This is a genomic window from Mastigocoleus sp. MO_188.B34, from assembly GCF_030065675.1.
Classification (GTDB): domain Bacteria; phylum Cyanobacteriota; class Cyanobacteriia; order Cyanobacteriales; family Nostocaceae; genus Mastigocoleus.
The window spans coordinates 1-57671 of record NZ_JASJDK010000013.1 but is presented as its reverse complement, the minus strand read 5'-3'; the positions used below and the strand labels follow the sequence as shown (position 1 = coordinate 57671).

At 39.0% G+C, this 57671-nt stretch carries 40 protein-coding genes and 1 CRISPR repeat array; of the genes, 23 read left to right on the top strand and 17 right to left on the bottom strand.

What is annotated here, in order from left to right; translation table 11 throughout:
* Nucleotides 1-647: 647 nt before the first annotated feature.
* Nucleotides 648-2279 carry a cyclic peptide export ABC transporter gene (locus tag QNJ50_RS04940; RefSeq protein WP_300632750.1) on the bottom strand — a complete coding sequence of 544 codons (1632 nt, stop codon included), beginning with the start codon at nucleotides 2277-2279 and terminating at the stop codon, nucleotides 648-650.
* Between the two features lie 1323 nt (nucleotides 2280-3602).
* Between QNJ50_RS04940 and QNJ50_RS04935 the strand changes: the two genes are divergently transcribed.
* Entirely contained in the window at nucleotides 3603-5012 is a 1410-nt protein-coding gene (locus QNJ50_RS04935) for a mechanosensitive ion channel domain-containing protein (protein ID WP_300632747.1), read from the top strand.
* Between the two features lie 78 nt (nucleotides 5013-5090).
* Here QNJ50_RS04935 and pdxA read toward each other — a convergent pair whose 3' ends face one another.
* Nucleotides 5091-6179: a 4-hydroxythreonine-4-phosphate dehydrogenase PdxA gene (gene pdxA / locus QNJ50_RS04930; RefSeq protein ID WP_300632744.1), complete on the bottom strand. Its 1089-nt coding sequence runs from the start codon at nucleotides 6177-6179 to the stop codon at nucleotides 5091-5093.
* 229 nt (nucleotides 6180-6408) lie between these two features.
* Between pdxA and QNJ50_RS04925 the strand changes: the two genes are divergently transcribed.
* From QNJ50_RS04925 to QNJ50_RS04900, 6 genes are all read left to right on the top strand, one after another.
* Complete coding sequence (locus QNJ50_RS04925) at nucleotides 6409-6516, top strand: PetM family cytochrome b6-f complex subunit 7 (RefSeq protein ID WP_027846593.1); 108 nt, start codon at nucleotides 6409-6411, stop codon at nucleotides 6514-6516.
* Nucleotides 6517-6669: 153 nt separating this feature from the next.
* Nucleotides 6670-7659 (top strand): SDR family oxidoreductase, encoded by a 990-nt coding sequence (locus QNJ50_RS04920; protein ID WP_300632740.1) that lies wholly within the window; start codon nucleotides 6670-6672, stop codon nucleotides 7657-7659.
* A 135-nt stretch (nucleotides 7660-7794) separates the two neighbouring features.
* On the top strand, nucleotides 7795-8712 hold the full coding sequence (locus tag QNJ50_RS04915) for an NAD(+) kinase (protein WP_300632738.1): 918 nt from the start codon (nucleotides 7795-7797) through the stop codon (nucleotides 8710-8712).
* A 639-nt stretch (nucleotides 8713-9351) separates the two neighbouring features.
* Nucleotides 9352-10038, top strand: coding sequence for a response regulator transcription factor NblR (gene nblR, locus QNJ50_RS04910; protein WP_027846550.1), 687 nt, complete (start codon nucleotides 9352-9354; stop codon nucleotides 10036-10038).
* A gap of 146 nt (nucleotides 10039-10184) precedes the next feature.
* On the top strand, nucleotides 10185-10715 hold the full coding sequence (locus QNJ50_RS04905) for a DUF192 domain-containing protein (RefSeq protein ID WP_300632734.1): 531 nt from the start codon (nucleotides 10185-10187) through the stop codon (nucleotides 10713-10715).
* A 603-nt stretch (nucleotides 10716-11318) separates the two neighbouring features.
* Nucleotides 11319-11510 (top strand): DUF2949 domain-containing protein, encoded by a 192-nt coding sequence (locus QNJ50_RS04900; RefSeq protein ID WP_058183594.1) that lies wholly within the window; start codon nucleotides 11319-11321, stop codon nucleotides 11508-11510.
* Nucleotides 11511-12747: 1237 nt separating this feature from the next.
* Here QNJ50_RS04900 and QNJ50_RS04895 read toward each other — a convergent pair.
* The 3 genes from QNJ50_RS04895 to lpdA form a co-directional block, all read right to left on the bottom strand.
* Complete coding sequence (locus QNJ50_RS04895) at nucleotides 12748-12984, bottom strand: DUF5340 domain-containing protein (RefSeq protein ID WP_058183593.1); 237 nt, start codon at nucleotides 12982-12984, stop codon at nucleotides 12748-12750.
* 218 nt (nucleotides 12985-13202) lie between these two features.
* Nucleotides 13203-14084: an indole-3-glycerol phosphate synthase TrpC gene (gene trpC / locus QNJ50_RS04890; protein WP_300632730.1), complete on the bottom strand. Its 882-nt coding sequence runs from the start codon at nucleotides 14082-14084 to the stop codon at nucleotides 13203-13205.
* A 202-nt stretch (nucleotides 14085-14286) separates the two neighbouring features.
* Nucleotides 14287-15717 (bottom strand): dihydrolipoyl dehydrogenase, encoded by a 1431-nt coding sequence (gene lpdA, locus QNJ50_RS04885; protein ID WP_300632728.1) that lies wholly within the window; start codon nucleotides 15715-15717, stop codon nucleotides 14287-14289.
* Nucleotides 15718-16072: 355 nt separating this feature from the next.
* Between lpdA and QNJ50_RS04880 the strand changes: the two genes are divergently transcribed.
* A complete protein-coding gene (locus QNJ50_RS04880; protein WP_300632725.1) occupies nucleotides 16073-17851 on the top strand; it encodes an SWIM zinc finger domain-containing protein in 1779 nt (592 codons plus the stop codon).
* Nucleotides 17852-18072: 221 nt separating this feature from the next.
* Nucleotides 18073-19560: a CRISPR direct-repeat array (repeat unit 37 nt; unit sequence GTTTCAATCCCGCAAGCGGGATTAAGTAATTTGAAAG).
* Nucleotides 19561-19878: 318 nt separating this feature from the next.
* Nucleotides 19879-20247 (top strand): DOPA 4,5-dioxygenase family protein, encoded by a 369-nt coding sequence (locus QNJ50_RS04875; protein WP_300632723.1) that lies wholly within the window; start codon nucleotides 19879-19881, stop codon nucleotides 20245-20247.
* A 129-nt stretch (nucleotides 20248-20376) separates the two neighbouring features.
* Here QNJ50_RS04875 and lnt read toward each other — a convergent pair whose 3' ends face one another.
* On the bottom strand, nucleotides 20377-22125 hold the full coding sequence (gene lnt, locus QNJ50_RS04870) for an apolipoprotein N-acyltransferase (protein ID WP_300632722.1): 1749 nt from the start codon (nucleotides 22123-22125) through the stop codon (nucleotides 20377-20379).
* A gap of 24 nt (nucleotides 22126-22149) precedes the next feature.
* Nucleotides 22150-24741, bottom strand: coding sequence for a DNA topoisomerase (ATP-hydrolyzing) subunit A (gene gyrA, locus QNJ50_RS04865; protein WP_300632720.1), 2592 nt, complete (start codon nucleotides 24739-24741; stop codon nucleotides 22150-22152).
* Between the two features lie 941 nt (nucleotides 24742-25682).
* Here gyrA and QNJ50_RS04860 point away from each other — a divergent pair.
* Complete coding sequence (locus QNJ50_RS04860; RefSeq protein ID WP_300632719.1) at nucleotides 25683-26597, top strand: histone deacetylase; 915 nt, start codon at nucleotides 25683-25685, stop codon at nucleotides 26595-26597.
* A gap of 283 nt (nucleotides 26598-26880) precedes the next feature.
* Here the strand turns inward: QNJ50_RS04860 and QNJ50_RS04855 are convergent, their stop codons facing one another.
* Complete coding sequence (locus QNJ50_RS04855) at nucleotides 26881-27669, bottom strand: HAD family phosphatase (RefSeq protein WP_300632717.1); 789 nt, start codon at nucleotides 27667-27669, stop codon at nucleotides 26881-26883.
* A 556-nt stretch (nucleotides 27670-28225) separates the two neighbouring features.
* Here QNJ50_RS04855 and miaB point away from each other — a divergent pair.
* Both miaB and QNJ50_RS04845 read left to right on the top strand, forming a co-directional pair.
* Entirely contained in the window at nucleotides 28226-29569 is a 1344-nt protein-coding gene (gene miaB / locus QNJ50_RS04850) for a tRNA (N6-isopentenyl adenosine(37)-C2)-methylthiotransferase MiaB (RefSeq protein WP_300632715.1), read from the top strand.
* 392 nt (nucleotides 29570-29961) lie between these two features.
* A complete protein-coding gene (locus QNJ50_RS04845; protein ID WP_300632713.1) occupies nucleotides 29962-31830 on the top strand; it encodes a bifunctional serine/threonine-protein kinase/formylglycine-generating enzyme family protein in 1869 nt (622 codons plus the stop codon).
* Between the two features lie 374 nt (nucleotides 31831-32204).
* Here the strand turns inward: QNJ50_RS04845 and QNJ50_RS04840 are convergent, their stop codons facing one another.
* On the bottom strand, nucleotides 32205-32327 hold the full coding sequence (locus tag QNJ50_RS04840) for a hypothetical protein (protein ID WP_300632710.1): 123 nt from the start codon (nucleotides 32325-32327) through the stop codon (nucleotides 32205-32207).
* Between the two features lie 20 nt (nucleotides 32328-32347).
* On the opposite strand from QNJ50_RS04840, the gene egtC reads away from it, so the two are divergent.
* The 3 genes from egtC to egtD all read left to right on the top strand — a co-directional run bounded on the left by egtC (nucleotide 32348) and on the right by egtD (nucleotide 35855).
* Nucleotides 32348-33136, top strand: coding sequence for an ergothioneine biosynthesis protein EgtC (egtC, locus tag QNJ50_RS04835; protein WP_300632708.1), 789 nt, complete (start codon nucleotides 32348-32350; stop codon nucleotides 33134-33136).
* Nucleotides 33111-34418: an ergothioneine biosynthesis protein EgtB gene (locus tag QNJ50_RS04830; protein ID WP_300632706.1), complete on the top strand. Its 1308-nt coding sequence runs from the start codon at nucleotides 33111-33113 to the stop codon at nucleotides 34416-34418. The genes egtC and QNJ50_RS04830 overlap by 26 nt, the downstream gene beginning before the upstream one ends.
* A 405-nt stretch (nucleotides 34419-34823) precedes the next feature.
* The gene (gene egtD / locus QNJ50_RS04825) at nucleotides 34824-35855 is read left to right on the top strand and encodes an L-histidine N(alpha)-methyltransferase (RefSeq protein ID WP_300632703.1); all 1032 of its coding nucleotides are present in this window, start codon (nucleotides 34824-34826) and stop codon (nucleotides 35853-35855) included.
* Nucleotides 35856-36094: 239 nt separating this feature from the next.
* On the opposite strand, the gene QNJ50_RS04820 is transcribed toward egtD, so the two are convergent.
* On the bottom strand, nucleotides 36095-38044 hold the full coding sequence (locus QNJ50_RS04820; RefSeq protein WP_300632700.1) for a heavy metal translocating P-type ATPase: 1950 nt from the start codon (nucleotides 38042-38044) through the stop codon (nucleotides 36095-36097).
* A gap of 378 nt (nucleotides 38045-38422) precedes the next feature.
* Here QNJ50_RS04820 and QNJ50_RS04815 point away from each other — a divergent pair, with 378 nt between their 5' ends.
* Nucleotides 38423-39535 carry a precorrin-8X methylmutase gene (locus QNJ50_RS04815; protein ID WP_300632695.1) on the top strand — a complete coding sequence of 371 codons (1113 nt, stop codon included), beginning with the start codon at nucleotides 38423-38425 and terminating at the stop codon, nucleotides 39533-39535.
* 226 nt (nucleotides 39536-39761) lie between these two features.
* Here QNJ50_RS04815 and coaBC read toward each other — a convergent pair whose 3' ends face one another.
* The 3 genes from coaBC to QNJ50_RS04800 form a co-directional block, all read right to left on the bottom strand.
* Complete coding sequence (gene coaBC, locus QNJ50_RS04810) at nucleotides 39762-40961, bottom strand: bifunctional phosphopantothenoylcysteine decarboxylase/phosphopantothenate--cysteine ligase CoaBC (RefSeq protein ID WP_300632692.1); 1200 nt, start codon at nucleotides 40959-40961, stop codon at nucleotides 39762-39764.
* Between the two features lie 113 nt (nucleotides 40962-41074).
* Entirely contained in the window at nucleotides 41075-41287 is a 213-nt protein-coding gene (locus QNJ50_RS04805) for a DUF2555 domain-containing protein (RefSeq protein ID WP_300632689.1), read from the bottom strand.
* 151 nt (nucleotides 41288-41438) lie between these two features.
* A complete protein-coding gene (locus tag QNJ50_RS04800; protein ID WP_300632686.1) occupies nucleotides 41439-42077 on the bottom strand; it encodes an alpha/beta hydrolase in 639 nt (212 codons plus the stop codon).
* Between the two features lie 243 nt (nucleotides 42078-42320).
* On the opposite strand from QNJ50_RS04800, the gene purH reads away from it, so the two are divergent.
* The gene (gene purH, locus QNJ50_RS04795) at nucleotides 42321-43880 is read left to right on the top strand and encodes a bifunctional phosphoribosylaminoimidazolecarboxamide formyltransferase/IMP cyclohydrolase (protein ID WP_300632683.1); all 1560 of its coding nucleotides are present in this window, start codon (nucleotides 42321-42323) and stop codon (nucleotides 43878-43880) included.
* Nucleotides 43881-45508: 1628 nt separating this feature from the next.
* Here the strand turns inward: purH and QNJ50_RS04790 are convergent.
* Nucleotides 45509-47518 carry an EamA family transporter gene (locus tag QNJ50_RS04790; protein WP_300632681.1) on the bottom strand — a complete coding sequence of 670 codons (2010 nt, stop codon included), beginning with the start codon at nucleotides 47516-47518 and terminating at the stop codon, nucleotides 45509-45511.
* Between the two features lie 803 nt (nucleotides 47519-48321).
* Nucleotides 48322-49584 carry an inorganic phosphate transporter gene (locus tag QNJ50_RS04785; protein ID WP_300632679.1) on the bottom strand — a complete coding sequence of 421 codons (1263 nt, stop codon included), beginning with the start codon at nucleotides 49582-49584 and terminating at the stop codon, nucleotides 48322-48324.
* Nucleotides 49585-49864: 280 nt separating this feature from the next.
* Between QNJ50_RS04785 and QNJ50_RS04780 the strand changes: the two genes are divergently transcribed.
* The 3 genes from QNJ50_RS04780 (at nucleotide 49865) to QNJ50_RS04770 (ending at nucleotide 52558) form a co-directional block, all read left to right on the top strand.
* Nucleotides 49865-50902 (top strand): ArsJ-associated glyceraldehyde-3-phosphate dehydrogenase, encoded by a 1038-nt coding sequence (locus QNJ50_RS04780; RefSeq protein ID WP_300632677.1) that lies wholly within the window; start codon nucleotides 49865-49867, stop codon nucleotides 50900-50902.
* Nucleotides 50903-50916: 14 nt separating this feature from the next.
* Nucleotides 50917-52206 (top strand): organoarsenical effux MFS transporter ArsJ, encoded by a 1290-nt coding sequence (gene arsJ, locus QNJ50_RS04775; RefSeq protein ID WP_300632675.1) that lies wholly within the window; start codon nucleotides 50917-50919, stop codon nucleotides 52204-52206.
* Nucleotides 52207-52387: 181 nt separating this feature from the next.
* On the top strand, nucleotides 52388-52558 hold the full coding sequence (locus QNJ50_RS04770) for a metallothionein (RefSeq protein WP_300632673.1): 171 nt from the start codon (nucleotides 52388-52390) through the stop codon (nucleotides 52556-52558).
* Nucleotides 52559-52799: 241 nt separating this feature from the next.
* Here QNJ50_RS04770 and hemL read toward each other — a convergent pair whose 3' ends face one another.
* Nucleotides 52800-54098, bottom strand: coding sequence for a glutamate-1-semialdehyde 2,1-aminomutase (gene hemL, locus QNJ50_RS04765; RefSeq protein ID WP_300632671.1), 1299 nt, complete (start codon nucleotides 54096-54098; stop codon nucleotides 52800-52802).
* A 115-nt stretch (nucleotides 54099-54213) separates the two neighbouring features.
* Between hemL and QNJ50_RS04760 the strand changes: the two genes are divergently transcribed.
* Nucleotides 54214-54402, top strand: coding sequence for a ChaB family protein (locus QNJ50_RS04760; protein ID WP_300632668.1), 189 nt, complete (start codon nucleotides 54214-54216; stop codon nucleotides 54400-54402).
* A gap of 112 nt (nucleotides 54403-54514) precedes the next feature.
* Complete coding sequence (gene hisIE / locus QNJ50_RS04755) at nucleotides 54515-55180, top strand: bifunctional phosphoribosyl-AMP cyclohydrolase/phosphoribosyl-ATP diphosphatase HisIE (protein ID WP_300632665.1); 666 nt, start codon at nucleotides 54515-54517, stop codon at nucleotides 55178-55180.
* Between the two features lie 309 nt (nucleotides 55181-55489).
* Here hisIE and QNJ50_RS04750 read toward each other — a convergent pair whose 3' ends face one another.
* Nucleotides 55490-56767, bottom strand: a complete 1278-nt coding sequence (locus QNJ50_RS04750) for an MFS transporter (RefSeq protein ID WP_300632661.1) — start codon at nucleotides 56765-56767, stop codon at nucleotides 55490-55492.
* 478 nt (nucleotides 56768-57245) lie between these two features.
* Between QNJ50_RS04750 and QNJ50_RS04745 the strand changes: the two genes are divergently transcribed.
* Nucleotides 57246-57443 (top strand): DUF2811 domain-containing protein, encoded by a 198-nt coding sequence (locus QNJ50_RS04745; RefSeq protein ID WP_058183586.1) that lies wholly within the window; start codon nucleotides 57246-57248, stop codon nucleotides 57441-57443.
* Nucleotides 57444-57671 lie beyond the last annotated feature (228 nt).

Below are 57671 nucleotides of genomic sequence, written 5' to 3'. Positions count from 1 at the left end.
TTTCTAAATCTCTAGATAAGTAATTTCTATGGTATGCGGAATAATTCCTCGCAACTATCACTTTCTTAAGGATAGAATACAAAATCAAATCATTAAATTTTTATCTGAAAAAATATTATTATTTAATAAGCCTGGAGCCAATCGCAGCTAATTCCAGTACAAGTTCAAAAATTAAATTAATATGTAAGGGACTTCTAAAAATCATTAATCCTATTACTTATTGACAGTAATGGCGCACTGACGTACGCCTCAATGAATGGTATCTTTTTTTCGGAAGTCACCAAACCCCATCTCTTAGTTTATAGCTGTCGCCATTATTTTTAGGACGTTTTTCTGTTCCCTGTTCCCTTTAAACCAAAATTATGATGTCCTAAATGAGGTGTTTATTGCTACAACTGTTAACTGTAGCCCGTAAGGGCGTGGCGTTAGCCATAAACTGTTAGCAAAGCGTGCGCAGTCTAGCGGTTAGCGGCGAAAGACGCACCTACGGTGTTTGCACGCATCCTGCGGATGTTCGCCCTTTGGGCGCGTCCAAACACGTAGTGCGTCCAAACGTGTAAGCGCGCCCTGCGTGACGTTAATCAGAGGCTTTGCTGACGCCGCAGGCTAAGGGCGTACTGTAAGTATTGCGCATTGACTGATAAGTGTTAATTTCGTCTGTCATATTCAATTTTGCCGTAATCTAACTTAATGATTCTGTCAGCAAGATTGAAATAACGATCGTCATGACTAATAACTAAAACAGTTTTATTTCTTTGTTTAAGATTTTGTAAGATTTGTCTATAAAAAATATCTCTGAATGTTGGATCCTGATCGGAAGCCCATTCATCAAATAAGTATATTGGACGATCTTCTAAATAAGCGGTTAATAAAGCTAGGCGTTTGCGTTGTCCTTGGGATAGTTGTGTAGTCGATAATTTAGCATTTTCAATTCGTACTTTACGTTCCAAATTTAATTGCTGCAAATATTCCCGTGCTTGCACATCCAAATTGGGATTTCCCATACCCAAGAAACTATCGAACAAAAAGTAGTCAGAAAAAACTACCGAAAAATACTGACGGTAAATTTCCCGGTTATCATCATTAACAAAATTTCCATTTATCTTGACTGAACCCGATTCGGGAATATATAAACCGGTAATTAGTTTGGCTAATGTGGATTTACCACTACCATTACCACCAACAATAAATACAACTTCCCCTGCTTGAAGATTTATATTCACAGGACCCAGGGTAAATTTAGTATCCCCTTGATCGCTAGGATAAGCGTGGGTAACTTGTTCTAGCTGTAATGTTGAGAATCTGTTTCTTGTAATATTTGCAAAATCTTTTGTACTTTCTTTATTCCCAGCTAAGGTTAAACCCATTCTTTCTATTTTTTGTAAAGCAACACTAGCTCTGGATAAAGCCTGAAGTTTGTCTAGGATGCTTTGCATTGGAAGCATCATATAGGTCAGGGTGAGGATATAGCTAGATATGATGTTGCTAGGAATTACTAAAAGTCTGGGTAAACCAAACATTAGGGATCCAACAAGAAGAAAGAATAAAAGATTTCCCCATCCTGTAGAAATAGAAAAGGTAAATAATGCAGCCGCATTTTGATCTCGCGAAGAAGCTGCACTCTTCTGCAATTCCTCAGAGAAAAACTCTTGACGTCGAGAAGCATGCAACTTTAACTCTTTTATTCCGTTAGTAATTGCATTGAAATGCTTAAATAGCCGATCTTGTTCTTCTCGCGCCAAATTCAGGAAATATCCAGCCCTGTTAATTAGCAATTGAATACTACCGATCGCCACCATCATAAATCCGATGGTACAAGCAAACACAGCACCAGAAAGAAATCCCAAGTAAATCAAGCAACCACCAATCACTGCAATATCAACGCATATGAAGGGAATTGCATAAACTGTATTAGATAAAGTTGCTACATCATCAGTAAGAGTCGCTAATAAACGTGGAGTCCCAAGCTGTTCTAAATGTCGCAGTTCTGACGATAAAATACCTTTACTCAACTGCAATCGCAGACGGTAAACAGCATTCTGGGATATTTTGATAAGTAAAACCTGAGAAATTATGCTGCTGATTAAAATGATACTTGCTAATGCAATAAAAAACCAAACTGAGTTAGCTGTAACTTGATTTGATGATACTCCTTGGGACAAAGTTGTATTAATAAGTGCAATTAAACGGGCGGTAGTTGCACCGCTAATTAAACCTGTTAAAACAGCTATAACAACTTGTACTCCGGAAGCGCGTAATAAAAGCCAGATTAAATTCATTCGCTCTCACCACAAATTTTGGGTGCATTTTGAACATTAGGTTATTTGGTAGATTTCTCAGACAAGTCATGCTAGGGAAAATATGTATGTATAAAAATAATCTCAATATTTTGCAATCTACTTGCTGTTACTGAAATTACCCCAACGGAAAGTGCTGATGTGACTTTTGCTTAGTATCCGTCATTTTACGCATTAATAATCATTACTTGCATTTTTAATGCACTAATTTTTACGTAATTTTTCACTTGTCAGCAGTTACCGTTTTCTATTCTGTCAGTTGTAACCCAACTCACAAGGAAACTTACCATTATTTTCAGTAATTATAAATATCAGCAATTTCCATGTTGTGTTGACCGTTTAAACATATTATTCCCTCCTCAGGACAACTTGAACTGGTTTTATCTTTTTCAAATATTGCAATTCAAACGTAAAAATACTTGCGATTGCGGACACAATAATTTATGAGTGCGAGCGAGCAGAACCAATATATTACAGTCAAGATATTACAAAGATATTTATTTCATTTGCACGTAACAACTACTATAGTCACATCCTCCACATAATTATATTTAACTAGTTTGCCTCTGTTGACTCAGAAGTCAATAGTAATACTACTAGTTCAAAAAATTAATTCTTAGTAGCTCTCCCAAACAAGCATCTGTTAGCTCCCAAAGCAAGAATTTCTGTGATTATATTCGGGATGTACTCTAACATTATTTTTCTCTATGCGCCAGTAAATTATTTGATAGACTCCTAACAAATACTTAATCCTATAGTATTCAAAACATCAAAAATCACTCACATAAATTGCAAGTATATTTCTGCTTGATCGCATTTTTTAAATGCATAAAAAAGATCTTAAGAATTTCATATATCTAAGTGAAATTATCATCAATTGTCTAATTTCGTACAATCAAGCTTTTAAAATTTTTATAGGTTTGAAAAAATACATCGATAATAATAATTCACTTATTCTATGTCAGTATAAAAATAAGCACTGTATTCATAATAACCATTAGTTTTGATTTGTTTTGCTAATCTAGCTTATGTTTTTCTTGATGGATAACTGAGCCGCGTCAAAAGCTACAAGCAGTAGGGATACTTGATATATTAGCCTATGATATTTTTTACATTACATCAATCAAATAGTTATTATTTTTACTAGATATGGAAATACTTCATCAACCTTTTACATTAACTGTATTAATTTACTGTTTTTTTTATTTTTTATTGTTTGTTTCTTTAACTTATTTATTCCCTCCACTACTTCGTAGATATAATAATTCTTTGGGTTTGCTAGTTTTAGGGGTGTCAAGAAAGCCTTTGATAATAGTTGCAGCTTTATTTAGTCTCAAATTTATTTCTACCCGATTAAATTTATCTCCAGCGATTTATTGGAGCCAAAGGGGCTTAAATGCAGCGATCGTCATAACTTTAACTTATTGGCTCGCTCAATTATTTACTCAGGTTATTTCTTATTATTTGAGGGATTATGCTAAGCAAACAGAGGCTTTGTGGGATAATGTCTTAGTTCCAATCTTAGAAAGATTGCTCCCTGCTTTAACTTATATCTTAGGGACATTTTTATTTTTAGAGTCACTAGGAATTGATTTAACGGGAATTTGGGTAGCTTTTGGTGGTTTAACTTTTGTTTTAGGATTTGCGCTTCGAGATATATTAGCTAATTTTTTTAGTGGTTTGGTTTTATTAATCGATACTCCTTTTCAATTTGGAGATGTAATTGCAATGCCGGATAATTCTGTAGCTGTAATTAAGAATATCGGTTTGCGCGTAACCAAATTATATTTAGTAGAAACCGACTGTGAAGTTTACATTCCCAACGCAGCTTTAGGAAGTAAAGATATTGTTAATTTAAGTCGTCCAACTCCCCATGTGGCTAAGACGATTGAAATTAACGTCAAAGCTGGTACAGACCAAGATGCAGCGAAGCAGATTTTAAGCAGTACTGTTCTGGGTCATCCCGATACCTTGGGTAAAATTACGGACAAACTAGAGAATTTAGATGTATTTGCAGGTTTGAAGTCAGCAACCGAAGAGCAACTTTCTAAGCAAGATGCAGGTAGAAAACGTTTGTTGGCTGAAGAAAAAGTTAATCTCCAATTACAGCGTATTGAAACTAAGTTTAAATACTTAATTCGTGCAATTAAGATTTTGGAAAAAGGAGGATTAAACGAAGCGCAATTAAAAATAGTTCAAAAATATTATCAAGAAATCATTGAATTAACTGGTTTGCAATTGGAAACTGATGAGAAAGGTGAGATTAAAGCTTCATCACTTACAGAAAATACCCAAGAAGAAGATAATTTAATTAATTTAATTAGGAGTTGGTATCAAGCTTGGCTTGAAGATCCAGATTTACGAATTGAAGATGAACAGACCCTAGAGGAAGAATGGGAAACTAAAATCAGTATCCTCAAAGGTAAAATCAATCGACTTTTACAGCGTATCCTCAAGCCAGGAAGTTATGAAACCCGTTTGGATGACAATGCATTGAGTTTACTTGAATGGCTGCAAAACGAATTTAAAGCTGCAACCACTCTTTGGAAAGAACCAGCAATTCGTCTTTCCGATGTCACCCCTGAAATCATGAAATTTACGATTAAGTTTTACGTAGATCACATCAAGTTAGAACATTGGGAAAGAAGCAATCGCGTCGCAAATGAAGTAAGACAAGAAATGCTACGACGTTTAACGGAAGAGGGTTTTAATTGAGTAATGAGTAATAAGTGATGAGTAATGAGATAAGAATTCTGACTTCTGACTCCTGTAGAGACGTAGCATGCTACGTCTCTACGACTCCTGACTCCTTACTCCTAATTTTCTATGAGAAACTAATTCTGCAGCTAGCTGTATTGCAGTTTTCATACTTGTCGCATCAGCAATTCCTTTCCCCGCAATATCAAAAGCTGTACCGTGATCCGGTGAAGTTCTTACGAAAGGTAAACCAATAGATGTATTCACTGCGCGATCAAAAGCCATTAATTTGACTGGAATTAAACCTTGATCGTGATAAAGTGCCAAATAACCATCAGCAGGAGTAACTTTTCCTTGACCATACCAAGCTTGACCTGGTTTTACCCACATAGTATCGGGGGGGATTGGACCATCGATTTGTAAAGATGGGTATTTTTGACGTTGCTGCTCTAACCAAGGAATTAACCATTCCTGTTCTTCGCTTCCTAGTTGTCCCCCTTCACCACTATGGGGATTCAAACCAGCGATCGCGATTTTTGGTTTCTCGATCCCAAAATCCTGTTTAAGACACTTTAATAACAGGTCTAACTTTTGGGTCATTAATTCTGGTGTCAAAACCTGAGGAACTTTTTCTAAGGGAATATGTGTGGTAGCAAGTAAAGTTACAAGGGTCCAATTGGTATGGGGCGATCGCGCAACGAATAACATTCCAAATTTTTCCACACCGGATTTTTGTGCGAGTAATTCTGTTTGACCAGGATAATGATGACCTGCTGCTTTCCAAGCCGACTTAGCGATCGGACCCGTAACAATCCCATCAAATTCACCTTGAAGAGCACAGTTAATTGCTGTTTCCATATAAGCAAAACTCGCCGCACCACTCGCTGCGTTTCCCTCACCAATGATAATTTTGTTTGAATTATTCGATTCAGAACTATTTAAATTGTGTAAATCTTCATTACCCAAATCAACATCGAGAATTGATAGTTTTTCTGGATCTGCCAAAGGGGAACAATTATGAACTAAATTAAGCTTGGTGTAGATTTCTAAAAGTAAACTTCTACTACCCACTACCGTTAACTCGCAATTCTCATAAACTTTTGGGTCAGCTAAAGCTTTTAAAATAACTTCCCCACCAATACCAGCAGGGTCACCTAAGGTTATCGCTAAACGTGAGTTTGTCATTTTTGTCTTTATATTATTAGTTGTTTTTCACCGGTCGAAAAAGGCATTAATATATTGTCTACCTTTGAGAAATATGAGAGGAAGACAAAATTTCCTTGCATCCCAGATTAAGAATTAACTTCCCAATCCCCATATGACGCTGTCGCGTCACGCTGCGCTAACCCCAGTCACCAATCCCCTCTGGTAGACTGAAGTAGACTCAACAATTTGTAATGGAGAATTTTAATCTATGAGTAGCGAAATTCTTACTGCTGCTATCTTACCTTTTAGCTTGATTTTTGTAGGCTGGGGCGTTGGACGCTTGTTACTCAAGGTTCAAGGTGCAGAAGAGGAGTAAAGCAACTAGCTGAGCTGCTCCTAAAAATGAGAGACTTTTTTTCAGTCTCTCAATATCGTATACTTTTTAAAATAAATGTAAATTTTTGTTGATTTAGGTTAATCTAATAACATCCTGGTTAAAAAAGTTTCCGACTTTAATTAAAAAATACTCATGAAAATATTAATAACTGGTGCCACTGGTACCTTGGGAAGACAAGTTGCTCGTCATGCTCTCGACCAGGGACACGAGGTACGCTGTCTTGTTCGAAGCTCGAAGAAATCCGGTTTCTTAAAGGAATGGGGTGCCGAATTAGTGGGGGGAGATTTTTGTTACCCCGAAAGTCTTACAAGCGCTCTCGAAGGTGTTGACGCAGTTATAGACGCTGCAACTGCTCGCCCTACAGACTCCCTAAGTATTAAGCAGGTAGACTGGGATGGAAAAGTAGCTTTAATTCAAGCAGCAAAAGCTGCAAATGTACAACGTTTTATATTTTTCTCCATTCTAGATGCTGATAAGTATCCAGAAGTACCCTTAATGGAAATAAAACGTTGCACGGAACTATTTCTGGCTGAATCAGGTGTAAATTATACAATCTTGCGTTTAGCTGGTTTCATGCAAGGATTGATTGGTCAATATGGTATCCCTATTTTGGAAGGTCAGCCAGTGTGGGTAACAGGGGATTCTTCACCGATCGCTTACATGGATACCCAAGATATAGCGAAGTTTGCTATTCTTGCTTTAGAAATACCAGAAACACAAAATCAAGCATTTCCAGTGGTTGGAACCCGTGCTTGGAGTGCTGAGGAAATTATCAGCTTATGCGAACGCCTATCTGGTAAAGACGCAAAAATTACCCGGATGCCAATTAATCTACTACGTACCGTGCGTAATGTAATGCGATTTTTCCAGTGGGGATGGAATGTTGCAGATAGACTCGCATTCACCGAAGTAATTGCAAGTGGTAAACCCCTTAATGCTTCTATGGATGAGGTTTATAAAGTTTTTGGTCTCGATCAAAGTCAAACAACAACCGTAGAAACTTATTTACAAGAATACTTCAGCCGAATTATGAAAAAGCTGAAAGAATTAGATTACGAGAAAAATAAAGGCAAGAAACAAAAGACTAAAAGAAGCCCATTTAAGAACGTGAATAGTCAATAATTGATCGCGACATTACAACAGAAAGTTAATAGATGTTTTTCCTATTGACAGGTAATTAACGATCTGAATGACAAAAATTGTGTAAAGATTAACAATAATAAGAAATATTGCTTACATAGATTTGGATATTTGAGCGTGCCCAAAGCAGGCGTTATTTACAATGACGTTAAGCCGATAGCGCAAAAAGTTGCTATCGACATCAAAGAAACCTTAACCAATAAGGGTTGGGATGTTTATGTCGCCACCGGAGTTGGTGGAATATTGGGTTATTCTACTCCCCAAAGCCCTGTTTGTCATACACCGATTGATGGTTTGATACCTCCTGGTTTTGACGAGCAAATGAAATTTGTTGTCGTATTGGGTGGAGACGGCACAGTATTAGCTGCTTCCCGTCAAGTAGCTCCCTGTGGTATACCTATACTAGCGGTGAACACCGGACATATGGGATTTTTAACCGAAGGTTATCTCAATCAATTACCACAAGCTTTAGAAAAAGCGATCGCGGGTGACTATGAGATTGAAGAACGAGCAATGCTCGCGGTTCAAGTCTTTCGGAAAGATCGGGTACTTTGGGAAGCTCTCTGCTTAAACGAAATGGTATTGCATCGAGAACCATTAACCTCGATGTGTCATTTTGAAATTGCGATCGGCGGTCATGCTGCTGTGGATATTGCTGCAGATGGAGTAATGATTTCTACTCCAACCGGCTCTACAGGTTATTGCTTGAGTGCTGGTGGTCCGGTAGTAACGCCAAATGTACCGGTATTACAGTTAATACCTCTTTGTCCCCATTCTTTGGCTTCGAGAGCACTAATATTTGCAGATACTGAACCAGTCAATATTTATCCAGTAAATACATCAAGGCTGGTAATGGTGGTTGACGGTAATGGTGGATGTTATGTGCTTCCTGAGGATAGAGTTTATATGGAGCGATCGCAATACACCACAAAATTTATTCGTTTACAATCACCCGAGTTTTTCCGTATTCTACGGGAAAAATTGGGTTGGGGTTTACCACATATTGCTAAACCAAACTCGGTAGAGTTACCTTAAGTGTTCTATCGGATTGCTTTTTGGTATTTGGTAATTGGTGAGGGTTAATTAACAGAAAAAACTAATTGGCTGTCCTGATGCACGTATCATCAAATGGGTTAGCTTACACTGTGTAATTTCTAGTGAAGTATTTTCTCGGAAATTTCCTAACCCTGAGAGTTTGTCGAAATATATGCATACAAAATATATTTTCGTAAAAGATATATTTATTAAATATTAGATATTCAATATCAGATATATAGCAATCTGGTTATCTTATTAAAATTATTCTTGGGGATAAGGAACAAGGAATGCAGAAGAGAGAACAAAAACTTTGTAAACCCCGACTCTTGATTTAAAACTCATTACTCATTACTCATTACTCATTACTCATTACTCATTACTCATTACTTACTGCTCCTGACTCCGTGTTTTTACAAATCAAACACGATGCCGATATGCAGTTAAAATCAGAGTTGTAAGGGCAATTTATTCCGGGTAGTTCGTCACTTCATTGAAATTATACAAGCAGGTAATGTAAGCTTCTAAATGCCTAAAGTTACACAGGTATATATACAAATGTAAAGAATGTACTGATGTGTAACTTCCCCGTAGGTAAACAAACAAGATGAGTTAAAAACTCCTAATAATCAAATTGATATGACTCTTGCTCAAAACCCCTGTGTATTAGTAATAGAAAGCGATGAGGGATTAGCAAATCAACTTTCTTACGATTTAAAGGAAGCTGGTTATGAACCTGATATAGTTCGCGATGCTAGTAATGGTTTGCAAATAAGTCGTAATCTTCAACCTGCTTTGATAGTTGTTGATCGCATGCTCTCAGGGGAGTCAGGACTTTCTGTATGTAAAAATCTTCGTACAGAAGGGGTATGTTCCCCAGTATTGATTTTAATGGCTCGAGACAGTGTTGAAGATCGAGTTGCTTGCTTGGAAGCAGGAGCGGATGATTATTTTCTCAAACCTTACCGTTCTGAAGATTTTTTAAGCTTGGTTCGTCTTTATTTACAACCTGAAGTTGATAGCACAGAACAACTACGTTTTGGCGATCTAGTTCTGGATATCGCCACTCGTCGCGTGCTAATCAATTCCAGAACCATTGATTTAACAATGAAGGAGTTTGAATTACTCAAATACTTGATGGAACATCCCCGTGAAGTCTTAACTCGGGAACAAATTTTAGAAAATGTCTGGGGTTACGATTTTATGGGTGAATCAAATGTAATAGAAGTGTACATTCGCTACCTACGCTTAAAAATCGAAGAAGAAGGTCAAAAGCGTTTAATTCAAACCGTACGAGGTGTTGGTTATGTTTTAAGAGAGTCTTAGAAAATTCGGAACCGAGGAAGGTTGAATTGTAAATTTATAGGTTAACCTTGGTATAATCTCTGGCTAAACAGTTTTGGCTAAATAGTTTTTAGTTAAAAAAAGCCAAAGATGTTTGTTTTGCTTTTTGGTTACCCATTCAAATTATTATGTTTCCTTACCTCAGTATACTTTTAATAGTGCTGAACATATTGTTAATTGGTTGTTCGAACTTAACGGTAGCCGAAAATTCTCAACCTTTATCAACACCAGCACTGAAATCCAATGTTCCGATTACCAAAAAATTAGGTCAGCAATTACCAATCTCTGCTGTTGCTATTACTCCTGATGGTGCAGAAATTCAGTTGGAAGTAGCGCGAACGCCCGAAGAAAAAGCAATGGGTTTGATGTATCGCCCCACACTTCCGGATAAAAGGGGTATGCTTTTTGTGTTTCCTTCTCCCCAACCAGCAAGATTTTGGATGAAGAACGTACCCGTACCTTTAGATATGGTCTTCATGCGGAAAGGAGTAGTACGTTATATTGCTGCTGATGTACCTCCTTGTAAGAGTACTCCTTGTCCAACTTATGGGCCAAGAGAATTAATAGATGAGGTTATTGAATTAAGAGCGGGACATGCCACAGAATTAAATGTAAAACCAGGCGATCGCATCACCATTCGCCATATCAACAAAAAATAAATTCGTATTTTTTTATTTACACTATGTAAGTATTTTTACTGCCAACATTTTTTGTATATCTTACTGCACAATCTTTTGAGTTGTTGGTAAAATAAAGCAAAAAAAATAAAGTGTAAAAAAAAACCTGGTATCATGGCAAAATACTAGGCAAGCGAGCTAAGATGTGATTTAGTGCCAACATTGCAGAAAACCTACTGTATCTGTAGTTGGATAAAAGTTTTAGTACTTGGTTACAAAAATCTTCCTTTGGGTTGAGCCATGCTAGGCTAACGACATTAGTGTAGCTAAACGCTAATGAAGGAAGATAATTTCAATTAACCTTGTTAGCTATAAGTGTAATAAAATAAAACTTAAGGCCAGGGAAGATGAAATTTATTTGACCAAATACACTTGTTCCTCCAGATTAAGTAGGCGAATCGCTCTGAACACTAACAATTCTCCAAAGGCCTTCTACAGAGCGCTTTCATACCGGTTCATCAGTTTAATTTGTCGTATTTTTTCTCTTTTTGCGACAAAGAAACAGATGAAATACTAATTACCTACTACTTAATCATGGTTGATTTTTATAAGACAACACACACTAAGCACAGGGGTGAGATACATATGTCACCGTCCACTTATTCCAGACTAATTAACTTTTTACAAGAGGAATTAGCGATTTCTCCTGCTTGTATTGGCGTTGCTCTACGCCATAGCGAGCAAGATCCTGGTCCTCTACCAATGATTCTTTGGCAGTATGGTTTAATTACTCTCGAGCAATTAGATCTAGTTTTTGATTGGTTGGAAACAGCATAAGCATAGATACCTTATTCAAGACAACCAATAGTAGCCAATAAAATCTGTTTGCCGAAAAAGTTAATACTGCACGTAGCATTAACTGCAATTTCACCCGATTGAGAGTTAAATCTAGTTAGCACTAGCAACTCGATTTTTTTACTCTCTGTGTTAGCTCGAATTTTATTCGAGAAAGAAAAGTCAATTTCCCATTTAAAAGCTACTGTTTACCGTGTTTTACAAGCTTTCCAACGGTGTAATTTGACAATTATCAAAAAAATATTTAATATGGTTTGCCACGTTATTTAGAAGATAGTGACGGCAGAGTGAATTTGCTCACTTCACTTGAGTTACTGTTTGATTAAATCCAGGCGAACTAACAGTTCTTGCAGTACTTATTATGGATTGATTTGTCCATATTGTGGCTGCAAACAATTTGTGTTGATTCAAATTCAGGATTCTAAGCCGGAATTCCAAGTAATTTCGCTTAATTTTTTTGATGTTTGAATTTTCAATTTTGAATTTTCAATTTTGAAATTTCGATGTCTGAAATTTCGATTTTTAAAACTTCAATTTTGAATTTGTCCCGACACTAATATAATTTTTGACACTGTATGAAGCAGCGTCTGTTTTGTCATTTCCGTACATATTTAATCTTGTAAATACTATTGGTCCTGTAAACAAAAAATTATTTTGCGTTTTTAGTGCTACAGGTACTAGGTTTTGCGTATTCACTTCAAAGTACGCCTCATTCTACAAATATGGTTTGTCTTGTGTAATATCATGTCCGGTAAAACACTTTTGATAAGCTTCGTAGTAGCGCTTTAGCGCCAATATTTCTCTATGGCGCTAAAGCGCTACTACAAACAAACATATTTTTTCATCAGTAATTAAGCGGACATGATATAAGAACTATTTTTTGGTGTTAGTTTGAATAATTTATTTTGATTTATACATAAATCAAACATATTGCAAATTAAACTTGTTGCGATAAACGCCTTTTAGGTGTTCCGCGTGAGTAGCAGCTTTACTGAACGTGTCAGCGCGTGCAAAGCGATCGCAGTGAGACGGAGTCTCTACATTCTGATTTCCATATGAATTGGTAACTAGAACACAGAGTCTCTGACTCTTTATTTAAAAGTTATGCAAGTTTTTTTAAGGAATCTCACTATTAATAAGCAGTAAGTTTATAATCCGAGTTATAAAGCAAGGATAAAGTCCTGACCTCCTGTAATAAAAAATGCCACAGTAAATTTATTTATAATTTGTCTGTTAAATGATTCACAGACCATCGGTGCTCAACCTCTAAAGAAGAAACTTGACAAACTTCTTCCAGTTGTTTTTGCTGAACTGCAGCTTTTCTCAGAGTTACGATCAGCTGGTTTACCTGATTTCGCAGATTTGGGTTTTGGTAAACTGCTGACATTGTTTGTCTTTCGAGTAGTTGTAGTATTAGTTCATAATGAACGGGCGAAGGTAGAGGAATTTGCTCCATGAAATCACTTAAATATTAGAATTGTAAATTGTTTGATTAGTCTGTTTGATTCGTTGTAGGTTAACTTTTTGCAGATTATTTTTGCTAATAGCTAACTAAAATTTGGCATAGGCTAAATGTAAATAAAATTAACAAAACAATGACAATAAAGTCATTTCACAAAAATCCTGATTTCATTATTCTTACTCTCAAGCAGTTAATCCGTAGGAGATAAGGATTTAGGCAAATAATTTTGTAATTGCTTGTTGAGGATCTGACTGTTTTACCAAAGATTCACCAATCAGAACTGCAGATGCACCTGAGGAAGCAACCGTTGCGAGGTCTTCAGGGGTATGTAATCCCGACTCACTCACAATTAAAATATCTCGTTGTTGTAGTTGCTCCTTTCTTAACTCTAACAACTGACAAGTAGTTTGCAAATCCACAGAGAAGTCTTCTAGGTTACGATTATTGATCCCAATTAAGGAAACGCCATCTAAACTTAACACCCGATCTAGCTCTTCCAAGGTGTGTACCTCAATTAAAGCTACCATTTGTAAACTTTTGGCAATTTTAACGAAGTATTGTAAATCGCGATCGCTGAGTATAGCAGCAATCAATAATACAGCATCCGCACCGTAGATTCGAGCTAAGTGCATTTGGTAAGGGTAGATGATAAATTCTTTACATAATAATGGTAAATCTACGGCAGCACGAACGGCAGCTAAATTTTCAAAACTACCCTGAAAGAATTTACTATCGGTAAGTACAGAAAGACAGCTAGCACCGCTTTGTTCATATTTAAGAGCAATATCTACCGGGTCAAAATCTGCTCGAATTACCCCTTTAGAAGGAGAAGCTTTTTTTACTTCTGCTATTAATGCTGGTTGCGTTTTACCTTTCCGTAGCGCTCCAAGAAAATCGCGGGTTGGTGGTGCATTAATCACCTGTTTGCGTAATTCAAGCAAAGGTTTTTTTAAACGCATTTGCTCTACTTCTACTTCCTTATGCCAAACAATTTCCTCCAAAATATTATTGGGTTCGGCATCTGGTACAGCAACCTGATAGCGCAAAATAGAAACAGAAACTGCTGGACTGGGTTGACGGCGACGAATTTGCATTATCAGTTATCAGTTAATAGGAGTTAGGAGTCAGGAGTCAGGAGTCAGAACAGACCGCGCTAAAGCGAGCAGAAGTCAGAAGTCAGAAGTAAGGAATTAGGAGTTAGGAGTTAGGATTTAGAAACTAGGATTCAGGAGTTAGGAGCCAGAATAAAAACAATTGATTTTCCAATCCCTAATCCCCAGTCTCCAATCCCCACAACTAAGACACAACAGCCCGTTTATATGCTTCATCCAGAACTTCAGATAGTGTGGGATGAGCGTGAACTAAATGAGCTAGGTCTTGTACTTGTTGACGGTTAGCGATCGCACTGGAGGCTTCATGAATTAAATCTGAAGCATGGATCCCAAAAATATGAACTCCTAGAACTTCGCCTGTATCTTTGCGGTAAATCACCTTAGCAATACCATCAGCTTCAGCTTCAGCTAAAGCTTTGGAATTACCTTTGAAATAACTCTTACTCACACCAATTTCAAAACCTTCAGCGCTAGCTTTTTCCTTCGCCTGAACTTCGGTCATACCCACATAACTAACTTCAGGATGGGTAAATGCCGCAGCTGGAATTGCCTGATAATCTACTTCCTTGGTTCTGCCACAAATATTTTCTACAGCAATTATACCTTGTGCTGAAGCAGCATGGGCTAACATCATTTTGCCAGTTGCATCGCCAATCGCCCATAAGTGAGGTACAATTTCACCCCCACTCAATACCGCCATGGTGTCATTAACGGGGATAAAGTTACGTTTATCAAGTTCTACCCCTACGGATTCTAAACCAAGATCCTTAGTTGCCGGAATACGCCCAGTTGCAACGAGACAAGCATCAACTTCCAAGACATCCACATCTTCTTTAGTTTCAAAGTTTGCTAATTCAATAATTACTGGCGAACCAGGAATAACTTTTTTTGCGTAGATTCCGGTGTAGGTTTCGATATCGCGGAGAGTAATTAAAACCCTTTGCGCCAGTTTAGCAATATCGCGGTCAAATCCCGGCATTAATTGCGGTAAAGCTTCGATCATAGTGATTTCGCAACCCAAAGCCGAGTAAATATCGGAAAATTCTAAACCAATGTAACCACTACCAATAATTGCCACCCAATCCGGCAAAGATTCTAGTTTAACCCCCTGATCGCTGGTAAATACAGTTTTGCCATCTACTTCAATCCCTGGGGGTACAAAGGGAACAGAACCAGGGGAAAGAATAATATCTTTGGCTGTAAAAGTTTTTTCACCAATATCAGTAACCACACTAACCTTCTGATTACCAACAATTTTTCCCCAGCCACGAATAATATCTACCTTCAAACGTTTGAGGCTGTTAGTTAAATCACCTTGAATTTTTGCTACTAAATTTCCTGCATGGTCAGCAATGGCTTGTCTATCAAAATCAACATTACCGACTTGAATTCCTAGGGTTTTGAGATGGTGAGCATTACGTAAGTCCCGCACACGTCCAGAAGCTGCGAGCAACGCTTTTGATGGGATACAACCTCGATTTACACAGGTTCCACCCATGTCACCGGCTTCCACGATCGCAGTTTTCAAACCACAACTAACTGCATGTAGCGCAGCGCCATGTCCGCCAACACCAGCCCCAATAATCAATAAATCGTAATCAAATCCCTGGCTCACTTTATTTTCCCCGTAAGTACGCTTTGCCTATTTATTTTGCAGTTTAGAAACCAATCAGTGCAAACCTAATCAATTTTAGTTGCTTTTGCCTTTATGGTAATGATGATTTTGGGGATTGGGAATTAGGTAATTGGTAATGGGTAATGGGTAATTGGTAATGAGCATTAGCAATTGAGTAATAAGGAATGAATTGATAAGCTTATTCTGACTTCTGACTTTAAGCTTTTTGAAGTAGAGAAAATCTATCGACTAATTTGGGTTTAGAATTTATCCTGTAATATCCTGTGAAAGGTTGCTCCAAATGCTGAAATTTCTCGGGACGGTGGTTCGTAAGAACTATGCGTAAGTAACTCTAATGTCTATTCCCAAACTCAGCGAAGCATTTATCCGCGATCGCGCTAATGCTAAATCTTTTCAACGAGGTGAAGATTATTATCAAGTAGGTGCGGTTATTTCTTTAACTCTACGTGGCGACCTTCTACAGTCGGAAGTCGAAGCAAGGGAAATTGGAACCTATGCTGTTAGAGTAAAATTCGACCGCAATGGCATTCATTTCGCGGACTGTAATTGTGCTTATAATTTTGATGGATGGTGCAAGCACATTGTAGCCACAATGCTCATGTGCGTACGTCACCCTGAAAGCATTCAAAAACGTCCTACTTTAGAAAAATTATTAGATTCCTTGAACCATCTGCAAACCCAAAAGCTAGTACAAGATTTGGTTCAGGAATATCCCCATCTAATCGAAGATATTGACCAGCACGTAAGCTTAATAACCCAAACGGTAACACCTCAAAAATCTATTGCGGCTAAACCCATCCGTCAAGCTTTAGATACTGCACCTTTGCGCCGACAGGTACGTAACATTCTTCATGATGCAGTGCGCTATTGGGAAGATGGTTATGAAGACGACCCAATCCGCGAAGAATTACTAAGTTTAGTACAAACAGCCGTGGAGTTCTGCAATCACGGTGATGCACATAATGCTTTGGCGTTTTTGAGAGCAATTACTTCTACCTGTGTTGATAATTGGGAAGATGTAGAGCAATATGGCGCTGATAATGAAGAAATTGTTGAAGAACTGAATGATGCTTGGTGTGAAGCAATTCTTAGCGTTGAACTCACCCCGAAAGAGAAAACTGATTTACAGTTAAATTTGGAAGGATGGCAAGATGAATGGAATGCTGATTTCAGTTTGGCTTTAGAAGCATTGCGACAGGATTGGAATTATCCCCCACTATTGGAAGTTTTACAAGGACATATTACTCATTTAGGTGCTTGGGAAGCAGAACCTCCAGATTATGCTGATGATTTAGCTTTAGTTCGCTTAAAAATTCTCGAACGACAGCAACGTTATCAAGAATATCTCTATTTGGCGGAAGCAGAAGGACAAACTCAAGAATATCTGACAATGTTGGCGCGTTTGGGTCGGGTGGAAGAAGCAACAAAAGCCGCTCAAAACCAAATGACTTTAATGGAGGAAGCTTATACTCTTGCTCGCACATTAAAGATGCAGGGAGCATCCCAAGAAGCTTTAGATATTGCCCAAATGGGTTTAAAATTACCAGGTCATTCCCGTTATGAGTTAGGAACTTGGACTAGTGACTTAGCTGAAGAGTTAGGTAATCTTGAAGTCGCTTTAACATCAAGAAAAACTGCTTTTGCAGCTAGTCCATCTTTTGTTGATTACCAAACGATTCAAGATTTAGCTGGGGATAATTGGAAAATTGTCAAGCAAGATTTACTGGAAATTCTCCGGACTTATTTGGGTTGGAATAAGGAATCTGCAAAAGTAGATATTTTTCTGCGTGAAGGACTAATTGGCGATGCAATTAATACCGTCACCGACCTCAGTTCTTATCATGCAGAGTTAATCCATCGAGTAATGCGTGCAGCAATTAAGGAAAATCCTGATTGGGTGATTGCTAATGCCCGTAAACGTGCGGAAAAAATTATGAATGCGGGTAAATCAGAATACTATAAATTTGCTGTTGATTGGTTAGAGCAAGCACGCAATGCTTATTTAGAATCAGGAAGAAAAGCAGATTGGTCTGACTACAAAGAAAGCTTAATTCAACAGCATGTTCGCAAACGCAAATTAATGGGTTTGTTTAAGCAAGCGGGTATGGGGTGAGAAGAAGTAAAAAGTAAAAAGTAAGAAGTAAGAAGTAAAGAGTAAGGAGTAACTGATAACTCTAGACTTTTAAAGTTTTGATTTCCAAAGGAACGACTTTTAACAAACAAAATTAATGTAGGGTGTGTTAGACCCATTACTATATTTAATTCCTAAAGATAACTTAAATAGGTCTAACGCACCGTCTGCCGATTGGTTGTATTTGAGTAATTTATATACATGTTTCAATCCCGCAAGCGGGATTAATTTAAAAGCAATGAAAGCTTAGATGTTATAGCAGATACTTTCATGTTTCAATCCCGCAAGCGGGATTAAGTAATTTGAAAGGTGATTTTCCAATTTGAGCGCAACCGGCAGTGATGTTTCAATCCCGCAAGCGGGATTAAGTAATTTGAAAGTAGACCTTTGATTGTAAAGAAATGCAATTTTAGTTTCAATCCCGCAAGCGGGATTAAGTAATTTGAAAGACAACGCTTGTGGTTGTTTCATCACACAGGATGAAAGTTTCAATCCCGCAAGCGGGATTAAGTAATTTGAAAGAACTGAGGTCAGAGTTCTTGCTGGTGTGCAAGAATGTTTCAATCCCGCAAGCGGGATTAAGTAATTTGAAAGTAACTCTTTTAATCTGTTTGCAGTGCTAAATAAATGTTTCAATCCCGCAAGCGGGATTAAGTAATTTGAAAGTACTTTGTAAATTATTTATGGGTAGGCCTCAGCTAGTCGTGTTTCAATCCCGCAAGCGGGATTAAGTAATTTGAAAGTTCGGCCGGGCCGCTTTCCGTGGCAACATGGACGATTATGTGTTTCAATCCCGCAAGCGGGATTAAGTAATTTGAAAGTGGTATATTTAACCCTTCCGACATTTTCTTTTCTGAAGTTTCAATCCCGCAAGCGGGATTAAGTAATTTGAAAGTTCTGCGTATAGGTGTCCTATCAACAGAAGCTAAATGTTTCAATCCCGCAAGCGGGATTAAGTAATTTGAAAGATCCAGAAGTTCTGTGCAAAATCTGTTAGCTGACGGTTTCAATCCCGCAAGCGGGATTAAGTAATTTGAAAGAAGCCCAAAGCCTAATTCTAGCTGAGGTTGCCAAAGTTTCAATCCCGCAAGCGGGATTAAGTAATTTGAAAGTCCTCTTCTTTCTGCGAGGACGCCTTCTTTTCTTTGGTTTCAATCCCGCAAGCGGGATTAAGTAATTTGAAAGAAGGCATGAATTCTTCTTGGATTTGAAAGTTTTCTAGTTTCAATCCCGCAAGCGGGATTAAGTAATTTGAAAGTTTTTCAATGAAGATTTCTCCCTCACTATACTTATGGTTTCAATCCCGCAAGCGGGATTAAGTAATTTGAAAGTTCCAGCTTCGCTTAAAAGCTTCCCAAGACTTCAGTTTCAATCCCGCAAGCGGGATTAAGTAATTTGAAAGGCATTAAAATCTGGCGTTCGTCTGCCAATCGCACAAGTTTCAATCCCGCAAGCGGGATTAAGTAATTTGAAAGTTCTCTTCATCTTCGCGAGTATTGCAAGCTGTTTGTTTCAATCCCGCAAGCGGGATTAAGTAATTTGAAAGTGCCAGGGGACATAAAAGTAAAATCCCCAGATAACCGTTTCAATCCCGCAAGCGGGATTAAGTAATTTGAAAGATCCATCAATATCAAAAAGCGGAAGTAGAAGGTAAGTTTCAATCCCGCAAGCGGGATTAAGTAATTTGAAAGTCTGCAATCTGAAACCCAATAATAAAGGTATTTCCACCACCTATTTTGACGGGGGAATTAAAAAACCCAATTTCAGCAATCGCAGAAACATGAAACATCAAGTAAATAACTCCTGAAAGTATTGAATTGTCAAGGTTCTGACGATTTGACGGGACACAGGGGTTTTCGACCTCGCTTTCCCCCGTCAAAAATATTGTAGCAGCGCTCCAAATAAAGTCAATCAAAAAACTTTTTGTAAGTAAAACTCTTAACCCAAACGGCATAACTAATTCAGATTTAAACTGAAACCATAACTCATTAATTTAGTTTTCAGTTTTTATGGAATTTCAAGATATCAAATTTCAAGATATTAATCTAATTACAGGCTACCATGCCCACGTTTACTTTGATGAATCCACCTGCGAAAAAGCAACAGCATTATGTGAAGAAGCAGGAAAACTATTTTCAGTAAGAGTAGGTCGCGTGCATCGCAAACCAGTTGGACCCCATCCCTGCTGGAGTTGTCAACTTGCTTTCGATCGCGAACAACACGCAGACTTACTATCTTGGTTAGCCTTAAATCGCCAAGGTTTAATAGTTTTAATTCATCCCCTAACAGGAAACGACTTGAAAGACCATACCGATTATGCTTCTTGGATGGGAGAGCCACAAGCATTAAATCTTGGTGTTTTATCAGTTAACACTTAACAGTTATCAGTGACCAGTTATCAATTTATGGCTAACGCCACGCCCTTACGGGCTACAGTTAGTTTTCCCACCCAATCGCCATTCACCGTAAGGTGCGGGCTCACCCCAGTCGCCAGTCCCCAATCCTCATTACCCAATCACCAAAAACAAAAAACTCAAACCCAATAAAACAGGAGTCAACCAATCACCCCAACGCACATATAAAGTTTGCGATCGCCGACGATAAATATTTTCTGCATGGATCTCGTAGGTATTATGTCCAGAAATCCAAATTGTTTTACCGTGGGGATTAACAAAGGCTGAGTAACCTGTGTTTGTTGCTCTTACCGCCCATCTGTCGGTTTCTATCGCTCGCATGATATCTTGAGCGTGGTGTTGAGCTGGCATTGCTTCACTAAAATGAGCATCGTTAGAAGGACTCAAAATAAATTCTCCACCTTGGGATGCTTGATAGCGAAACAGTTCAGGAAATGCTGAACCATAACAAATAACTGTGATCGCTCTCCCAAATGGAGTCTCAAATATTTGATCTGCTTCTCCAGGAACTTGATGTTCGTCTAGAGGTGATAAACGTTTGACTATACCACCAATAATCTCCCGAAAAGGAACGTATTCGCCCATAGGGACTAGTTTTGCTTTGTCATAACGACTAAAAACTTCACCGTCTCCGGTAAAGGTAAACAAACTATTGGTGTAAGTTCCCTGTTTTTGTTGAGCAAAACCACCAATCCAAGCTAATACACCTTTTTCTCTCACTGCTGCGACTAAGGAACTGCGAAGAATTCTGCTTTTAAAGAAAGGTAAAGCTCCTTCGGGTGTCAGCACAGCATCGACATCTTGCTCGACTAAATTTAAATACCCGTTCGTATAATGATTTAACGCCCTTTGTTTGCCGTATTCAGTTAATTTGATTGTATTTGGAACATTACCTTGAACAATTCCCACTTTTAACTGTGTTTCTGCTGTGTCTTGCAGAGGAATACTATATAAACCAAACCCGATCAGATGGGAAACTACCAGTATTAATACAGCAGATCCTAAATAAATCGATGCTGGAGAAGTTCTGACAACAGAAGAATTTCTTGCTGTTTTATTACCTGGCTTATTGGTTGTTTTATTCGCCCTTCGTGCATACTTGATCCAAGCTTCTGCTAACAAGCAATTAACTGCAACTATCACTGCAGTAATAGTTGTAGTACCAGAAATTTGTCCCAAATGAAGAATTACCAAATTTTGTGGGCTTTGGGTATAAGCAAGAGAACTCCACCATAGAGGACCAGAAGTCCAAATTGCTTCAAGGAGACACCATACAGATGTACCGACTAAAACTCTGAACCATGGAGAATTCTGAGCTTTAAACCCAAACTTAAATTTAAAACTTGAATGAAAACGTGAATTTAAACTTGAATTTAGACTTGAATTCAAATTGGAATTGAAGCTTGAAATCAATTTTGAATGAAAAATCCAATTACAGATTAATACCCACGTTATTGCAAGTGCAGTTCCCCACAAAGTAATAAACGACCAACAAAAAAGCGCGATCGCTAAACTTGCTAACCAAGGAACCCCCATCCATGTCATGGGATGAATTCCAGTAATCCAAGAAAGGGACATACCATAATATCCAATTCCCCATCCTAAAGCAGTTAAAAATGAAGATTTTATCCCCTTTTTTACTTTTGATTGTTCGTTACCGCTCGACTTTTCGTTACCAACCACAAAAACCCATAAAGGAGACAGGGCTAACCATGCTAAAAACCAAGCCCCAAAGGGAGCAACAGTTAACCCCATTAGAATTCCACTAACTAAAGCTGTTAGAAACTTGAAGTTATGAGTTTTGAGTTTGATATGTGTATTTAAACCCATCTTTAAACTCATTACTCACAACTCCATTGCTTATAACTATTCTTCTGTTTCTTCTGTATCTTCATCATTATCTGCAGCATCACCGGTATCCGGAGGAACTATTGCTACACCCATGATTGCATCTTCCACGTCCAAACGTTGTACTCGAACTCCAGTAGCAGAACGCGACTGAATGGAAATTGCATTCACAGCTTGGCGAATAATAATTCCTCGACTGGTAACCATCATGATTTCATCATCATTACCAACAATATGTAAAGCTGCTAACCGATCTTGAACTTTACGATTTTTGAACTTAGTTGCCATTAAACCTTGTCCAGCACGGTTTTGTAGGCGGAATTGGGAAACAGGTACCCGTTTACCGTAACCTCCCATAGTAATTACCATTACCCAAAGAGCAGTAGAGCCATTGCTATTTAGCTCTAAAGTATCTCCATTTTCCAACTCTTCTACTTCATTTTCTTCAGCAACAGCTTCGCTATCAGTATCTATGTTGGCAAGAATTGCTGCAGGAAGAATATCCATTCCTACCAATTCATCCCCTTTACGCAATTTCATGGCTTTGACACCGCGAGTTGCTCTACCCAAGGGACGCAGCTGTTCGTTACTGCATTGGAAATGAATCGCCATTCCCTGGCTGGAACCGATAATTACGCTATCTTCGGCTTTAGCTCGTCGCACCCACCGCAGTTGATCACCTTCTTCTAAGGAAATTGCAATTAAACCATTGGCGCGAATATTACTAAATGCTGCTAATTCTGTTTTCTTGATATTCCCACCCTTGGTTAGCATAACAAGATATTCATCACTAGTAAATTCGCTAACCGGGACGATTGAAGTAATCTTTTCTTCCTTAGGTATGGGTAACATTTGCACAATCGGAGTTCCCCGACTGGTACGGGAACATACCGGAATTTGATATGCCCTCAGACAGTAGACAACACCACGTTCACTGAAGAATAGTACGCTATCATGGTCGCAACAGGTTAAGAAATGCTCGACATTATCATTTTCTTTAACTTTTGCTGCCGCTTTACCTCTTGTGGCACGACTTTGCGCCTCAAAAGTGTTAACTGGCATTCTCTTAATGTAACCTTGCTGAGTAAGCAAAATCACAGCTTTTTCATTAGCAATTAAATCATGATCTGCCAAATCTCCTTCTGCATGGGTAATTACCGTACGTCGGGGATTCGCATGAGTATCTTTAAGCTGTTTAACTTCAGTTTCAATAATTTCTAGTATTCTTTCCCGTCTTGCCAAAATATCTTGCAAGTCGGTAATTAAAGCTTGTAATTCTTCATGTTCGTGACGGATTTTATCAGCTTCTAAGGCGGTTAAACGGCGTAACTGCATTTGCAAAATAGCATCGGCTTGTGCTGTAGACAAACCATAGTTACCGATTAGTTCACCTTTTGCTGTTGGTGCATCAGGTGCATGACGAATTAAGCTAATAATTGCATCTAATTGGGATAAAGCAATCAAATAACCCTGCAAGATATGGTCTCTTTCTTCAGCTTTCCGCAATTCATAATTTGTTCTTCTAGTAATTGCTTCAATGCGGAAATCTAAGAATACTTGCAAGAACTTTTTGATCGTGAGTAACTGAGGCTCACCATCCACCAAAGCAAGCATATTTGCGCCAAAATTAGCTTGCAGTGGCGTTTGTTTGTAGAGATTATTTAAAATAACGCGGGGATAGGCATCACGTTTAAGTTCTATGACTATTCGCATCCCATCACGATCGCTTTCGTCTCGGATATCAGCAATACCTTCAATCCTTTTATCATTGACCAGTTCAGCAATTTTTTCAATTAATCCTGCTTTATTGGTCTGATATGGGAGTTCTGTAACAATTATTGCTTCTCGGTCTGGGCGTCCCCGTTGTTCAATTGTTTCAATTGTTGCCACCCCACGCATGGTAATCGAACCACGTCCGGTGGTGTAGGCTTCTTTGATTGCCGAAGTACCCAGAATTTGACTCCCTGTTGGGAAGTCTGGTCCGGGAATATACTTCATCAATTCCGTATCTGTAATTTCTGAATTATGAATCAGCGCAATCGTTCCATCAATTAATTCACCCAGGTTATGGGGAGGAATATTGGTCGCCATCCCAACAGCAATTCCGGAAGAACCGTTGAGTAATAATTGGGGAACCCTTGCTGGTAAAACGGTTGGTTCTTGTTGAGAACCGTCAAAGTTGTCCGCGAAGTCTACTGTTTCTGACTCAATGTCTCGAAGCAAAGCATCACTAGTCAAAGCATGCAAACGACATTCGGTATATCGCATTGCAGCTGGAGGATCGTTATCTACAGAGCCAAAGTTACCGTGCCCTTGAATTAAAGGCACTCTCATAGAAAAATCTTGCGCCATCCGCACTAGGGAATCGTATACCGCAGTATCGCCATGGGGATGATACTTACCTAATACTTCCCCGACCACACGAGCACACTTTCTGAAAGGACGGTCTGAGGTCAATCCCAGTTCATGCATGGCGTAGAGAATGCGACGATGCACGGGCTTAAGACCATCCCTGGCATCTGGCAGCGCCCGACCCACGATGACACTCATCGCATATTCTAAGTAAGACCGGGACATTTCATTCCGCAGATCGGTCGGGATAATCGTCATAACCTAAAAAACTCCAAAAATCGCAATTTTTAGCGTTTACCCTGGAAAAACCAAAATTATTCCCAGCAAATATCGAGTAATTGCTATAATTTGCTACAATTCTAGCACATATTAGTCTTTTTCGCCGGAAAAACTGGCTTTAGACAAAACAAGAAATACGAAAGAAAAAATAAAAAGAATCAATCAATTTTTTCCATTTTCCAAGGGCAACAGGTCTACAAGTCTAGCAGTGAAATGTAATTGAATAAACCAGGCAAAATAAGTGATATTTGGCAAAAAAAATACCAGTAGTTACACGCTGATACTTAAAAAATAATGCAGGTTTCCCTAAAGCCTTTGCTGAAAAGGGTTTTCAGGGTATGACAAAGGGTCTAATTTGGTGCCTGAAAAATTGAAGTTATACCTATATTTAGCAATAATAAAAGATTAAATTTGAAAAAAAATAATCTTATAGAAGGATAAATAAATAATTAAAAGAAAATATTACTATTATGAAGCGGTAATTGCAATAATAAAACCACTTTTAATAATTGCTAAAATAAGGTGATAATTATCAATTATCCAAACTTCAGAAAAATAAAGCGATATTACTTGGTAAAAATAATAAAATAACTCAATATAATAGCTGATTCAAACGATAATAAAACCTACTACAGGGGATTTGTGATTAGAAATTGGCGATTGGGATATTATTTTTCTAGTTATGGTTTACCACTTAAGTAGGTTAGTAAGAAAAATCATAACTTATTTGTAATAGCGCTTTAGCGCTAAAGCGCTACTACGAGCCAAATACGATTATTTTATATTTCTTTACATGGTTTACTTTTTTCTTGCCCACTTACTTACATCTTACTGATTACTAATCTCTAATCCAGATTCCCAAGTATCAACCCAGTCTCAAATACCAATCCAGTCTCCAGTCGTCGATTGCGAATTCCCTAATGTTACTCATATACTCCGACGAATTTTTAGAACATAAAACCGGGCAATTTCACCCAGAAAAACCGGAACGTTTAACAGCGATTCAAAATGCGATCGCAGCCAGCGACTTTGCTGATCGCGTTGAATGGAAATTACCAACTTCAATTGCAGAGCGTTCTGTACTACCTTGGGTAGAATCAATTCACACCTCAAATTACATTCAAAAAGTTGCTGCGATCGCCGAAGGTGGAGGTGGTTATCTGGATACGGATACTGCAATTTCTCCTCGTAGTTATGATGTTGCACTATTAGCGGTAAGTGCTTGGCTAGATGGGGTAGATGCTGTATTAGAAAAAGGTAAGCCGACTTTTGTGCTTGCGCGTCCCCCAGGACACCATGCTGAAAGTAACCTAGGAATGGGATTTTGTTTATTTTCCAATGCTGCGATCGCAGCCCATTATGCACTAAAACAGCCAAAAGTAAACCGCGTCGCAATCCTTGACTGGGATGTACATCACGGTAATGGAACCCAAGCATTAGTCGAGTCTCACTCAGAAATAGCTTATTGTTCTCTACACGAATATCCCTGCTATCCGGGAACGGGAAAAATTACCGAACGAGGTTTTCACAACAATGTCCTCAATTTACCCATTCCTCCCAACAGTGATGTTCAACTTTATCAGCAAGCTTTTGAGAGAGAAGTCATACCGTTTTTATCTAAATTTGCACCAGATTTACTCATAGTCAGTGCAGGTTATGATGCAAATGCAGATGACCCCCTAGCCACAATTAATCTTCAACCAAGGGATTACGGTTTATTTACGGAATATTGTTTGGGAATTACTTCTAAAATTCTCTTTGGTTTGGAAGGTGGGTACGATTTATCTGCACTTGCGAAGTCAGTTGTGGCGACCATTGAGAAATGTTTGGGTTGATGCTCTCACTTTTACACTTCGTAAAATCAAAATTATTTCGTAAAATCAAAATTATATTGATTCCACATTCAGTATAAATACTTTGATTACATATGCTGTAGACACTTTTGCATTAATTTTATTTGAAAAAAGTATTAGATACGATTAAATTTTTGATTTGATTCTTCCAGGGTATTTCCCGCTCAAGTGTGGTGCATTGCGATATTCCGGGAATTAGGGATTGGCAATTGGTAACTAATGACCAATTACCAATTACCAATTACCCATCACCAATTATCGTCAACTACGAAACAACAGAACTATTGGTCAACATTTCACTCAGGTCAGATACTACAATATCCGCTCCATTATCTTTAAGAGCTTGCGCATCACCTTCGCGATCAACCCCAATTACTAATCCAAAACCACCAGCACTACCAGCTTGAACGCCGGAAATAGCATCCTCTACAACCACTGCTCTTTTTGGTTCTATACCCAACATCTCAGCCGCTTTAAGAAAAGTATCTGGTGCTGGTTTACCTGGAATTTTTAACTGAGCTGCAACTTTACCATCAACTCTAATCTTAAATAATTCTATAATTCCAGCAGCTTTGAGCACAATTTCACAATTTTTACTAGATGAAACTACTGCAGTTTTAATCCCTTGAGACATGAGATGCTTTACCCAGTCCACAGAACCAGAGTATACTTCAACACCTTCTGTTTCTAAAACTAAATGAACGAATTCGTTTTTACGATTACCCACACCACATATTGTTTTAGCTGTGGGATCGTCTTCAAGGGAACCTTGGGGTAAGTGAATATTTCTCGATTCTAGAAAACTTTTTACCCCTTCATAACGGGGTTTACCATCCACATAAAGTTTGTAATCTGTTTCAATTTCAAAAGCTTGAAATGGAATATCGTTTTCTTTGGCGTGTTGTTGAAGAAATTCATCAAAGGTCTTTTTCCAACAACTTGCGTGAACTTTTGCAGTTGCTGTTAGTACGCCATCTAAATCAAATAGAACAGCATCAAATTTATCTGGAGTTACAGAATAATTCACTTGGTTTGGGATCCTATCTGGAGTCATCTTACTTATAGAAGTTAGCTAATGAATATTAGTTCTTGTGTATACTAGCCGTCATCTTAATTGATTATTTATCAGTAAACAGTGTAGCGTTTGCGCAGCGAGGTCTCAGCGTGGCGTTAGCCATACAGTAATCAGTTATCAGTGAAAAGGTAACTGATTACCCAATCGCCAGTCGCCAGTCGCCAATCCCCAATCTTAGTGACAAATTTCCACTTTAATAGTATATTGAAAATTTATTTACCAAAATTTTAGATAAATGTAGGTAAATTTAGTCGATAATATACAATCGATCCTAAGTTTTACTAATACATAAGCACTGATTATTCAAGCTCAATGCTTAAAGGGTCGGCGAACCTTAATATTAGCCAGTAGTCAGGAAAGTTAGTCAAAGAAACTAACAAAAATAAACTAAAAAATCCAGATGAGGGTTCGTAGTTAATCCAGCAAGAATAATATCTTGTAAAACTAATATTCGTAGCCAGCTAGGTCTACCTTAATTAGTAACTATAGTTAATGTAAAACTGCTAAATCCTGCGTTTAATCAGTTGAGCTGCATATGACCACTTTACAAACCCGTCGCTATCACATCACCACCTTTGGTTGCCAGATGAACAAAGCCGACTCAGAGCGCATGGCTGGCATTCTAGAAGATATGGGCTTTGAGTGGTCGGAAGACCCGAATAGTGCCGATTTAATTCTTTACAATACCTGTACCATTCGGGATAATGCCGAGCAGAAAGTTTACTCTTATCTCGGTCGCCAAGCAAAACGCAAGCACTCTCAACCGAATTTAACGTTGGTTGTTGCTGGTTGTGTAGCTCAACAGGAAGGAGAAGTTTTATTACGGCGGGTACCCGAATTAGATTTGGTTATGGGTCCGCAACATGCTAACCGTCTGAAAGATTTACTGGAAGAAGTTTTCGATGGCGGTCAAGTAGTGGCGACTGAGCCGGTTCACATTATGGAGGATATCACCAAGCCCCGTCGCGACAGTGCGGTAACGGCTTGGGTAAATGTGATTTACGGCTGCAACGAACGCTGTACCTATTGCGTGGTTCCCAACGTGCGGGGTGTGGAACAGTCCCGGACGCCAGAAGCCATTCGCGCGGAAATGGAAGAAATTGGACGACAGGGTTATCCAGAAGTAACCTTACTCGGACAAAATATTGATGCTTATGGGCGAGATTTACCGGGAGTTACCCCAGAAGGTCGTCACAAACATACCTTCACGGATTTGCTTTATCACGTCCATGACGTTGAGGGAATTGAGCGCATTCGGTTTGCGACTTCCCATCCCCGTTATTTTACTGAAAGATTAATTAAAGCATGTGCCGAATTACCCAAGGTTTGCGAACATTTTCATATTCCGTTTCAATCAGGTGATAACGAAGTACTCAAACAGATGAGACGCGGTTATACCCATGAAAAATATCGTCGCATCATTAACAAAATTAAGGAGTACATGCCAGATGCATCAATTAGTGCAGATGCGATCGTTGGATTTCCGGGCGAAACGGAAGAACAGTTTGAGAATACTTTGAAGTTAGTAGCAGACATTGGCTTTGACCAATTAAATACTGCAGCATATTCACCCCGTCCGGGTACGCCAGCAGCATTTTGGGACAACCAATTAAGTGACGAAGTAAAAAGTGATCGCCTCCAACGTTTAAATCACCTAGTAGCCCAAAAAGCCGCAGAACGTTCCGGGCGTTACATGGGACGGATTGAAGAAGTGTTGGTGGAAGACCAAAATCCCAAAGATAAAACTCAGGTAATGGGGCGTACAAGGGGTAATCGTCTAACTTTCTTTGCAGGTGACATCAAGGAACTTAAAGGAAAGTTAATAAAAGTTAAAATTACCGAAGTTCGTGCTTTTAGCTTGACTGGCGAACCAATCTAGTACTGCTATGCGGAAGTCATTAGCGTAAGCGTGTCCGTAGGACATAAGTTAAAAGTCAAAAGTCATTAGCGGCTAGCGTAAGCGTACCGTAGGTTATGACGCTGTCGCGTCACACTGCGTTAATGCGTGTCCGTAGGACATAAGTTGAAACAAAACAGACCCCACTAGGTTGTAATTTAGCTCCGTGGGGGTAAGTTTTGCTATTAGGACAAGGGAAATTCACAAAATCTATGAGAGTCAGGGAAATAAAGAAATCAAGTAGTGTGATGGAGAAATGCTTTTCATCATCTTCTCACTACCAATTACCCATTACCCGTTACCAATTACCAACAATACTTTAATTTATTTAATCTTGGGGCTAGCTTTGGAAAAGATGTGTTTTTTTGCTTGCTATGCGAATTTGCCAAAATCCCAATTGCTCTAACCCCTTCAACGCAGCTGAAAATAAATTTTGTGTCAGTTGCGGACAAAATAACTTTGGTGAATTGTTAAGAAATCGTTATGTTGTTTTGAAGTTATTGGGTGAGGGAGGTTTTAGTCAAACTTACGCTGCAGAAGACGTAGATAGATTAAATGCTCCTTGTGTAATTAAGCAGTTTCTACCTCAGATTCAAGGAACGGGAGCCAGAATCAAAGCCGCTCAACTATTTAAGGAGGAAGCTTTTCGATTATATGAACTGGGAGAAAATCATATTCAAATTCCCAGATTATTAGCTTTTTTTGAGCAAGGTGCTAGTTTGTATTTGGTTCAGGAGTTTATTGAAGGAGAAACCCTGTATCAAGAAGTACAAAAACAACCATTTACAGAAACAAAAATTCAATATCTTTTACAAGACCTGTTACCTGTTTTAGACTTCATTCATTCACGGAATATTATTCACCGCGATATCAAGCCAGAAAATATTATCCGTCGTGCAAGTGATGACAAACTGGTTTTAATTGACTTTGGTGGTGCAAAACAAGTAACGCAAACGAGTTTAGCAAGACAGGCTACAGCAATATACACCATAGGTTATGCTCCAAACGAACAAATGGCGGGATACCCCTGTAATGCGAGCGATCTGTATGCTTTAGGTGTTACTTGCATCCGACTTTTAACCCAATGTTTGCCCGTGCAAGATACCTGTGGTAATTTACAAGACTCACTTTACGATCCCATGGGCGGTCAGTGGTTGTGGAGAGAATTATTAAAGAAACGAGGTGTGAGAATTAGCGATCGCTTGGGGAAAATTCTCGACAAATTATTAAAAAATCTTGCAAAGGAAAGATATCAATCAGCGGCGGAAGTATTACAGGATTTAAATGCTCGGGATTTGAGTCAGGCTGATTCTAATCCTGTTACTAATTTTTCTGGTTCCAGTTCGGTTAAAACATCCGAAGATAAATTATATCCCTTGAAAAATATCTCAAACTCCGTACTCCCCCCATTAGAAAGCTTTAAATTTAATGTGGTGACGGTAGATGCTGGTGGGAGAGAAATTAAACGCCTGCAAGGTCAAGCCAAACAATATCGGGAAGAAATCAATAACAGTGTCAGTTTGGAAATGGTCTCCATCCCAGACGGTACCTTTATGATGGGTTCCAAAGAGTATGAAGGAGATCCGGGAGAGCGTCCCCAACACTTGGTAACCATTCAGTCTTTTTTTATGAGTAAATATCCTATTACTCAAACCCAATGGAAAGCTGTTGCGGCTTTACCAATAGTCAAAAAACCTTTAAATCCTAATCCTTCTAAATTTAGAGGTATGAGTCGCCCGGTAGAAAATGTATCTTGGGCTGAAGTTCAAGAATTTTGTGCGCGGTTAGCAAAGAAAACCGGGAAAAATTATCGTTTACCCAGTGAAAGTGAATGGGAATATGCTTGTCGCGCCGGTACTACTACACCATTTCATTTTGGTGAAACAATTACTACTGACTTAGCAAACTGTAGTGGTGCAGATACTTATGCTTTTGAGCCTAAAGGTAAACAACGTAAAGAAACTACACCAGTAGGAAGTTTCGAGGTGGCGAATGCCTTTGGTTTATTTGATATGCATGGGTTAGTGTGGGAATGGTGTGCTGACCCTTGGCATAAAAATTATGATGGTGCACCTGCTGATAATTCCGTTTGGGAATTAGGTGGAGACGAGCATCGTCGGGTGCTTCGGGGTGGTTCTTGGAGTTTTAGTCCAGTATTATGTCGCAGTGCAAGTCGCAGTTGGAATGAAGCCGATGGAGGTTTAAGAGTATGTGGTTTTCGAGTAGTTCTATCTGATTTTTAGGACTGCAGGATAAATTATCTGAAGTATTAGTTATCTGAAGTGTCAGGTTAGCAGATATAATTTTAACAATGTAAACTTTACGTTAACTTTACATACAAGATTAATTAGAGAATTTATTTATTCTGCTTTATTTTACTTTATTTCATAACTTAATTTTGAATTCACTATCAATAATTCTTTATTGACGTACTCTTATCTACCCCAAAGGCTTTGAATGGAACATCGTTATAACTCCTGACCCCTATACAGACGCGTTAGCACTTAGCGACAGCGTACCGGATCCGTAGGTAGCAAAGCTATAGGTATTGCATGACCGCAAGGTTATCATGTTCTGTCTATACGACCTCTGACTTCTGACTCCTGATTTCTGGTTTCTAACTCCTGACTCCTGTAGAGACGTAGCATGCTACGTCTCTACCTACGACTTCTGACTTCTGACTCTTGACCTCTGACTCCTGACTTCTGACTCCTGTTAGTGTAACTTGACCATAGGTCATTCTGATTATTTCTGAAATTTATGTGTCGATTACTCGCTTATATCGGTTCGCCAGTTTCTTTAGAACATCTACTTTACAACCATGAAAATTCCTTGATCGTTCAAAGCTATCAACCAAAAGAAATGATTTATGGGAATGTAAGTGTTGATGGTTTTGGAATCGGCTGGTACGATGCAAACAAGAGTAATGAACCATTTATTTACAAAAGTGTTTTACCAATTTGGAATGATATAAATCTTCCCGAACTCAGTCGCTATGTTGAATCAGAATGTATACTGTCTTACATTCGCAGTGCAACTCCCGGTCAAGGACTAGATCTTAGTAATAGTCAGCCTTTTAGGTATAAGGATTTACTTTTTACTCATAATGGTAAAATAAATAACTTCCGACAGACGCTCTACATTCCTATTCGCGAAGAATTAAACGATGAATTCTACAAATGCATTGATGGAACTACAGATTCAGAGCATATTTTTGCTTTTATACTAAATTATTGGCAAGCTAACCCCAGTAAAACTTTAGAGCAGGTTTTAAGTGTAACCTTGCTTACTCTGAAAGATTGGGCGCAAAAGCATCAAACTTACATCAACGCTAATTTAGTACTTAGTGACGGTAATAAAATTGTTGCTTCGCGTTTCAGTAGCAAGTCCAACCCTCCCTCCCTTTATTGGCTAGAAGAAGATTCCACTTTTTCCGGTGCTGTAGTCATTGCTTCCGAGCCTTTATTCGAGGGAAAATGGACCCCTTTCCCAAAAAATAGCATTATGAGTGTAGGGACAAATCTTGAAATCCAAATACAGCAAATTTAATAACCGTCCAACTAAAGCGGCGATTAAAGAAGCAATATTTCATACCTTTGTTCAATGTCGTCGCAAGACTTTGGCTTTATTTGAAGGTATCGATGAAGCTACTTTTCGCCATCAAGCCCATCCTGACTTTAGTCCTTTGGGCTGGCATTTAGGTCATATTGCTTATACTGAATCTCTATGGTTATTGGAACATAGTGCGGGCTTGACTCCTTTGTTCCCCCAATACCGTAAACTATTTGCAGCCGATGGATTACCAAAATCAAAACGTGTCAATTTACCTGATATTAAAGAAGTTCGTTATTATTTGGACACCATTCGCAGCAGAGTATTAGAGTATTTGGAGGTTGCTGACTTGGAACGGGAAGAACGCTTGTGGCGTTTTCTAATTCAACATGAAAGTCAGCATAGCGAAACAATTGCTTTCGTTCAACATTTGATCGCCAATCAAAATTTTAATGCCTTCACTGCAAATTTATCTGTAAAATTATCTACCTACCAACAAAACCTAGAAATTGGTAATGACTTTGGTACTTTGATTTCCCCTGAAACAGTGAAAATTCCAGCCGGAGAGTTTGAAAGGGGTTGCGATCGCATTGATTCCTTGGATAACGAAGGTCCAAAGAAAACTGTATACACTGATACGTACTATATAGATAAATATCCCGTTACCTGCGGTCACTATCGACAATTTATGAAAGCTGGAGGCTATCAAAATTCTCAATGGTGGTCTGAAGAAGGTTGGGAATGGCTACAAAATGAAGGAGTAAAACAACCCCTGTACTGGCAAGATGACTCGATGTGGGATAATCATCCAGTTTGCGGTGTAAGCTATCATGAGGCTGCTGCTTATGCCAAATTTATGGGTAAAAGGCTTCCCACAGAAGCAGAATGGGAAAAAGCTGCAAGGTGGGATGCAGAAGCAAAACATAGTAGAAGATATCCTTGGGGAGACAAAACTCCTACAAAGCAAGATTGTAACTACGATACTACAAATGCTAAAACAACTCCCGTCCAATCTTATCCATCGGGACAGAGCGCCTATGGTTTATATGACACCTTAGGTAATGTCTGGGAATGGACCACAACTTGGTTTCATGCTTATGAAGGTTTTAATAATTATCCCTATGTAGGTTACTCCAAAGCTTATTTTGACCAGAAACATCGAGTTTTGAAAGGTGGAAGTTGGGCGACTCGTCCTTGGGTACTGCGTTGTAGTTTTCGCAATTGGTATCATCCTGGGGTACGACAGATTTTTGCTGGGTTTCGCTGTGCTAAAAGTTAGTAATTGACGATCGCTAACTTTAGAATTTTTCCTAGTAACTGGTTTGTGATTTATAGCAACTTTTTACTATTAATTTGCTGAAACTTGTTCGCTCTGCATTACCTAAATTGTGGTATGGCAAATATGTAGTCAAAATCAAATAACAATTACATTAAAAAAAATAATTATACACTCTAAGTATTCCTGAATTAGCCTCGGTGATTGAGATTGAGTGTACAGTTATTGCTCGTATTGCTAAACTAATAATTCAAAGCAGCTCAATTTAATGAGACAATCTCCAAAAGATAGTCCCAAAATAAATTCTCGCTAGACGTGACGCTATCTAGAATCGGTAATTTTTAACTGAATTCTTGTTAAGGTTTACTATTTCTTAGTAATCCTTCACGTTAAGCTATTGGAGGTTTAATGGCATCTTTTTCAACTACCAGCAGTAACAGTATTTCTGAGAAAAATCTTGAGGAGCGCTTACGCTTAGAACACCTACTAGAAGTAAAACCAAATCATTCTTCCACTGCTGGAATTGATGTAATTGAGGGATTAAATAAATATCCCAAAACCCTTACACCTCGCTACTTATACGACGATAAGGGTTCAGAATTATTCGAGCAAATTTGTGAATTACCGGAATACTATCCTACACGAACTGAAAAGTCAATATTAGAGCAATATTCTAGTGAAATAGCTCAAATTACAGGAGCTTGCGAACTTGTTGAATTGGGTAGTGGTAGCTCAACAAAAACTCGTGTTTTGTTAGATGCTTATAAAAACTTAGGTTATCCCTTGCGTTATCTTCCAATTGATGTCAGCGCGGGTATCTTAGAAAGTAGTGCCAGACAATTGTTGGCTGATTATCCTTCGATGCAAATTCATGCTCTTGCTGGAACCTATGAATTAGCATTAGAAAAACTAGAATCAAGCAAATTATCAAGTCGCTTAATTTGTATTATTGGCGGAACCTTAGGAAATTTAAAACCTGCTGATTTCGATCTTTTTATCTCTCAAATAACTGGATCTCTCCAACCAGGGGAATATTTTTTGGCTGGTGTAGATTTACGCAAACCAAACCATATTATTGAAGCTGCTTACAATGATTCTGCGGGAGTTACAGCAGCTTTCAATTTGAATGTTCTCGACCATTTAAATTGGCGCTTCAATGGTAATTTTAATAGATCGCAGTTCGAACACTGGGCATTTTTTAACGATGTAGAAAGTCGCATTGAAATGCATCTACGTTCTTTGCGATCGCAAACTGTTGAGTTACAAGCTTTGAACCTCAAAGTTGAGTTTGAAGCCGGTGAAACTATCCGCACGGAGATTTCTCGTAAATTCGACTTTAACCAAATTCAGGAACAATTAAAGAAAAATGGTTTGAAACCTGTGAAGGTGTTTACCGATCCCAATCAATGGTTTGCTGTCATTCTTTCTCAGCGTCCTTAATTTTTTGTCAGTACATTAGTGATTGGAGATAAATTTAGATATCTCCAGTCCATAATTGACGTGTTAGCGCAAGCCTGTAAGCCTAACTTAGGTATAATCATATTTGATTTTTGTTGGCGTCAGCCTGCGCTTCGCGCTTAAAAACATATAGGGTGTGTTAGCCGTACTCGTAACGCACTGTTGATAAAACTTTTGTACGAAGCGCGCAAATACATCGTGCACCCTTGTACATTAAGTCTTTATCTAGTGCTATTTCTAAGTAAGCGTAAACCACTAAGGGTAACTAGTACCGTCGAACCTTCATGACCTATAACTCCCAATGGTAGATTTATCCCAGCTGTAAAGTTAGCAACTAGTAGGATGGCGATACTAAATAATGCAAATATGATATTTTGTTTAATTACTTTGGTTGCACGCCTTCCAAGACGAATAGCGGTCATGATTTTTTCCAATCGATCCGCCATTAAAACTATATCTGCAGTTTCTAAGGCTATATCGCTACCCGCATTACCTAAAGCAATTCCTACAGAAGCTGTAGCTAAAGCAGGTGCATCATTGATTCCGTCCCCTACCATGGCGACTGTTTGATATTCCCTTTGTAGACGACGAATAACCGTTACTTTATCTTCTGGAAGAAGTTCCGCATAAACTTCATCGATCCCCAATTGCTGACCAATATGACGAGCGGTGCGATCGCTATCCCCACTGAGCATAATTATTTGCTTGAGACCAAGTTTTTTTAAGCGTTTGACAATTGTTTCAGCAGCAGGACGAATTGTGTCTGCAACAGCAATCATTCCCAAAACTTCTGAATCTGAAGTCACCCAAACGATGGTATTACCTTGTGCTTTTAGAGATTCGCTTGCTATCACAAGATTTTTGGGAAGATGTGCAGATAATTGAGAGATTTCAGGTTCGATAAATTTAGTCGTACCAACTTTGATTTGTTTTCCTGCAATTTCACCACTAATACCAAAACCAGTGCGAGCAACTGCGTTTGTAGTAGGTGGTAAATTCAATTCTTTGTCGTTAGCAGCTTGGACAATTGCTTGACCAATGGGATGTTCGGAATAAGCTTCTACAGCTGCTGCATTAAGTAAAACTGTATTTTCATCTACACCTGCAACAGGAATTATTTTTGTAACTTCAGGTTTTCCCGTAGTGAGAGTTCCAGTTTTATCAAAGGCGATCGCTTTAATTTTGCCGATTAATTCTAACTGAGCTCCATTCTTAAACAAAATACCCTGTCGCGCTCCATTGGCAATACCCGATAATAATGCTGGCATAATTGCAGCCATTAACGCACAGGGAGAAGCTACAACCAAAAAAATCAAAGCCTTATAAATAGTAGTTTCCCAATCCCAATTGAATAAAAATGGAGGAAGGATAATCAGCAATACACCACATATCACAATTACTTTTGCATAACCGCGCTCCAAACGTTCGATAAAAATCTGTGATGGAGGTGCTTCGGTTTGGGCTTGCTCCACCAAACGAATTACCCTTTGGATTAAACTACTTTCCGGCGGTTGATTTATTTCTAGTATTAATGCTCCTGCACCATTAATAGTTCCAGCAAAGACTTCATCACCAATACTTTTTTCTACCGGTAATGACTCTCCTGTTATGGAAGCTTCGTTGAGACTACTAGCACCTTCAACAATTAGGGCGTCGGTGGGGATCAATTCTCCTGGTTTAACTAAAAGCCTGTCACCTATTTGTAATTCTTCAATTGGAACTTGTTTTTCCCGATCGCGCAACATTAATCTTGCAGTATCCGGAGTTAAACCCATTAAACTTGCGATCGCGCGGTTTGTTTTTTGCATGGCGTAACCTTCCAACGCCCCACTAATAGCAAAAATCAGGATTAATACCGCACCATCAATGATTAAATGATATTCTCGTCGCCAAAGACCTAAAAAAGCTGCACCTAACGCCGCAACTATCATTAATAGATCGACATCGAGTTCCTTTTCTTCAATCAGAGTTGTTAGACCTTCTTTCGCACTTTCATAACCACCGATCGCATAGGCTGCAGGAAGCACAAATAAAGCCAATCCGATCCAATTGAATGCTAAGAAAAGCCATCCTATTAACACTAATACAGCACAAGTCACAGCCGCCACAGCCTCTGGATGGTCGGCGAAGATTTTTTTGAAGTTTGGTTTAGTAAGAGAGTATGTAATCATGAGAGATTGGGGATTGGCGTTCGGAGCGCACGCTCCGCGTACGAACAGCGATTAGGAATTGGGGATTGGGGATTGGCGTTAGCGTCTAACACAGCATACTGAATTTGTAGTTAGTCCAGCTAAAGGCTGAACAACGACGCCACAGACTCTAGGTATTGTGTCACCGCGCGTTAGTATTCGCCGCGAGCGGCGCGGTCTAGCGGGACACGTTAGTGTACACAGCATCATATAGGGATTAGCTATTGGGGATAGAGAATAGAAATTTCCCAATCGCCATATGCCGCTTGCGACGGCACGCAGTGCTATCGCCAGTCCCCAATCCCTCTTTAAACCCTAAACCTTGACATCAATGTTAAAGTCAAGGGCTAAAATAAAAACATGGCAACTCAACTTTTAACAATCAAGCAATTAACAGAAGAAGTTGGTGGTGGTTTGACTCCGAGGATGGTTAGGCACTATCACAAGTTAGGATTATTACCACAAGCACAACGTTCTTCAGGTAACTATCGCCTTTATACAGATGATGATGTGCGCCATTTACGGCGAATTGTGGCGTTAAAATCCCAAGGTTTTCAACTCGACCATATCCGCAAATTACTTGCAACTAATCCCGGAGCAACAAACTTTGACAGCTTAACCACTCAACTGCAACAGCAATATCAGTCCGTAATGGAACAGTTAGTGCGTTTGCGACAAACAGCATCAGCCTTAGAAGGTGTACTCGGACGCGATCGCAACTGTCAAAATATTCAAGCCCAAGCATTGGGACAATTACGACAAATTGAAATTGAATCTAGTTTTGGTTTAGAAGAATTAGAGCAACTTTGGGATGGCTTAGATGCAGCTTGTGACGCTCACCCCGAAGATTTTAGCGAGTCTTTGCAACGACTATTACCAGATTTGTCTGACAAGAATGAAATTGAAAGGGATCTACTTTCCAAATTAGTACTAGCTTGCGGCGATGTCAGCTTGATAGACTTTGTGCGTTTGAGTTCGGGTGCGATCGCTTCCGCTCGTCACAACCTCAAAGCTAAATGTGAAATTGTTGCTGATGTTTCTCCAGTTGTCGCTGCTTTGGACCATACTCGCATCGCACATTTAGGTTGTAATGTCAAAACACTAATTGAAGATCCACATATTCATAGTGTAGACGAAGCCGAAAGAAAATTTTGGCAAAGTGGAGAATGCGATCGACAATTAAAACAGCTGGCTCCTCATTGTATTTTAGTCATTGGTTATGCGCCATCAGTATTGATATCAGCCTTAAAGTCAATTGAAAAAGGACAACTAAAACCATCATTAATTATTGGCATGCCTATTGGTTTTAGTCACGCTCCAGCAGCAAAACGAAGATTAATGCGAGCGGGTGTTGAATATATTACTACCAGTGGCACATTAGGTGGTGGGTTATTAGCTGCGGTTGCTCTCAATGCTTTGGTGGAGTCGTTAATTGAGAAGCCCAATTGTCATTGTTACTTGGGGAGAAAGTAATTTGTAATTTATCTCGGGTAGGGTGCGTTAGGTGCAAGACTATATATTTGTTTCAAGCAAGCTTCTCGAAAGCGCCGTAACGCACCGTCAAAGAATCATTACTTCTCGCAAGCTTATTTGTCAAATGAAGAATCAAGGATGCAATAGCAGTTACCTTAAATGATACTGGTAGCTCTTGAATCCTTATAGTTTGTCTAACTTCATTGAATCCAACGGCAAAAACTCCTTACAGAAAATCAAAGATATGATGTGCCATTTTCAACTTAGAACAAGGTGGGATTTCTATCTGTTGCCCCGACCGATCTAAAAATACGGCTTTATTTGTATCGCTACCAAAACCGCTATCGGGTTGGTCAATGGGATTAGCAATAATTGCATCTAAACTTTTTCGTTGCAGCTTCTCGAATGCAGGAGTGATAATATCTCCAGTCTGCGCAGCAAAACCAACTAATTTTTGCCGGGGTTGTTTGCGTCTGGCGATTTCAGCAATAATATCCGTGACAGGTTCCAAAGCTAAACTGTCTGGTAAGCGGTACTTTGGTAACTTGTGCTTACTATATTGAAGTGGTTTGACATCTGCCACAGCAGCCGACATAATAATTACGTCAGCAATCTGTAAATACAACATAATTGCTTGTCGCATTTCTTCAGATGTAACTACAGGAATTGCTTCTATTCCCAAAGGCACATCCCAAGTTACGGGTGCGTGAACCAAAGTTACTTTTGCTCCCCGATGTAAAGCAGCTTGAGCCAAAGCCAACCCCATTTTTCCCGTTGAAGGATTACCAATATATCGAACGGGATCGAGATATTCTCTAGTCCCACCCCCACTAACTAAAACCTGTTTCCCAAATAAGTCCCGTTCCCCTGCTGTGTGTAGTAAAGAATAGACATGGCTAACTATTTCAGCTGGTTCCGCCATTCGTCCCGCCCCAATGCGATCGCACGCCAGCAAACCAGATGCCGTTCCCATACTATGATATCGGCTGTCTGTTAATAATTTTTCCCAATTATCCCTGACCGTATGCTGCTCCCACATCTCAGTATTCATCGCTGGAGCTAAAAGTATGGGACACTTGGAAGCTAAAACAGTATTTGTTAATAAATTATCAGCAATTCCACAGGCTAACTTTGCTAAAGTATTAGCCGTCAAAGGAGCAATTACAAATACATCCGCCCATTCCCCCAACTCTATATGTAGTGGACGGGGATTACTCGACTTCCAAAACAATTCATCAATGTAAGCTTCATGGCGAGAAAGAGTTGCAAAAGTTAAAGGTGCAACAAATTTTTGCGCAGAATTAGTCAGAATAACTCGCACTTCCATTCCCGCTTGAAAAAGTGTGGAAACAACTTCACAAACTTTATAGGCGGCTATACCACCACCAACCCCCACAAGAACCTTTTTTAATTTTGAATCAGACATAAAAACTGGTAATAGTTAGTTGTTAGTTGTTTTGGTTGTTGTTTATCAAAAAATTACTAACTACTAACTATTAGCCAATTATAAAACCATAAATACAAGTATTTATGCTCCATTTATGCTTCGTCGTAAGCTTCCAAATCCAAAAGATGAATATAAGATTCAACTAACTCTGGACGTTGAAAAGCTATAGCTCGTAGCAAATGCCAATCATCCAAACCTTCAAAAGCATTGCTGTAATTATCTTGCTCCAAGCGTTCGGCTAATTTATCAACCTCAGTCGGAGTCATTGCTGCAATGTCTTTTTTAGAAATACTCAAAACCTTCATGATAATTGCCCCTCCCTTTAGCAGACTAAACCATCCAGCACCGGTTGAGTGCAACCAATGTTGCCACCCAATATATATTACTCATTGAGCGGGAATTTTTTCGTGAAAATATTCCGGATTTTTACTCGAATGTGTAAAAAGTATGTAACTTTCAATCAGGAATAATTTGGGTGACAAAATTCCGAACTAATTCTATCGTTGGGGGTTGAATTTCATGACCCATATTAAACTCATGGTACTGGAGAGTAACTCCCATAGATTCTAAAGTTTCTTTTGCGTTGATTGCAGCAGCTAATGGTACAACTTCATCATTTCTGCCGTGAATAATTAAGGTGGGTGGAAAAGAATTTTTACCTACAAAAGTGAGATTGGGATGCAAATATCCGCTCATGGAAACTAAACCGGCGAAGGGTAAAGTTAAGCCAATATCTAATGTCATTGCTCCCCCTTGAGAAAAACCGCTTAAAATTGTCCGCGATAAAGGTACATTTGTGGTTTTTTCTAAAGATTGCAACCAGTCCAATAGCATTTTTCGACTTTCTGGTAAGCCCTCCCCACTTCTTTCATTCATAAGTTCGTACCAAGCCCTACCAGTAGATGAATAAGGATGGGGAAAAGGAGCATTTGGAAACAGAAATTGATAGTCGGGTAAATTCAACAAGGATGAAAGTGGAGCTAAATCTTGGGAATTTGCTCCCCATCCATGCAACATTACAATTAAAGCTTTGGGTGCTTCCCCTGTATTTGGGGGTATGCTAATTACTTCTAAAGACAGAGACCAACCTCCCATCACAGTTAAGGATTTTCAAGAAATTCATACCATAATTTGTCACCAATGGGAGCCTACCAGGCTGTGCGATGGTAAATCAAATAAATGTCAAAAAGCCAACTATTAACTAATATTGTTAACTGATGTCATAGATATTAATAAAAATATTCACTTTTATAGCTTTCTTTGTTTCATAGTTGTCTTGACACTTTGTAAAATAATCTTCAGCTCTCAAGAACGTCTACCAAAGGAAGCGGGGAAAATATGGCACGTCTAGCACTGCTGAGCGTATCGAACAAAACAGGTTTAGTTGACTTAGCAAAAAGCTTAGTCGAAGAATTTAACTTTGAAATAATCAGCAGTGGAGGTACAGCTTTAACTTTAAAAGAAGCTGGTATAACCGTTCAGAAAGTTTCAGACTACACGAAATCCCCCGAAATTTTAGGTGGTCGAGTTAAAACTCTGCATCCTCGGATTCATGGCGGAATTCTAGCCCGTCGAGATGTGCCCCAAGATTTGACAGATTTAGCAGATAATCAAATTCATCCCATCGATTTAGTTGTAGTTAATCTTTACCCATTTGAAGAAACAATCGCTAAACCGGGGGTAACCTTATCAGAAGCGATAGAAAAGATAGATATTGGCGGTCCTGCAATGTTAAGGGCTGCATCCAAAAATTTTGCTCACCTTACAGTTCTTTGCGATCCAGGGCAATACGAAGATTATTTACAAGAATTACGACAAAATGACGGTCAAGCATCGCTAAATTTCCGACAAAAGTGTGCTTTGAAAGGTTTTTCTCACACTGCTAATTACGATCGGGCAATATCAACATATTTATCCAAACTATCAGACTTAGAAACTTCAGATACTGAATCCACATTACCCCTAAAATTTCAAGTTTCTGGCACTCAAATACAAGCTCTCCGTTACGGCGAAAATCCCCATCAAAGTGCAGCTTGGTACCAAACAGGTACAAATAATGGTGGATGGGTAGCTGCCGAAAAACTTCAAGGAAAAGAACTTAGTTATAACAACTTAGTCGATCTAGAAGCCGCACGGCGAATAATTTCTGAATTTACAGTTCGACCGGCAACTGCAGTTTTGAAACATACTAATCCTTGTGGTGTAGCACTGGGAGACACCCTCAAAGAAGCTTACGAAAAAGCACTTGCGGCTGACTCTGTTTCAGCATTTGGTGGAATTGTTGCCCTCAATCGCCCCATTGATGCAGCAACTGCGACCGAACTAACTAAGACATTTTTGGAATGTGTGGTTGCGCCAAGTTGCGAGCCAGAAGCCAAAGAAATCCTTGCAGGGAAATCAAAATTACGGGTTTTAACCCTAGCAGATTTAAATTACGGTCCCAAGCAAACAATAAAAGCGATCGCAGGCGGTTTACTGATCCAAGCATCAGATGATGCAACTGTAGATCCTGGCAAATGGAAAATTGTCACAGAAAGAAAACCCACAGATGACGAACTAGCAGAACTATTATTTGCTTGGAAAGTTTGCAAACACGTTAAATCTAACGCCATTGTCATTACAGCCAACCGTACAACTTTAGGTATTGGTGCAGGACAAATGAACCGCGTTGGTGCGGCGAAAATAGCTTTAGAACAAGCTGGAGAAAAAACCAAAGGAGCCTTCCTTGCTAGTGACGGTTTCTTTCCCTTTGATGATTCTGTGAGAACTGCAGCCGAGAAAGGAATTACAGCCATTGTTCAACCGGGAGGAAGTATTCGCGATCGAGAATCAATAAATGCAGCTAATGAACTGGGTTTAACAATGATATTCACCGGCATGCGTCACTTTTTGCATTGAACGAAAAATCAGTGAGTAATGAGTAATGAGTAATGTTAGTGGCTCCGTAGGTAGCGGCTCCGCAGGTAGCGCAGCTATAGCTATAGCGGGGCGCGTTAGCAAAGCGGGACACGTAAGTGTACACAGCCCACAGTAATGAGTAGGGATTAAAGATTAATCAACACAATCCCCATATGCCGCTAAGAACGCGCGCAAAGCGCGAAGCGGCGGCACGCAGTGCTATCCCTAATTCCCAATTCCTAATCCCCAATCGCCTAATATGGCAATTACCAAAGTGTCACCTAATTACTTTTGACATTTGAATCAGCAATGCTATCTTATATTTGTGTGTGAGGAGCAAGTTAAAAATAAGAAGCGTTTGGAGTGGAAACACGGTAACACGTCCAAGCGCTTTTTATTTTGTCAAAAAAACGACAACGAAAAAAAAATGTGTACAATTCCAAAACTGTCACCTAGCATACTTGTCGATTCGTAAAACCAGTGATATCTTAGATTTGTGTGTGAGGAGCAAGTGTAAACCAAAGGGTGCTTGGAGTGGAAACACGGCAACACGTCCAGGCACTTTTTGTTTTTGAAATTAGTAAGGTCAAAAAGAGAAAAGAGAAAACCTTATAGCTAAAAGTTGCAAAATAATACTCAGTAAATTCTCGAGGTACATCAAGACTAATATCCGTAATTGAATGTATAGAATAATATTTATGTGTAATTAAGCCTACGGTTATGAGGTTCGGATGTTGAAATAACCTAAACCTGAGCTAGTAATTAATAATACATTTGTAGTTGTATCAATTACTATTTGACTAAATATCTAGGATATATTTACTATTGACAACTTTAGAATTTACCTAAATTGAGTAAATGGAGATGAGCGCCCATTGTTTCAGCTAAGGTATTTATTAATTTGGTTGTCATAGCTTATCCCTGTATTAGTAGCAACTTTTAATAGAGTAAATATATTATTAGCCTGATAATAATAGCATCATAGTATAGGCTTTTGATAGTTGTCTATGATACATTTGTGATTTAAATTGTAAAAAAGTTATTCTAGGTAAGTACTTATAGGAACCTGAAAATTCCTAATATATCGTCTAAGTTGAAGTAAGGAATAATGTGGTAAACCTAAGTCCTTGCTACTTTTGTATTTAAATCTATATAAGTTAGCCTGATTTTAATCATAATTTTCGATGAATTACTTGTGTTGATGCAGGTAATTATTCTTGTTTAAGTCTTTTAACTAATAGCAATCTCCTTTAATACCACAGCAGTTAATTAATCAAAGAGAATAGGGTAATAAATTTAAAGAACTTATGTGTAGCGGCTTTTTTTGAAATTAATATAAGAAAAAAAATTTATAAAGTTTCTCCTACGGACACGCGCTTAATCTGCGCCGTCGGTGTGAGTAAAATGCACCAGAGGTCTTTGGATGGGCTTACAGCGAACAACATAGCTCCCGTCATGTGCTCCCCATAGGAACAGCTTGCTGCATCCAAAACCTTTCTCTCTTTATCTTTTGCTACCTTACAGAAATGCTAATGAATAGCACTTCGAATCATAAGTATGACTTAAAAGCTGACTGAAGAAATCTCCACCCTTCTGTGTTTAAAATATAATTCCGATGCAGTTAGAAACTACCTGGAGCGAGAAGTTGCAGGTTGACTTTTGATTTTATCTAAGCTGAAAGCTGCAACACCAAAAGTAATTAATAAAACTCCAATAATTTGGACTATTCCTAATTCTTCCTGAATAATTATACCCGCACAAATTACAGTTAAAACTGGCACAATAGCACCAAATACTCCTGCTCTTGTTGCACCGAGTTTGCGGACTCCGAAATTATTCAGTAAATAGCCAAGAATTGTCATTACACCCAAAGCGAAACTAATTAGTATCAAGTCAAAAAGGTTTATTTGATTGACTTCTAAACCCCAATCTACAGGCAAGGGAATTATCAAACCAATGAAAGACAGTACCAACATCGTACAGAAATTGATTGCGGTAAAAGAAATTGGATGTAGTTTCGCCGCACAAATTCGGGTAAAAATTATATAAAATGCAAAAGCGATCCCCGCACCAAAAGCTGCACTACTTCCATTCGTGACATTCTCTATCCCGACCCCGAAACCTGCGACTAAAAGCAATAATTGTCCAAAACCAATGGTGCACATTGCAGCAACTCGAAAAGGAGAAGGGCGATCGCGAAATAGAAACCACGATAAAAGACCACTGACTACCGGATAGATAAATATTAAAGATGTCGCCATTCCGGTAGGTATTTGTCCAAGAGCAATATAAGTCAATACCTGGGACAAAAATAAAAAGCTACCACTGACAATTGATAAAATTAGGAGACGCTTAGAATTTTTTCGCCCTGCAGATGCTTTTCCTCTAAATGATTTAATGAGATTCTGTAAATCTTGCCATACTCGTGGATGAAGAATTGGTGCTAAAACAAACATTAGCGGTACCACCACTAACATCCTGAGCATTAACAACAACATAGAATTACCCAAGGTTGGAGTCATTAAACTCTCCATACTGAGTACGCCAAAAATTTCCGAGTTTGGTTGGACAATAATCTTGATAATCAGATTATAAAGTGCCGACACCAAAGATGAGAGAAAAATCAAAATTAAGCCAGTAGGAGAGGTTATTAGTCCCTTCGGAGCTTGTGTCGTCTGTTTTGTAGGTCGCCCTTGGGGTATATTGTCCCGCTGAATTTGGGGTGGTACTGATGGGGTTATAGCTGGTAAGGAGTCTTTAGATGGAGATATCAGAGACTCAGAACGTTCAGATTGAGGTGGAGGGGGAGGGGTAATAATTTCCTCTGGTGATACTTCTCTTCCAGGAATTGGTTTTGCAGGAATTGGTTTTGCAGGAATTGGATTTACATTCGGATCAGGGAAGAGATCGTTTTGTAGTTTTGTATCCCCAGAACGGTTATATATTCCCGAGTTGGGATGAATTTCAAAAGGACTTTCTTCTTCCTCAGTTGATGTCAAATCTGATGGTGTTGCTTCTATTGGAGGACTGGAAACTTCTAAAGTCAAACTGTCTTCTGTGACTCCTTCCAATTCCACACGTAAACGTTCGACCAGTTCTGTTAAGATTACCTCTCCTTGCTGTTGTCGGTCGTACATTCGCGACAACTGTTGAGAAATACTGCTTTGATAATTATTAATCTCTTGCTGTAGGGAACTCAAACTGATAGTCAAAGCACCTTGTAAAGTATCAAGTAACTGGGCGTTACTTTGTTCTGATTCTGCAGTATTTAATTGTAAATTACTTTCTCTTCCAGAAGGAACCCCACTTGCTCGATTGGCTAAGCTCTCCAATGAAGATTGGAGTTGGGTGGATAGATGATTTGCTAAAACCTGTGCGACTTGGCGTACCAAAGCTTGAATCTCGCCCAAGTCTCGTCCTTGCTGTAACTGTTCTTTTTCTTCCTGTAAACGTCTGATATCATCCGCTAAACGGATTTTCTCTCGTTCTAAGCGCTTAATATCTTCTCGCAATGACTTGAGCAAATTACGCTGGATAACTTGCAAATCCTCAGTAACAGCTTTTAAGGCGGTCTGTGCTGCTGTGGATGGATCGCCATTGGATCTTGGATTTTTTGGTCGCCTCTCAAATCGCCCCATTACTCTTTTACCTTTGATCCTTTGAGGATGAAGCTGTTTCTGATTTATTTTTTAGTGCTGACAGTTTAGCTATTTTCTGCATTGTGCCAGATTAAAGGATAAAGTTTAAATCAAATAAGATTGACTAAATATTATTTATATAAGAATATTTACACAAAATTATTTACACAAAATTATTTTCTTAGTAACAAATATTTACTAATAATAATGCGTAGCCCAATGACAGTCATACTTTTATCATAAAAACTTACCTAAAATCTAGAAGGCTCGGACTAATTCAGTTTAATACTACTAAAAAAAATTAGAGATTTGATATTGGAGTGACTCAGATAAAAATTATTCTCTGCATCTCTCCGAGATATTTACTCAAATCGGTAATAATTTAACGCTCTTGGTAATTATTAAACATACAGTATTTCTCCACTTATAATTTGTGATAAAAAATACTATTACCTATAACTATAAACTTCCATATGTTCGCAACTGATAATAAAAATATGTGAAATATGGATAGTGAGTAAATCTGCTTACAAATAAACATTAGCGATAAAACATTGATCGTCAACTATTTATCATTCAAATATTCTTTGCTTAGTCAGTGCAAAATTACCTATTTGATTTCTTTGTCTTTCTAAAAGGATGTTTGGAAAGTATCGCTTATCACTCTAAATTATTGTTTAGATCCCCCTACACCCCTTAAAAACGGGCAAAACTCTCCTAACACATCGGAAACACTGCGCAAATGGGGAATTTAGGGAGAACCAAGATATTTTAGGTAAATAATATGACTTTTTAAATATCCTCTAACTCAGCAGAAGCAAAGCACTAAAAATAGTAGCGCTTAAAAGTGCGCTGACAGGAATAGTAATAAACCAAGCTGCAGCAATTCCTCGAATGGTAGCTAACTGGAGCGAATCAGAATTTTTCATTAACCCAATTCCCACAACAGCACCAACAAGAGCATGGGAAGTCGAAACAGGTAAACCCAGGGTGGATGCAAATAAAACAGTTGTAGCAGTAGCCAGTTCAGCGCATAATCCGCTACTGGGTTCCAAAGTAATAATATTTTCCCCGATAGTCGCAATGACTTTTTTTCCCCATACTCCCAAACCGGCAATAATACCGATTCCACCAACAATTAAAATCCAAGTGGGAATATCGAGATCGTCACCGGGAACGTTACCAGTATTTTTTATATATACAATCGCAGCCAAAGGTGCGATCGCATTCCCTACATCATTAGAACCATGAGCAAAAGCAACAAAACAAGCACTGACTAATTGGAAGCGAGCAAAAATATTTTCAATGGGAGATTGGGAATAGGAAGTATTTTGTCTGCTTGCAATTACATCTAATTGTCGCCAACTATAAATAGTGAGTCCTAATGCACCAGTCACACCTGCAAACAAGGAAATATCCCAACTGACAACATTTATCCCTATTTTTCTGAGTAAAAAATCACTTAATTTTGGAGTAAGTATCGGTAAAACAATGGCACCGAATATTCCAAATAACATTACGCTTAACCAAGGTATCCACTCCCGCAAGTAAAATAGTGGTTCTGGTTTATCTAAAATCCAGAAACAAATTTGTTTATATAAAAAAGCAGCAGTAAGTCCACTAATCACAGGGGTTAATACCCATCCAAAAGTAATCTCTTCAATTGACAACCAATCAATTGCAGTTGCACCTACAGCAACCCAGCTAAATCCAGCGATCGCACCGACAACAGCATGAGAGGAAGATACCGGTAAGCCTTTATAAGTTGCAATTTGCAACCATAGACCACAAGCAAGCAAAACTGAGATCATTCCGGTAACTAAAATCTGAGGTTGATGTGCAAATAATTCTGCATTAATAATCTCACCAGCTAACCGCTTGGAAACTTGATCTCCAAACAATACTGCCCCACTAAACTCTAAAATTCCAGCAATAATTAATGCTTGTTTTAGAGTAACAGCTTTAGAACCGACGGAAGTTCCCATGGAATTTGCAACATCATTTGCACCCAGATTCCAGGCGATATAAAGTCCCAACAGAATAACTACCGGTAAACTATCAAGCATTTAATATTATTTATTGTGTTAACAATATTATTTACCTAGAAAGAAAATAATAGCTAAATAAAGAACATCATTTTTTTTAAAGAAGTATTACAATTTGATGAATTACTACTTCAGAGTGATGTTTTAAAAATAATTTTTTAATATGTGAAACGTCTTTGCTTACTAATTTTTACTTTCTGAACATGTCAGCATAACTTGAAGTCATCAATAGTTTATGGCTGATGGATGCTGATAGAGCGCTGCAGAAATTTATTGAACTTGAAAGCGGAGAATTTAGGAAATGGCGATTCGAGTAGGGATTAACGGCTTCGGGCGTATCGGTCGTCTTGCTTTAAGAGCGGGATTGAACTCAAAAAACATAGAGTTCGTTCACGTGAACGATCCATTTATCGGCTTACAGGGAGCAGCACATCTACTTGAATTTGATTCCGTTCATGGTCGATGGGAACGCAGTACCTCTATTGAAAATGGAAAAATTCGGGTTGACGGTAAACTCGGAGAAGATCTGCAAAGTAATTACCTGCTGACATTCAGCGAAGGTATGACATCAAAAGATGTACCATGGCAAGACTTAGGCGTTGATATAGTTTTGGAGTGTAGTGGTAAATTTCGGACTCTAAATACATTAGAGACTTATCTTCACCATGGGGTACGCAAAGTTATTGTATCTGCTCCAGTCAAAGAAGAAGTATTGAACATTGTGATGGGGTGTAATGACCATCTATATAACCCAGAGAAACATCACATCATTACAGCCGCCTCTTGTACAACGAATTGCTTGGCTCCGGTTGTTAAAGTTATACATTATGGTATCGGCATTGAACGTGGAATTATCACAACTGTTCATGACGTAACGAATACCCAAGTAATCGTCGATGCGCCACATAAAGATCTGCGTCGCTCCCGTTCTGCAATTCAAAATCTGATTCCAACAACTACCGGCTCAGCAACTGCGATCGCAATGATCTACCCTGAATTAAAAGGTAAGCTCAACGGAATTGCTGTACGTGTCCCCCTACTCAATGCATCTCTGACTGATGCCGTATTTGAAGTGCAACGGGAAACGACTATTGAAGAAATTAATCAGCTTTTTCGAGCAGCTGCAGAGGGTGAATTAAAAGGCATTTTAGGATATGAAGAACGTCCACTGGTTTCCTCTGATTATCTCAACGATCCACGTTCTTCAATTATCGATGCCAAGTCAACCATGGTAGTTGATGGAAGATTGGTGAAAATTTTTGCATGGTACGACAATGAGTGGGGCTACGCTAATCGCATGATCGATTTGACTGAAAAAGTTGCTGGATTCTTAAAATAAGTGAGGAATTATCCATGTCCAGTACTGCAAATAATCAATCGTCGCAAGTAGAAAACTTCAATGCTGATGTGGTAGAACAAGTCGATATTACGAGCTATGGACTTGTAACTGCAGCCTACTGGGGTTTCACCTTGACAGATGGCGCGCTGCGCATGTTAGTTTTGCTCTATTTTTATCGCCTTGGTTATAGTCCACTTGAAGTTGCTGCTCTTTTTGTACTGTATGAGTTCTTTGGTATTGTTACCAATTTCATTGGTGGTTGGATTGGTTCTCGCTTTGGTCTCAAGCTAACTCTCTTTAGCGGATTGGGTATTCAGATTGTAGCTCTCAGTATGCTAGCAGTATTACCTACAACATGGCCGCAGTGGGTGGCGATCGCATACGTGATGGCATCTCAATCCCTATCAGGCATTGCTAAAGATTTAACTAAGATGAGTTCAAAAAGTGCTATTAAGCTAGTTGTACCACCAAATGCAGAAGGTACACTCTTTAAATGGGTTGCAATTCTAACTGGTAGCAAAAACGCCCTCAAAGGTGTTGGTTTTTTCTTGGGCTCCACACTGTTGACAACAGTCGGTTTTTCCTATTCTCTTTGGATTATGGTCGTTGGGCTAGGGATTGTTTTAGCATTGAGCACTTTGTTCCTCAAAAGAGATATGGGTAAAACAAAGGATAAAGTCCCATTCAGGGAGCTTTTCAGTAAAACCCCAGCCATCAATGCTCTCTCTGCTGCACGCCTTTTCCTCTTCGGCGCGCGAGATGTATGGTTTGTGGTAGGTTTACCGCTTTATATGGAAACTGTTTTGGGATGGAGTTTCGTGGCGATTGGTACATTCTTTGCGGTATGGGTAATTGGCTACGGTATTGTACAGGGTGCTGCACCAAACTTATTTAATCGTCAAGATGGAATTACGCCTGATGGGGCTACATCTCAGATTTGGGTTTTCGTCCTGACCATTGTGACAGCAACTATAGCTACCCTTATAGAATTTAACTGGCAAGTTTCTTGGGTAATTATCCTGGGTTTGGGAATATTTGGTTTAGTTTTTGCGGTCAATTCGTCAATTCACAGCTATCTTGTTCTTAATTATACAGATAGTGACAAAGTCGCCCTCAATGTTGGTTTTTACTATATGGCGAATGCTGGTGGAAGATTACTTGGAACCATTACATCGGGATTACTGTATCAGGCATTTGGTTTAACAGGATGTCTTTGGGGTGCAGTTATATGTTTGACACTCACTTGGTTAATTTCATTTAACTTACCCCGTCGTGGTGAAGCCCTGAAGACTGCACAAGGTTAATTAACATTTAAGAATAGAGAAAATTAAGTTATCTGTTAATTAATGTCTTATTAGAAATAATCTTTACAAAATACCCAGTTCTTTAACTTTTATTTAACTTTTGAGAGAGTTTGAATCATTATCCCCTTTGAACAAATTGGTAATATACTCACATAGCCAATTTGTTTAGGAAGCTGGAATTATGGCAGATGTCACTTCAATGAAATGTGCTTGTGCAGATTGTCTGTGTATTGTCTCACTCAAAGATGCAATTGCCAAAAATGGCCAATATTATTGTTCCGAAGTTTGCGCTAATGGGCATGTAAATGGTTCTGGTTGTGGTCACACTGGCTGTAAATGTGCTGCGGGATAGGGCTCGTGCTGTATGCATACCAAGCTAAACAATACTGGGAAAACTAGGAAAACTAAAAGATTATAAACCCCGTCCGTGGTTAGACGGGGTTTTCATCTGTGAGAGACCCCAAATAGATTTATGCTATGGGGAATTAAAAGAGATTAAGTTAAACCGAAAGTAGCACGAACCTTATACAGATTCTTTATAAAGATACTTGGTTAGGTACAAATGATTGCGGAGAAAGTATTACAGTCTGAAATTACAAACTTGACATTACATCTCGCGCAGCCGCTAAAGTTTTCTCAATATCTTCTTCGGTGTGAGCAATAGAAGTAAATCCAGCTTCAAATTGGGATGGAGCTAAGTAAATACCCCGTTCTAACATCCCGCGATGGTAACGCCCAAATTTTGCAGTATCAGAATTTTTGGCATCATCATAGCTGTGAACCGGTCCAGCATTGAAAAACATACCGAACATACCGCTAATTTGACCGCCACAGACCTGGTGACCTGTTTCTCTTGCTACTTGCAATAAACCATCTATCAGTTTTTTGGTTATTTGGTCGAGATACTCATAAGTTCCAGGTTTCTGCAACAGTTCCAGTGTCTTGATCCCTGCTGTCATAGCTAAAGGATTACCCGATAAAGTACCAGCTTGATACATCGGTCCTGCAGGAGCGACCATAGACATGATATCTCGACGACCACCATAAGCACCAACAGGTAAGCCACCGCCAATAATTTTACCCAAGGTTGTTAAGTCAGGAGTAACCCCAAACTTTTCTTGAGCCCCACCATAAGCGATGCGGAAACCTGTCATGACTTCATCAAAGACAAGTAAAGCACCATTCTCTTGGGTAATTTCTCTTAAACCTTCTAAGAACCCAGCATCAGGGGTAATAAAACCAGCATTACCAACTACTGGCTCTAAGATGACCCCAGCAATTTCATCGCGGTTTTCTGCAAATAAAGCTTTAACAGCTTCCAGATCGTTATAAGGCGCAGTTAAAGTGCTACTGGTAACAGACTTTGGTACCCCTGGAGAATCCGGCAGACCCAAGGTCGCGACCCCGGAACCCGCCTTCACCAAGAACATGTCGGCATGACCGTGATAGCAGCCCTCAAACTTGATAACTTTATCTCGCTTGGTAAAGGCTCGCATTAGCCGTAAAACAGCCATACAAGCTTCAGTACCAGAGTTAACAAATCTTACCATTTCGATGCTAGGAACAGCATCAATGACCATCTGCGCCAAAACATTTTCTAGGGCACAGGGGGCACCAAAGCTAGTACCTTTATCTAAAGTTTCATGCAACGCTGCAATTACTTCAGGATGAGCGTGACCGCAAATTGCTGGTCCCCAAGTACCGACGTAATCAACATACTGATTACCGTCCACATCCCAAATATGGGCACCTTTAACTCGATCGAAAACAATCGGCTGACCGCCCACCGACTTAAAGGCTCGAACTGGCGAACTTACTCCACCCGGCATCAAGTTTTGAGCCGCAGCAAAGATTTCTTGTGATTTTGTAGTTTTAGTTATGGTATTTACCAAGGTTATCTCCTACAATAGGGAATTAAAAGCTCTATCTTAGGATAGTGTCAAAGACTGCTTATGAACTCATATCGTAGTAAATAAGCGGCACACAGCGGAACCAGGAAATAACAATATGTTATATAAGTCCAATCAAGACTTGCCTTTGGAGATTCGTACTCGCCTATCTGAGGCATACCAAGATATTTACCGAGCTGCTTTCAACTCGGCAATACACTGGTATGGAGAAGCCCCTAAGGCTCACCAGGTCGCTTTAAGCGCTGTCAAAATGCAGTCGGCAATGCACGGCAATGTAATTGTCTAAAGCTGAATTCTAAGATAAAAAAACATGAATATTTGGGAAAGCATGTCAACTGCTCTCTGCAAGATGGTATTTTAGACCATGAGTAATTTCAATTGAAATTGGGGTAGTTGGTATGCTTTCGTCTGAAATCGAAGCTTTTGAATCTAAGATTTTAAATAACATCATACCTCTGGACCAGATTCGCTACGATGACAAGGGTCTTGTTCCATCCATAGTGCAAGATTATTTGGATGGTACGGTTTTAATGATGGCGTGGATGAATCAAGAATCTTTAAAGAAAACGTTAGAAACCGGCGAGACATGGTTCTGGAGTCGTTCTCGTCAGGAATTATGGCATAAAGGAGAAACTTCCGGACATCTACAAAAAGTTAAAAGTATCCGCTATGACTGTGATAGTGATGCTTTATTGGTCAGTGTAGAGCAAATAGGCGATATTGCCTGTCATACCGGCGAACGCAGTTGCTTTCATCAAGTAGATGGTAAAATCAACCCACCACCAGCAGATACCCTATCACAAGTATTTCAGGTAATTTGCGATCGCAGAGACAACCCTTCAGAAGACTCATACACCTGCAAGTTATTCAAAGGTGGGGACAATAAGATTTTGAAGAAAATTGGCGAGGAAAGCGCTGAGGTCGTGATGGCTTTCAAAGACGACGAGCCTGATGAAATTGCAGGTGAAGTTGCTGACTTACTTTATCACACCCTTGTGGCTTTAGCTCATCACCAAGTAGATATCAAAGCCGTATATCGGAAATTGCAAGAAAGAAGAAAGTAAGAGAGAGACTGGTAACCGAATGAGTAATGGGTAATGGGTAATGGGTAATGGGTAATGGGTTAGCAGCAGTTAGATAATATCTTATGAATATTATTCCTAAAATATTCCCGATGCTTTTAAGGGAATAGAGGGATTACCATTTATCCCTTTAGCTCTAGACCTTTGGAATGGACTACAAACTTAGAAGACTATTATTGATCACTTTTGAGTAGTTTTGTGTGGATTTCTATAAACCCTACTAACCACCGACTCCTGACTCCCGACTCCTGACTCCCGACTCCTGACTTCTGACTCCCGACTCCCAAAAAATTATTCCCGATTGCGACCCACATCAGCCATAACTTTGCCTAAATAGCGCAAAATTACGATCGTGATACTCGTGCTTAAAGCTAAGCCTAACCAAAAATTATCCACAAAAATTCTTGGTTTATCCAATACCCAACCCCCCAAAGGAGGTCCAATAAAGTAACCTACAGCCCAACAAAGGGAATTTAAAGAGAAGTAAACACCCCTTTGGGATGATGGGGCAATATCACTAATTAAGGCAGATGCAGAAGGCGTATAGGAGACGATAGCAAGGGCAAACGCAGCTAAACCCATCGCCGCCCAATATAGATTTCCTGAGCTAGATATACCCGCACGCCAAATAAGAATAAAACCCACAGCCCACAACATACTAGAAACCATCAAGGCTCGGGCGTGGGAGAGTTTGTTGAGAATTTTCGCCACAGGTAGCTGAGAAATTACAGCTAAAATCAAATGCCAAGTGAAAAGACCACTGATGATTGTTTCAGTAAACCCAAATTTTCCATTTTGTCCTGGAATGTAATTTTTGAAGTAGACAGGAAGAGTACTCTGTAACTGAGAGATGTAAGTCGTAAGAATAATATTAATACTAATAAAAACCTGTAAACGACGATCCCCTAATGCTGTCATCCAAGAACTGAAAGGTAGCATTTTTTCCACAGCGTTTTTTTGGGGACGATAAGTTTCTTGAATTGCGACAAAAATAACACCGAAGAATAATACGAAGGAAATAGCATCGATCGCAAATAAAGCACGATAACTTTTCGTGGCTACAACTAAAATACCTCCTAAAACAATCCCCATTCCCAAACCAAGATTATCGGCTAGCCGATTTAGAGCAAAGGCTTCTCTTTGATGCTCTGGCTGGGTTATGTCAGCAACCACAGCCTCCGTCGCTGGCCAATACAATCCCGCTCCCATCCCACCAATTAAATTTCCGATAATAAGGGTGACAAAATCAAAACTCGCGGCTAAAACAAAAGAGCCCACAGCCGAAATAGCCGCAGAAAGCAATAAAGTTCTACGACGCCCCCAAAAACTGGAATCAACTGCATAACCTCCTAAAATTCGCCCAAAAATCCCAGATATTGATGCGCTACCCAATGCCAAACCAACGGCAGTTGTGGACAAATCTAGTTGATTGACAAAGAAAATGGGTGCATAAAACAAGGTGAAACCCGTACCCAATTCCGATAGAAATCGACCAGATGCCAAAATCCAAACTTGGCGATTAAATTTAGGCAACCACGAAGCAAGGCGGGACAGGAAAGGTAACGTCATTATTTTGTGTATTTAAAAAAACTATAGTGCAAACTATATTTTTGTAATTCTTATCATTAACGAAAGTTTTCCTCACTCATTCCACAACATTTCCACAGGCTGTATAGAAGTTTTCCACAACCATTTTACGGTTTTACAAGCTCTTTATTGTTTCGCTGGGGATTTTTTCTATTTGAGGTTTTTAATTTAATAGACTGAGTTAATATTAATATATATTACAAAAAATAACCCCAAACCCTTATTGTCTCGTGAGTCTTTATTTTTTATAAATACCTTCTTTACATTTCGCAGCATTGACAAACCCACCCCCTCTTGCCGCACAATGATGCGGCTTGCTTTTGTAGTTTCCTCAATAGCTCTGTGAAAAACTCTGTTATCCGTAACTTATTTTTGAACTAAAACAAAGGTGTTTTCACCAGATTATTATTTATTAAAAGCAAAGTTTCCCGTTGATAGACCGTACTAAGAGAAAAATATTATGAACGCAACAGTTAGCATTTTTACTGAAATTCCTGAAACTCTACACGAATCCCTTAACAAGTACTTGGAGAAGCATCCTGACTGGGATAGAGATAGAGTTCTGACTGCAGCATTGTCTCTGTTTTTACTTCAAAATGGAGATAGCGATCGTCAAGCTGCTCGGGTTTACCTAGAAACTTTATTTCAACATTCCTAGACATAAAATCTCACTACCACCAAAATTCTCACTATTACCAAAATACAGATAGGGCACGGAGAGAGAATCATAAGTTTTTCTTATTTTAGGTTCAAGTCTATGTTTTTCTTGAATTGAGCCTGTGATGTTAACTAGAACTTTAATTTTATTTCTGGCATCTAATACAAATGTTCGTCATTACATACAAACATTAACTTTAACTTTAAGTTAATTTAAATTAACTTAAAG

Coding starts and splice junctions, on each gene's coding strand:
- nblR (WP_027846550.1), top strand. CDS start 9,352: ATGACTCTTGCTCAAAACCCCTGTGTATTAGTAATAGAAAGCGATGAG.
- QNJ50_RS04875 (WP_300632723.1), top strand. CDS start 19,879: ATGGAATTTCAAGATATCAAATTTCAAGATATTAATCTAATTACAGGC.
- QNJ50_RS04860 (WP_300632719.1), top strand. CDS start 25,683: ATGTTACTCATATACTCCGACGAATTTTTAGAACATAAAACCGGGCAA.
- QNJ50_RS04840 (WP_300632710.1), bottom strand. CDS start 32,327: ATGACCTATGGTCAAGTTACACTAACAGGAGTCAGAAGTCAGGAGTCA.
- egtC (WP_300632708.1), top strand. CDS start 32,348: ATGTGTCGATTACTCGCTTATATCGGTTCGCCAGTTTCTTTAGAACAT.
- QNJ50_RS04925 (WP_027846593.1), top strand. CDS start 6,409: ATGAGTAGCGAAATTCTTACTGCTGCTATCTTACCTTTTAGCTTGATT.
- QNJ50_RS04895 (WP_058183593.1), bottom strand. CDS start 12,984: ATGGAGCAAATTCCTCTACCTTCGCCCGTTCATTATGAACTAATACTA.
- coaBC (WP_300632692.1), bottom strand. CDS start 40,961: ATGTCTGATTCAAAATTAAAAAAGGTTCTTGTGGGGGTTGGTGGTGGT.
- lnt (WP_300632722.1), bottom strand. CDS start 22,125: ATGAGTTTAAAGATGGGTTTAAATACACATATCAAACTCAAAACTCAT.
- QNJ50_RS04880 (WP_300632725.1), top strand. CDS start 16,073: ATGTCTATTCCCAAACTCAGCGAAGCATTTATCCGCGATCGCGCTAAT.
- egtD (WP_300632703.1), top strand. CDS start 34,824: ATGGCATCTTTTTCAACTACCAGCAGTAACAGTATTTCTGAGAAAAAT.
- miaB (WP_300632715.1), top strand. CDS start 28,226: ATGACCACTTTACAAACCCGTCGCTATCACATCACCACCTTTGGTTGC.
- QNJ50_RS04900 (WP_058183594.1), top strand. CDS start 11,319: ATGTCACCGTCCACTTATTCCAGACTAATTAACTTTTTACAAGAGGAA.
- QNJ50_RS04780 (WP_300632677.1), top strand. CDS start 49,865: ATGGCGATTCGAGTAGGGATTAACGGCTTCGGGCGTATCGGTCGTCTT.
- QNJ50_RS04920 (WP_300632740.1), top strand. CDS start 6,670: ATGAAAATATTAATAACTGGTGCCACTGGTACCTTGGGAAGACAAGTT.
- QNJ50_RS04770 (WP_300632673.1), top strand. CDS start 52,388: ATGGCAGATGTCACTTCAATGAAATGTGCTTGTGCAGATTGTCTGTGT.
- QNJ50_RS04855 (WP_300632717.1), bottom strand. CDS start 27,669: ATGACTCCAGATAGGATCCCAAACCAAGTGAATTATTCTGTAACTCCA.
- hisIE (WP_300632665.1), top strand. CDS start 54,515: ATGCTTTCGTCTGAAATCGAAGCTTTTGAATCTAAGATTTTAAATAAC.
- pdxA (WP_300632744.1), bottom strand. CDS start 6,179: ATGACAAACTCACGTTTAGCGATAACCTTAGGTGACCCTGCTGGTATT.
- QNJ50_RS04940 (WP_300632750.1), bottom strand. CDS start 2,279: ATGAATTTAATCTGGCTTTTATTACGCGCTTCCGGAGTACAAGTTGTT.
- QNJ50_RS04790 (WP_300632681.1), bottom strand. CDS start 47,518: ATGGGGCGATTTGAGAGGCGACCAAAAAATCCAAGATCCAATGGCGAT.
- gyrA (WP_300632720.1), bottom strand. CDS start 24,741: ATGACGATTATCCCGACCGATCTGCGGAATGAAATGTCCCGGTCTTAC.
- QNJ50_RS04800 (WP_300632686.1), bottom strand. CDS start 42,077: ATGGGAGGTTGGTCTCTGTCTTTAGAAGTAATTAGCATACCCCCAAAT.
- QNJ50_RS04820 (WP_300632700.1), bottom strand. CDS start 38,044: ATGATTACATACTCTCTTACTAAACCAAACTTCAAAAAAATCTTCGCC.
- QNJ50_RS04760 (WP_300632668.1), top strand. CDS start 54,214: ATGTTATATAAGTCCAATCAAGACTTGCCTTTGGAGATTCGTACTCGC.
- QNJ50_RS04745 (WP_058183586.1), top strand. CDS start 57,246: ATGAACGCAACAGTTAGCATTTTTACTGAAATTCCTGAAACTCTACAC.
- QNJ50_RS04845 (WP_300632713.1), top strand. CDS start 29,962: ATGCGAATTTGCCAAAATCCCAATTGCTCTAACCCCTTCAACGCAGCT.
- QNJ50_RS04805 (WP_300632689.1), bottom strand. CDS start 41,287: ATGAAGGTTTTGAGTATTTCTAAAAAAGACATTGCAGCAATGACTCCG.
- QNJ50_RS04750 (WP_300632661.1), bottom strand. CDS start 56,767: ATGACGTTACCTTTCCTGTCCCGCCTTGCTTCGTGGTTGCCTAAATTT.
- QNJ50_RS04785 (WP_300632679.1), bottom strand. CDS start 49,584: ATGCTTGATAGTTTACCGGTAGTTATTCTGTTGGGACTTTATATCGCC.
- purH (WP_300632683.1), top strand. CDS start 42,321: ATGGCACGTCTAGCACTGCTGAGCGTATCGAACAAAACAGGTTTAGTT.
- QNJ50_RS04815 (WP_300632695.1), top strand. CDS start 38,423: ATGGCAACTCAACTTTTAACAATCAAGCAATTAACAGAAGAAGTTGGT.
- QNJ50_RS04905 (WP_300632734.1), top strand. CDS start 10,185: ATGTTTCCTTACCTCAGTATACTTTTAATAGTGCTGAACATATTGTTA.
- arsJ (WP_300632675.1), top strand. CDS start 50,917: ATGTCCAGTACTGCAAATAATCAATCGTCGCAAGTAGAAAACTTCAAT.
- trpC (WP_300632730.1), bottom strand. CDS start 14,084: ATGCAAATTCGTCGCCGTCAACCCAGTCCAGCAGTTTCTGTTTCTATT.